Here is a 57671-nt window from a genome sequence, read left to right as displayed (position 1 = left end):
GAGAGTTTACTTTTAGGCTGTACCCGTCAGTATGTCTATAAACTCGTTGAACAAGGGAAGTTGCCGACCTCACGGTTATTGGAAGCAACGGGCCAGCAGGCCTATTACCGCCATGTGGGCGGGATAGTAATAGTAGAAGAACTTGCCGAGCCACTTCAGCCGTCCTCGCTGGCCGTTGTACATCGCCAGCAGCGGTACTGCCAGCCAGCAGGCCAGGTGGACCATGCCGTAGGTGGGACTGTGGAATATGAAGAAGGCGACGGCGTAGAGCGAGATGATGGCCATCATCCAGAGCATCTGCTTGTGGAAGCAGCCCCGGTTCCGGCCTATCATGAGTATGGCCAGCGGGGCGGCACAACTCCAGTCGGAGGTGCAGGTGAGCAGGCAGGCCACCAACGTAACACCGACCTTCTGCCATCGGGCAAGTCGCTCCATGTCCCATACTTTCAGCAGTATCAGCCCCCAGAGCAGCGGCCAGGCGATGCTCGTGGCATTGAAGAGCAGGTTGCCGAGCGGGTTGAAGCCTGACATGTTGAAATAGCAGAAGGCGAAGTGGCTCACCACGGCCAGCATGAGCAGACGGCGTAGGTAGCGGCGGAAGTCGTGCGTGTGGTGATAGCCCTCGGCCACGAAGAATATCATCATCGGGGCCGTCAGCCGTCCGATGCAGTGCAGGAATATCTGCGTCGGCGTCTCTGCCTGCTCGTAGGTCTCGATGCCCACCCATGCCAGGTGGTCGATCGTCATGGCGACGATGGCGATGACCTTCAGTGCGTTGCCGCTCAGTCCTTTTTCCGTCATTACTCTAATCATAATGTTTACGATTATTATCCAGTTCTTCATTTTTAAAAAGGAAACGGGGATGTACCCCGTCTCCTCGTCGTGATAGTTATTACTTCTTACGTTTGATAGTTATCTTTTGTCCGTGATGTATATACACGCCAGGCTGCGTGGGCTTGCGACCTATCTTAAAGCCTTGGAGGGTCCACCAGTCGGAGTCGTCATTGTCGTCTGTGACAATCGAACTGATGCCAGACAGCGCACTGCTCAGGTCGATGACGTAAGGTGCCCACGATGTGCCGATGTTGGCATCGCTGACGTACATCTGCGTGTTGTCGATGTCGATGATCTCGCCGTCGAGACAGGTGCGCAGGGTCATGGACTGTCCGGCTCCGTCGCCACTGACGACAAGGTAGTAGAGGCCGTTCTCGCTGGCGCGTGTGGCACCGCGGCACTCGTCGCTGATGAAGGCGGCCACCTCGGCAGTGTCAACTACAGCGTCTCCGTCGCGCAGCTGAATCGCCATTGTCATGTTGCTCGGATAGAGGCCCAGGGGTACCGGATTGAAGATGCGTAGGTCTTCTGGCGCACGCCGTGGTGCTGCCATGCGGGTCTTTGCCCTTGCAGCCGATGCTGCCGTTTCCGTCGGATAGAGAAACGACGTCGTGTCGTTGGCGTTGCTGTAGTACAGGTAACCGCGTCCACTCTCCAAGGCCTTCAGACTGCCTTCCCAGCCGTATTCGCTGTAGATGGCCACGCCCGTCTGCGACTTCACGATGTCGCCCTTCTGCGGATTGGCGGCAGCCAGCGCTTCATCCACGGTCATCGTCGTCAGCGGTGTGTAGGATATCCAGTTCCAGCCCTTCGCCAGCTTGACGGCCCTCTCCTTGTCCTCCTTCAGCTGTCGGCCCGACACGGCGAGCAGGCTGTTAGGCTCATCCTGCTTCGTGGTTGGCAGGCGGTCTATCTTCAGCTTGTACATCTCGTTGGCCTTCGCACTCTTGAGCGTGCCGCCGCCCCACTGGGCACCGTTGTAGTCGTTCCAATTATCACGGCTCTTGAGCAGCATGCTCCACTCCGCGTATGCGCCGAACACATGGTCGAGGTAGGTGCTCTGCGGCTCCACGCCGAAAGCTATCCAGTTCCAGTTCTGATGGATGGGGATGAGCTGCTCCACGTTCTCGCTCTTCGTCCAGATGGCGGGTGTGTCGAAGTTGCCCAGCATCTTGTCCTGTGCGAAGATAACCTCTGTCAGGGTGGAATCAACACCTGCAGCGGTCTTTATGGGTACTGCAATATTGGCATCGGTGTAGGCCACGCCGCGCGATGCATCCCAGATGCGGAAGGTCACTTCCTTGCCCATGTCGTAACGCTTGTCGTCGTTGCCATAGACGTTCATTGTCACGTAGGCGGCTCCGCGCACCTTCTCGGGCGATGCCACGCCTCGGCACTCGCCATTGATGAACGCAGCCACCATGCTCTCCGGGTTCTCCATCAGGATGCCGCCGATATACACCTGTCCGATAATCGACATGTTGTGGTCGTACTTCGTCGGGTCAACGGCCCACTGCGGTTTCTCGCCGCGTACCTTCATCACGATGCGCAGCGGTTCCAGAATGCCGTTGTTGCCCAACAGACCGATGGCCACGTCGTAGTTGCCCACGGGCACCAGCGGGTTCACCTCGAAGCGCAGCGTCTTCGTCTTCAGCGGACTCACGTCGTCCGTGCGTTCGCTGTTGACGAGCGAGAGCCACTGCGGCATATTATATAAGGTATATAGCTCGGTGCTGCCACTCTTGTTCTCGATGTCCACGTCGAAGGTATAGTCGTCGCCGTACTTCTTGATGATGTTCACCGAGTCCTTCATCCACGTCAGCGTGTTCTGCTGGACATAGGCCGTCCACTTGATGGGCTGCGACTCGTTGCCGTGCAGGTCGTGAATCTGGTCCACGGTGATGTTGAGCGTGGTGCCCTCGATGCGGCGCAGCCGGCTATTCTCTCCAGTGAGGTTGATGATGAGCTTGCGCTCCGAGGCGACGGGTGTGGTGTTAATGGGTGTTTCGTCGGGAGCGTTCTTTAGGGGCGGTGCGAAGGGCGAGAAGGTGGCGAGGGTGGTGTCTATCACGGCGGGTAAACCGCTGAGCGCACTGGGATGAGCCATGTTCTCCAAGGTCTGCACCTTCGTGGGGACACCATTGTCTTTGCCCGTCTTCTCGAAGGGATAGTAGGCCACAAGGCCGCGACTGTAGATGTCGGCGGTGTCGATGGTGTTGTACATGTTCTGCTGCAGACGGCTCTCGCTGAGCGAGGCGTGCCAGATGCGCAGTTCATCGACCCAGGAATCCTTGGCATCCTTGCCCACGACGAGCACGGAGCCTTCCAATGGCGGCACATCGGTCTCGGCGATGACGGCTGTGCGCTGGCCGTTGAGATAGAAGCTGGCTGCCTGGCCGCGCACCACGTTGAGTGCCAGATGACGCCAGTCCATGACTTCGGGGAAGTCCTCGGCACTGGCCACCATGATGGAATCCTTGTCGTAGTTGAGAATCAGGTTCTTCTTCCCGTCGTAGTGCAGCTTCAGTTTGTTGTGCTGCTGCTGGTCTTTGCCTTGGTTGGGCGTGGTCGTCTCGAATACCACATCCTTGCCGTCATAGTCGCTGATTCGATGCCACAACTCTATGGCATAGCTGTCGCCGGGCCTGGTGGTGATTTGTGTGATGTCGGTCTTCGCACCCTCGTTGTCGTCCATGCGCAGGCCGTAGTTCACGTTCTCCAAGAGCCAGCGGTTGGGAACGGAGAAGTCGTGGGTGTGGCGCTTGTCGGCGGCCGTGAAGCCGTGGCCCTCGTCAAATGGCCAGTAGTTGGCCAGTCCATAGACGTAGCTGTCCTTGGCTTGATCCTTGGTGGCGGTGGCCTTGTGAACGTCGCGATAGATATTGTAGAGGCTCAGCGAGTGGATGTCGGCGTCGATGCCGCCGAGGTAGAGGTGATAGTCATCGGTATAGCTGAAGGCCTCCAGGTCCTTCAGCTCCACGGGGCGGTCCTCGAACAGCATCACGTTACCGGCCTGGTCTGCCGACGCCTCCATGTCGAAGGTCATGGTACTGGCCTTGTAACTCAGTGCCACGAAGGTCCACTCGTCCTTGGGCATGGGGCGGTCGCTCACATGCTGTGTCCCGCCCACGGTAGCCACCACGTAGCCGTCGTCGCGGACGTTGAGTGCAAATCTCGAATTTGTCTTGCCTAAGGACAAGAGCGTGCCGCTGTCACGGCGGTAGAGCCAGAAGTCGATGGAGAAGTCGCCCTGCAGGAACACGGGGTTCACCGTGCGCGGTGCTTCGCCGAAAGGCATCAGCTGCAGTGCCACCTCATGGTCCACCTGCGTGTCGTTGAGCTTGGCGGTGACGATGACATTGTTGTCGCTCACGTAGCCCGGCACGATGTCCTCGTTGAACTCTATTGAAAGCTGGTCACCGTAGCCTAAGATGCCGTTAGCAGGTGTAGGTGTGAAGATGTTGATGGGTCGGGTGATGTCCTTGACGACGTTGATGACGTCGCTATAGACCTGCACCTGTTCGTTGCCGTAGGGTGTGGTGGTGAAGGCGCGGAACTCGTAGTTGCCCTCGGGGTAGCTCTGGTCGCTAATCATTTTAAGTTCCAGCGGCAGGTCGCCCGTGGCAGGCAGCAGGTTGTAGTTGGCATTGAGCGAGTCGGCCTTGTTGGTCACCCACGTATGCAGGGCCGTCCACTGCGTGTTGCCCTGGAAACGGTACTGCACGCCCACGTTCTTCAGGTTCTTGAACTGGCGGTTGAAGCCCTTCACCTTCATCTCCAGACGGGTACTGTCCGTCTTGCAATTCACCACCGGCTCGGTGATTGCCAGTTCCACGGGCGATGACGAGGGCTTGAAATGTACGCTCAACTTAGCGATATCGTGAATCTTGATGGCCTGATATGCTGACGAGAACCACAGTTCGATGTTCTCATAGTCGAGCACGCTCTGGTCAGTCTGTCGAACGGTGATTACCTTCTTCACCGTCTCGCCGGCGGGGATGAATATGCCGCGTCCATTGGCAGGCACACCGTCCATCAGTATCTCCAGTCCATGCTGGTTGGTGCCTTCCGCAACCGACAGATTATAGGTAAAGTCGAAGCCCTGTGTGGTGGTACTGATGTTCGACAGATGCAGGGTAAACTGCCCTGTCTGTCCGGCGGGTATGTCGGTCAGTACGGCACTCTTGACAGCGATGCCGCCGTCAGTGCTGATTTGTATGTCGGGATTCTCCATCTGTTCCGTTCCGTTGGAGAGAATGTGCTGTCCCGGCTCGTAGTACTGGGTCTTCTCTTCCTTCTGACAGGGATTGTAGCTTTGTCCGCCGAAGATACTGAAGATGTCGCTCCAGCCCGTAGGCGACTTGTAGATATCCACTGAGAAGTCGGTGCCCTTGTTGCCGTCATCAAAGGTGTAGTCGAACTCGGCATAGTCCTTCGTATTCTCGTCGTAGTCGCTCTCAGTGGTGGAGTAAGCCCAACCGTTCTCTGTGTCGACTGACATCTTCGTCTTGAACTGTATGGAAGCGGCCGTGTTTTTCGTTGAGAAGCCACCCTTTACGATACCTCCCAGATTGTGCGAATAGTTGTGTTTCACCACTTTGGTCGTATCATTGCGGGCTGTGTAGGAGTAGCCCGATCCACCATCGAACGAGATGTTGCGCTGCCAGTATTTGTCGCGATTCTCAATAGCCGTCACCTTGTCGTATTCGTTGTTGTAGAGGACCTTTTGCCAGCTTTCTATCTGATTGTTGCACCAGGCCACCTTGTCTTCGGCCACAAAATCTGTGAGGCTCTCCCATGCGGCGGGTGTCACCTGCACGTAGGTGCCCTCCTGACCATAGTTGGCATCGTCTTCGCTGAGCCAGGTGGCATAGAGCACGTCGCTGGTGTTGTTGACAAAGGCGCGCGCCTCGCCCTCAGTGGCGAAATACTGGGTGATATAACTATTGCGTGTCTCCCGCCACTTCGGAATCATCACCTCTTCAATCTCGTAGGTGGAGTACATGAACTTTGTTGTCACGCTGTCGCCCAGGCTGGTAGCCACATCGTCTTTCAGTTCGAAGGGCGCCGTCTCGTTGTCGCGGAAGAATCCCACCTTGCGGCATTTGCCCATGAGCAGGTTGGTGCTGTAGCCTATGAAGACATCGCCATTCGATCCGCAATAGTCCTTAGTGGCACCGGTGGATACCTGCTCGGTAGCGGTCAGCGTCCACGTCTTTTCGGTCGATGAGTTCTTGTTCCACGTATAGTGAATGCCACCGCCTATATCAGAGGTATTGTCAAGGTCTGTGGTCTCGTAGTAGAGTCCGAAGCCCGACATGAATCTCACCTTCGCACCTAAGTTTGCCTCATACATCATCTTCTCGTTGCCATAGCCTCCGCTGGTGGAACTTCTCACCTTCGTCTTGGTCGAGCCAGTCTTCCACACGGTCTTCGACTTAGCGCCTGGCGGGTCGCGCAGCACCATCAGCACCTGGTCGGGGCCATTGGTGACGAAGTTGTTGCCGATAGGAAGACTGCCCACGACGATGGCATTTATGCCATTGGGGGCGTAGGTACGTCCTTTGCGCTCCAGCGTGATGCCCAGATGACGGGTGTACGGACTGACGACGTTGGGTGCTCCGGCATTCCACTTGAAGGCGTAGCGTCCCAGTGAGTCAAGCACCAATTGGTTCTTCTTCAGGTCGTACACCTGGCCCAACTGGTATTCGGTTTCACCGGGCGGAAGCACGGCCACGATGGTCTGGTCGCTCGACATCTCGTTGGCCACAGTAATAACCTGGCCGGCGAGGGGGATGGTGTCGTTGGCAGCCTCTCCGTTGTCGTAGTTCGTATAGACCTCATAGCCGTAGAGTTCTGTGTGATATTCATCGCCCATCTTATAGATAGGATAACCGTACTTGTAGCTGACGGCACCTTCATCCGTGCGTGTCCACAGGTCGCTGACGGTAAACTTGCCCAGTTCGTCCTCACCCTTGTATTCCTGTATGCCGAAGACGTCCTTGCCACTCTTGGGCTGGCTGATGTCCACCTGAGGTGTGGCAAAGTAGGTTTGCACAAGTTTGGTGTGGTACTTATACTTGTTTAGCACGGAGTCGCCCCGTTCATCCACCTGCCACAACGAGTCGATCTGCTCCTTCAGCACGTTGCTCAAGTCTATCTCTGGCAGGATATTGAACTCTATGTCGGGGTTCTTAGGTATCTCGATGTTCTTCACGATGTACTTCAGCGGTGGCAACTTGGCCGAGAACTCGCCCGTCGCGGGGTCGGTATTGATGAATATGTAGCGTGCGTCGCCGCCTTCGAAGCCTGTCCATGCCGTGCTGTTGATGCTCACAGTGTCGCTCTCCCACGTGCGAATCTGGGTAGCCGATGTTTGGGGCTTGCCCTCCACGCGGTTGAACGATAACGATTCGTTGTTCAGTTTCAGCGTCACGGTGGCGATGCCAATGTTGTTCTTCGACGCTCCGAAGCCCACGGCCAGTGTGTCGTTACGTTCGCCGCCACCGATGCGCCCCACGAAATTGACCAGCGTGGAGTCGGCAAAGTCATGCGTCACGGCACGGTCGAAGTTATACTTCCCAGTATCAGGGAAGCGTCCGCCGCCCACCATCTTGTGATTGCCCAGCTTGGCTTCGACAAAATGCTCGCCTATAGGAACGGAGATTCTGTAGCGGCCTTGTGCATCGCTCTGCTGAACTTCGCCATCGGTGGTCAGCAGCTGACCATCCACATAGAACTGTATGCCCTCGGCAGGAATGTTCGTGCCGGCATAGTAAACGTATCCCTCCATGGGGAACGACGACACATCCTCGAAGTCGATGTTGTTAGCCGTCAGCGAGGTGGGGCTGACGAACATCGAGCGTGTGACGGGATTGAACTGATGCTCGCCGTACAGCGGGGCAATCTCGTAGTTGGTGCCGCCTTGCTGGAACGGAATACCGCGTATGATATAGTTGCCATTCTTGTCGGTCACACCGTAGAGACCCAACTGCTGCGGCACGGTGGCCGACGGCGTGGCATTAAGTCCAACCTCAGGATGGTTCAGCTGGTAGATGCCGTCCTGACGGGCCACGTCGAAGGCATAGTCCTTCACACCGAGTCCCTCGTCGAGCGGCCAGTAGAGCACCAAACCGCCCTCCGTACCGCCGAGGATACGGGTGTAGTTGGCTTCCACCTCTTCTTTGCTCAGGGCTCTGTTCCATAGGCGGATGTCGTCAATATAGCCGTTGAAGGACTGGCCCATACCTGCGTACATGCTTTCGATGCCGCCCACAGCGAGGGTGGGATCGCTGCCAATGTTCCAGTCCTTATACTGAGTGCAATCGAGTGTGTACGACAGCAGCGAGTCGGTGCCCACATAACAAGTCAACATGCCGTGGTCATAGACGGCGGTGACGTGGGTAAAGTCGGTGGTGCTGAACGGCAGGCTCTTATTGAAGTGATGCGAGTTCAGCCTATTGTCATAGTGGATGACTCTGTTCAGATAGAAATGTGTGCCGTCGTCGCTTATCACGCCCAGCTCCAGTCCGTTGCCTAATCGCAGAATGGTTTGATTGGCGGCTCCTCCGGCATCCACGCTCTTTGGCCGTGCCCAGAACTGTATGGTGAAGGTGCCGTCACCGCTGAGCACGTTGGCGTACTTCTCCTTGTTAGCAGTCGTCCACTGCAAGCCCTTGCCTGCACCCTCGATGTAGCGCGAGAGGAACTGCGGCTGGTCGGTCTGCTCGTCGGCACTGGCCTTGACGAGGTTCACCTTCACGCCATCGACGGCTGTTCCCGAGCCGTAGGAGATGTGACCAGTGATGGTGCCTCGGGCTTGCGAGAAACCAGGGGCGATGACCTCGTCGGTCTTCACGATCTGCTCGTCGCACTTCGCGCCGTAGGCCTGCACGGAGTATTCATAGTACGAGCCGGCCAGCGGACGGTCATCGGTATAGGTGTATTCCGTGGCCGTGCCATGAATCTCGTCGGTGAGCAGCGTCCAGTCTGTATCGCCAATGACGCGGCGCAGCACACGGAAGTAGATATCGTTTGTAACGTCGGCGCGAGCCACCTTCCACTTCACGATGACGGTCTTCTCCTCCGTGCCTGTCGATGCCTTCACCTCGCTGATGTAGCTGCCAGCAGGCAGGTTGCCAGTATAGACGTTAGAGTAGAAGTCGCGGTTCATATAGGTGGTTTTTACACGATAGTCCATCATGTCGCACACCGACCCTTCGGCATCGAAGCTGGCCTCCGATGCCTCCGTATCGACCATCATGCTGCTGTCGAGCACGCGCCAGGCACTGCCTGTCTCTGCCGGACGGTATTCAATCGTCCAGTTCTCGCCCGTGGGGGCAGCGCAGTATTCCCACTTCAGGCGCACGGCTCCGTCGTAACTGCGGTCCTGTGTCAGCTTGATGGGCATCTCAAGCTGTGTGCTCACCTGCTGCTCTATCCAGAAGTTCGTCAGTAGCCTTTCGGGGTTTGCCAGCACGCCACTGGTCAGATGGTCCTTGTCGTATTTGTCTGCCAGCACGACGGGCAGGAAGATGACGCGATAGTTGTAGCGTTTATCGTAGTCGATGTCGCTGTCCTCCACCTTGAGGTCGGTGGCATCGCCGTTCATCTCGGCAATGAGGGTGTAGGTGTCTGCTGCCTGACCATCCTCATAGCGGATGACGTACCACTTGCCGTCCGTGCGGCAAGGGCGTGTCACCATGCATTTCACGCCCCAGCCGCTTTGCTCCTCGTAGCGTGTCCAGCGAATGGTGTTCTTCCTGGTCCATTTGTCAAAGCCCACATTGAGGCTCTTTGCGCAGGTGAAAGGGTCAATGATAATCTCTTTCGTCGGCCGGGTGAGTGTGACAGGCGTGTTGCTCAGGTTGTTGGTATTCCCATACGGTGCATATTCGATGGTGGGGGTAAAGCGAATGCCCATCGGATGGAAGTATGCGCCACATATCAGGTTGTATCTTCTTGCAACAGCGTTTCTTTCAACATCTATCATCCCTCCGTGTTCGCCAGTCACAGTGAAGTCAGATACATTCATTGTTTCGTTGATGTATCTGCCGTCATTGACTTTGTCGCCACTAACTTCCCTGTATGTTGTGTAATACTGCTTGACGTAGTTGTCCTGGTTGCGCTTGTCATATACGTTCCTGGCCTTGAGACTGATGCAGTAGTCATCGGCCCAGTCCACCTCCAGGTCGGGTGTGGGTTCATTGTCGGCAAACGCCATATTGAGGTCCTTCTCATATCGGATGTCACCCTGATATACATTCTCATGGATATAGTTTATCCACTCCCATATGTCGTATTCCATCTTGATGCGCTTCACGCCATCGTCGAAACACCTTTGTATGGGCTTGAACCGGAGGGTCATGATGCCGCCGATACTGGCCAAGTCGTTGCCGCTTACCATGACGATGTTACCCCAAGACTCATCCTTGACACTGAAACTGACATTGCGGCTGTTGGCTTCTTTGTCCCATTCAGCCACTGTGTGCCACTTGTTGTCGTTCGTCTGCAGGTATATTTTTCCGTGATTCTCCAGATAGGCGTGCTGCATGGCCTTGAACTCGAATTCCCAGAAATACTTATCGTCAGCGAAGCTAAAGGCACTAACGGTCTTGAAATAGTCTTTTATATCATTTACCCCCTCAGCGTTGGTCCAGAAGGTGTAGGTTCCTCCACCGGGGTCATCGTTGGCCCACGTCGTCGGGCTTCCCCCCGATGAGCATCACGAGCACGAGCATCAGCACTTGCAGCCCGAACGCCCTGCGTCCCAACCGTCTGAATCCTTGTTGTTCTTTTGTCTTCATAGTCTTTATCTTTTTGGTTTATTTCATTGCAGTATTTCTGTTATTCTCGGCACAATCTGTTTACGTGATAGTTCTTCCTTGGAGTAGGTTACACCTTCACGGAGCGACGGTCCGAAGATGGCCTCGGCCACAGCCTGAGTCCCTTCACCGTAATAGATGAAATAGGTGCCGTCTTCCACGAAAGGCGTGTCAGGATCGCTCTCGTCGGGATTGGGTACAAGATTATCGATCTTGGCAAACAGCATGTCGCGCCTGTTGTCGCACATCACCTGGGGCATCACGCCCAACATACGGCTGATAAAGTCATCCATCTCGCTTGCCTTGCAATTAAGCGAACTGAAACCGATAGCCTTGCCACCTATCTCATACTCCTTATAGTCCGAGAGAAAGATCTCGCCATCGCTCATGCCATCGTAATTATTGGCGGCATCGGCCATCTGGCGGTTAATCTCTGCCACTTTGTCCTCCAACTGCAACTGGGCGACCAGCGCCGTCCATGCCACGGAGTCCTCATGCTGAGTGGTAGTCTTGGTGAGATTACGTGTGTCCGACAGCAATCCGGCAAGCAGAATGCGGGCAGTCTCATCGTCGATGTCGACACCTGTCTCCCTGTACATCTCGTAGATGATGGTGCAGGTGGAGCCAATCATCTCCCTGCGAACGTAGGGAATGCCGCTGTCCTGAATGTCGCCCTCTACGTGGTGGTCTATCTTCTGTAGGATGATAGCCTCCCTGGCACCGTCCACACACTGGGCATAGTCGGTGTGGTCGGTCAGTATGAGCCGTGTCTGCGGCACCACACTGCTCTTCAATTCGGGCAGTTCAAAGCCGAACACGCCAGAGATATAGGCTGTCTCGCGGTTGGTCGCACTCGACACCTTTGCCTTGCAGTTGTAGCCCAGCGCATTCATCAGCTTGGCATAACCCAACGACGAACAGACGGCATCCACGTCAGGCGTTTTGTGACCATACACGAATGTCGTGTCTGCTCCCCAGTCGAGCGTTTTCAGCATAGCGCGAAACGCCTTCCCCTGTTCGGGTATCACCAGAGGATCGTCTTCCGACGAGCATGAGGTGAATAGTCCCAAGCCACAGACGAGGATGGTGGCCATCAGCCAAAGTCTATTCTTATTCATAGTCTTTATCTTTTTTCTGTTATTGTTTTGTAAGTTTCAGCCCCGTGGCATCCACGTATTCTCCTTCAACGAGCGTGGCATTGGCCGTGCCGCTATAGGTATTGCCGTTGCCATCACTGACGGTGAAGTTGAAGGTGCTCTGCGCGGCGGTGGGCAGCAGGGCGACATAGACCTCCGTCTGACCAGAGGCAGTAATCGTGAGGGGCGCTGTGATATCTGCACCCGTTGCATGGACATCATTCTGCGCCGTATTGACACCGATGGCCACCGTAGCCGACTGCGGATATTTTCCGTTGTTTGAGTCACCAGTGCTATAACTAATGCTGAGTGACTTGATGGGGATGGCATCGCCCGTATTCTTATCCTTAAACGAGAACTTGCACACCGTCAGCAGGCTCTTCATCTTCCCTATCGTGGCGTTGGCCGTCGTTTCGGTCACCTCTGTCACGGTTGCCTTGCCAAAGACGTAGTGGTAGTTGGTGGCGAGCTTGCTGAGCGTGCCGTTCTGTCCCGTGAGCGAGAGGGTATATCTGTCGTTGTATTCAAACGTCGTGGCTGGATAGACCACCGCCAGATAATCGTTAGCAAGGCAATACACGTCGCCCGTGAACTGCGAGGTGGCGGCGGTGGAGGCTGCCGTTAGCGAGCCGCTGTAGATTTCATCACCATCAGCGTCTTTTGTCCTGCTCAGGTTGCAGTATGTCAGGGCGTCGCCCGCCGTCCACGAGGCGGTGAGGATGCCGTCATCCTCAACAAGCGAGGCGCGAGTCAGCATCTGCCGTGCCGCCGCCTCAGTCTGCGTAATGGTAATGCGGCGCACCTTCACGCCGTCGTCAGGCTTACCCGGTTCATCATCCGAACTTGAGCAGCCCATCACTCCGGCCAGCATCATGCCGCCGAGCATCCAAAGAAGGAATTTATTTCTATTGTTCATATTTCGTTTTCGTTATCGTTAAAACCTCGTTTTGACTTTCCTCACGCTCAGAAGTGCTCAAACTCGTTTGGCACTTCTCTCGCTTAATCGGAAAGTTTTGGTTATTCATCTTCATCCTGGCTAAAGCCGCTGCCCGACTTACTGTAGCCGGGAATCTCTCCGCTCACCGTGAGCAGCTGCTGCCGTGCGTGGAGGGCAACCACCCTCGCCGTCGGTTTCGTGTACGCTTTCTTCATTGTGCTATCTGTTTTTTGAATGTTATAAAAAATGCAAACCTCCAATTCCCCAATTATCAGAATACAAGAATCAAAAGTGGACGTCCAGTCTTTATGTCCTATTGTGTCTTGCTATGGTGGCATACGCATATATTTTGGTTTTAGGGTTCAACAATATATTCTGTCTATGACAAGTACTCTACAGGCTCATAACATGGAATCTGTGATTTCTCGAAGTCACTTATATTCAGGCACTTGCAATTTGAATTTAATTATTAACTGCGGATATTAGGTTTATTATTGTTATTATTATCATTATCAGCAGTGGTGATCACAAATATGTATGGGCAAAAAGCAATCAGACCTCCTTGCAAGTTTGCAAGAAAATCCCGTACTGGTGTTTCTGCGATTAGTAGTGCCATAATAAATACGTATTTAAGTTAAAGATTCGGTGTAAAGGTACAAAAAATATTGTAATTATGCTCCGATACGGAAGAAAATTTTCTTAAAAGGACGCATTTTGAGGTCTTTTGAGGTACTTATGCCTCATCAGTCTGTCATAATGTGCCCTATCTACACGTTTATGAAAGTTCTTGCCGTGCAAGCGACCTAAGGACGAGCGAAATACGTTAAATCTGCCCTCACAAGCCAAGGTAGAAAACACACAGAACCACTTTTCTTCCGTTTAACTGGCAAATTGCTGACAATCAGCACTTAAAGCATTCGCATTGTGATGTAGTAGATTTGTACAAGAACCTTTATATGTTGAGTGTTTTCGGTGCAATGCTATCAACCATTGAATTTAGATTTTACCCACAATACTCAATAAACCTCTTATAATCCGTTTGGGAAGAAAACCTTCATTTTCATATTATATTCGTTCTCTTGGAAAGGAAAGGCTTACTTGACCTTCTTCTTCGAGTTCATTCTTTTCCTCTTTCCTTTCCTGCAGGAGTTCTCATGCTGCTGTCTTACAGACCGCGTTGCTGAACATCCTAATCGCTTTTCCCCTGTCTTCTGTTGTAACCTTCCACTGCATTGCCTCGATAGCATGTCAATGGGCATCCTTCGTTTACCATACTTCCTGATGAATATGAATGATATGCTACATCTTCGCTTTGTCCTTCTCCGTCTGATAACCATTACGTGCCACCAATGAGCAGTTGACTGTTGAGCATCCTCCTTATCATATCTGTTATTGAATTGTTCTTATTCCGACTTCTTCATTTATGCCTTTTCCGGGCGAAGCGAGTCACACTTACTTTTTCCGTCGCAAAGATCTTCGACGAGCGAAGCGGCATAGCCGAGCGAGTGTAAGCCGTATACTGCAATTAGAAGAGGGATGCAAGTTCTCTAAAGATTGGCATTCCATTTTACGTTATCTTCTGGGATTTTGAAAGAAAACTCGTCAAAATGCAAAATTCCTACAGATTGATGAGTTTACTTTAGGATTTTCGCAAAATGACTCTTATTGGTTATGTTGATATTATTGCAATCTGCATCTAGTAAAATCCCTTCCCTTTTTGATGTTCATACATCCATTTACCACCCTTGTCCATGTTTTCTATCACAAATTGCACTATTGCTCCCGTAGGAATGTCCTTTGGTAGTCTCTTAACGAGCAATGCAACAAGCTGACCTTTATTGGTGAATCCTGTCTTTTCCTCTTCTGCAACAACTTTTCCTTTGTAAAATGCTGTCCCTCGAAGTAGATTGTTTTTGGATATTCGATCTGTTTCTAACTTCTTTTCTTCCCGACGCAACTCTTCCTTTCCTGGATTACTTACGAGGTTTCTGAACTACGGGTTTCATTGATACTGTTTTCATAATTATAATATTTATAAGAAATAACTCTTATATACTCTTATAATGTAAAACAGTTGCTCTTAAAAAAGTTATCCCGTTTGCTATTATTTGCGATTGGCACACGGAATAGCGGCTATTTTAATAGGGTTATTATAACAAAAAACAAGGAGTCAAAGTGTTATAGAATCACTTTAACTCCTTATAATTAACTAGTTGTATATCAGTCTATTAAAACTACTCTTCGACGGCTGCCTGTGCGGCAGCCAGACGTGCGATTGGCACACGGAATGGCGAGCAGCTGACGTAGTCGAGGCCTGCGCGGTGGCAGAACTTCACTGATGAAGGCTCACCGCCGTGCTCACCGCAGATACCGCACTTGAGGTCGGGACGTGTCTTGTGACCCTTCTCGACAGCGCTCTTGATGAGCTGGCCTACGCCCTCCTGGTCGAGAACCTGGAACGGATCGACGTCGAGGATCTTGTTGCTCAGATAGCTCGGCAGGAAGCTGTTGATATCGTCGCGGCTGTAACCGAAGGTCATCTGAGTGAGGTCGTTAGTACCGAAGCTGAAGTACTCAGCGTATTCAGCGATCTTGTCGGCGGTGAGGGCAGCGCGAGGAATCTCGATCATTGTACCCACCTTGAACGGCAGCTCCATGCCTTCCTCTGCGAACACTTCCTTGGCAGCCTTGTTGATGACTTCCTTCTGGAGCTTGAGCTCCTTATAGGTGCCTACGAGCGGAACCATGATCTCCGGCTTCGGGTCGAGACCCTGCTTCTTCAGCTCGATGGCTGCGCCGAGGATAGCCTTTGTCTGCATCTTCGTAATCTCAGGGAACTTGATGCCCAGACGGCAGCCGCGGAGACCGAGCATCGGGTTGTGCTCCTCGAGACTTGCCACGCGCTCTTTGATCTTCTGGATGCTGACACCCATCTCCTCAGCCATAATCTTCTGGCCCTTCTCATCGTGAGGAACGAACTCGTGGAGAGGTGGGTCGAGCAGACGGATGTTCACTGGCAGACCGTTCATGCACTTGAGGATACCTACGAAGTCTTTCTTCTGCAGAGGCAGCAGCTTGGCGAGAGCCTTCTCGCGGTCCTCAGTGGTGTCGGCGAGGATCATCTCACGCATAGCCTTAATCTTCTCAGCCTCGAAGAACATGTGCTCTGTGCGGCACAGACCGATACCTACGGCACCGAAGCTCTTTGCAACCTCAGCATCGTGGGGAGTGTCGGCGTTAGTGCGGACAACGAGCTTTGTATATTTGTCGCAGAGGTCCATCAGCTCAGCGAAGTAGCCCGAAACCTCAGCCGGACGAGTCTTCACCTCACCCTCATAAACCTGACCGGTAGAACCGTTGAGAGAGATGTAATCGCCCTCGTGGAACACCTGTCCGTGGATCTCTACTGTGCGCTTCTTGTAGTCGACGTGGATGTTTCCGGCACCCGATACGCAGCACTTACCCATACCGCGGGCAACGACGGCAGCGTGTGATGTCATACCACCACGTGCAGTGAGGATACCCTCAGCAGCCGACATTCCGGCGAGGTCCTCAGGCGATGTCTCGATACGTACCATGACAACCTTGTGACCGTCAGCGTGCCACTTGGCAGCGTCGTCGGCGAAGAATACAATCTGACCGGTAGCGGCACCCGGTGATGCGGGCAGTCCGTGAGTCAGAGTGTGAGTATGCTTGAGAGCCTCCTTGTCGAAGATCGGGTGCAGGAGCTCGTCGAGCTTGTTAGGCTCGCAGCGCTCGATGGCTGTCTTCTCGTCAATCTCGCCCTCCTTGAGCAGGTCCATGGCGATCTTAACCATTGCAGTACCTGTGCGCTTACCGTTACGTGTCTGGAGGAACCACAGCTTGCCTTCCTGGACAGTGAACTCCATGTCCTGCATGTCGTGGTAGTGCTTCTCAAGCTTGTCCTGAATCTCGTTGAGCTGCTTGTAAACCTCAGGCATCTCCTCCTCGAGTGAAGGATACTTGCTCTTACGCTCTTCCTCGCTGACACCCTGGAGCTCAGCCCAGCGGCGTGAACCCTCGAGAGTAATCTGCTGCGGAGTACGAACACCGGAGACAACGTCCTCACCCTGAGCGTTCTTCAGCCACTCACCGTTGAAGATGTTCTCACCTGTTGCAGCGTCACGGCTGAAGCATACACCGGTAGCTGATGTCTCGCCCATGTTACCATAGACCATTGCCATGACTGAAACGGCTGTGCCCCAATCGTCAGGAATGCCGTTGAGCTTACGGTAGAGGATGGCGCGCTTGTTCATCCAGCTGCCGAAGACGGCGCAGATGGCACCCCAGAGCTGCTCTACAGGGTCAGATGGGAAGTCAGAGCCTGTCTGCTTCTTGATGGCCTCCTTGAAGAGCTTGACAAGCTGCTGGAGCTCTTCGACGTTCAGCTCATAGTCGAGCTTGATGCCGCGCTGGCTCTTGACCTGCTCGATGATTGCCTCGAACGGGTCGACGTCGTCCTTGTTGACCGGCTTCATGCCCAATACGACATCACCGTACATCTGAACGAAACGGCGGTAGCTGTCCCATGCAAAGTGAGGATTGGGCGCAGGGGGATTTTTCCGTGGATGCCCCTGCACTCGCCTAACCAAATATCGTGAAACAGCGGAACATGAAGAAGGGAAGGTCACTGACCCCATGCACCTGAGCACGCAGTCCCTTAATCTTTGAGTTGAGCGACTCGGCTGGCGCATTCGTTGACCTGTTGTTGAAGAAGTTTAGCACATACTCCTCTTTGGCCTTGATGGTGTCACGTACTGATATGATTTCCCGAATGCGGGTTCTTCCGACATTCTTGTACCACTTATGGAGCGCTTTCTTTGCACTCTTCCTGTCCTTTTTCTTGCTGAAGATGTTGCGCAGGGCGCAGAGCAGACCGTATGCAGCCTTCATCTTTGGCTCAATCTCAAAGAGCAGGCGCATTTCCTCCTTCTGGAAGTCAGTCCAGTCATTGTGGTTTTTCGTCAGCGGGTATCTTACGTGCGTCAGCAAGTCGGCTTTGGTCTCTCCATTGCTGAGTTTCTTCGGCTCAAACTTTTCATTCTTCCGCTTGCGCGGCCTGCCGAGGCGTTTGCCGTTCTTGCTCTTCTTGACCTCATGGGTCTCGGCGTACCTGTCCCTTGCCTTGGCCCGCTTCTCTTGCTGCTTTCTGAACTCCCGCTCCTCTCTCTTGACCTCGGTCGTGTTGGTGCGCTTGAGCTTCATGCGCATCGCATCAAGTCCCCTGGTCGTATAAAGCTGGATGACATGGAAATGGTCTATAACTATCTCTGCCTGTGGGAAGGACTTCTTGACAATGCCCATCATGCTGTCGGAGAAGTCCATCGACACCTCCTTGACTTTATTTCGGCTCTCTTCTTGTATCTCGTCAAAATGCTTCGTCACGTCAGCAACGGTCGTGCCCTTGACTGCAGCTATGAGTGTTCCCTTCTTGCAGTGTCCGTCCCTGTTGGAGAGGAACGTGATCAGGTCATGGTGAAGCATCGTCTCGTCTATGCACAGTCGCTCGCCCATGTTCTTCTCTTGAAGCACCCACTCACCGGCATGCTCCTTCTGGTCCCAGTCCGTAAAGCCACTCAGATGCTCCTTGTAGGCACGCCCGAGGTACTTCCCGTCAGTCCGGAAGAAGCGCCCCACGCATTGGGCCGTCACTGGGAAGGCATCCAACCATTTTTTTTAAGAAATCCGCAAACTCTACAGAGTAGCAGGTTCCCTCTGCCACAAGAGGCAGGGTTTCAAGGACGACGTTGTGACCGTCTCCGTCCAACCAACGACGGCGACGGACATGCAGCAGAACTTTATGCTCGCGTTGTGGGAAGTCATTGAACAAGCGAGGCTCCGTGAAACCGTTGGGCTGAAGGTCATGCCAGACCTTGTCACGCAGGTCGCGCTCGTCAAGGTAGATGTGAAGAATACGGATGACGGTGCCTGTTTCGTCCTTCTCGTTAGTAACTTCTTCGTCGATCTTAGTGATCTCGAAGTAATCAAGGATGCCATCGGGCAGCATGTAACGGACTAATGTTGAGTAGTCGAATGTCGATAGTTTCTTTGCCATGCTGCAAAGGTAACATAGTTTCCCGACATCAGCAACGCTGTTTCACTATATTTTAGTTAGGCGAGTGCAGGGACATCCACGGAAAAATCCCCCTGCGCCGAGGATTGTCGGTCTTCTTGGCCAGACCCTCTACAACTTCGTCGTTAAGACCGAGGTTGAGGATGGTGTCCATCATTCCCGGCATTGAAGCGCGGGCACCAGAGCGAACGGAGACGAGCAGAGGATTGCTCGGGTCACCGAATTTCTTTCCGATGGTGTCCTCGATAAGTTTCATTGAACGCTCCACGTCGTCCTTAAGCAGGGCTACGACGGCGTCCTTTCCTTTTTCATAATACTCTGTACATACATCGGTAGTGATGGTGAAACCTGGAGGCACTGGTACGCCAACAAGGTTCATCTCAGCAAGGTTAGCACCCTTACCGCCGAGCAGATTACGCATGTCTGCTCTACCCTCGGCCTTTCCGTTACCGAAGGTGTAAACTCTCTTTTCACTCATAGTTGATATTTGAAAAATACAAAATTATAATGCTTTTAAAAACCACTGCAAATTTACTATATTTTGCTCAAACCCCCAAGGGTTGTGCATTATTATTTTTTCTCCTTAAACTTTTTTTTCAATGTTGGCGCAAACAAATGATTTGAATCAAGAATTTCGGGTCGTATTTTACATTTATTAATAGGTTCTTTGGCCGTCTGCGTTGGCATTGGCAGTGTTGGTCGTACTGCGGCCTTGGGCGCGATGATGGTTTTTCGGCCGCTTTCCGTTCATCGGCTGACTTTTTTTATGTACCTTTGCACCCGGAACCGTATGCGCGGTCGTTATTAATTATGTATTACTTTGTTGCAACAACAGTGAATTTATATGAGTAGAAAGAGAAAAGCCCTGCCGCTTTATGAGAATGTCGGGATTGAGGCTGTCGCAGCCGAGGGAAAATGTGTGGCCCACGTCGACGATAAGGTAGTCTTCGTGCCATTCGTCGTCCCCGGCGATGTCGTCGACGTGCAGGTGACCAAGAAACGCCATAAATATTGTGAGGCGCGGGTGGTCAAATTCGTGAAGAAGAGCCCAATGCGCATAGAGCCACGATGCTCACACTTCGGTATTTGCGGCGGATGCAAGTGGCAGAATCTGCCCTACTCCGAGCAACTCAAGGCCAAGCAGCAGCAGGTCCACGACCAGCTTACGCGCATCGGAAAGGTTGAGCTGCCCGAGTTTCATCCCATCCTCGGATCGGTGAAGCAGTGGGAGTACCGCAACAAACTGGAGTTCGGCTGTGCCGACAAGCGGTGGTACACCGCCGAGGAGCTCCACAGCCTCCCCGAGGGTGCAGGACTCAATGAGCCCGCAATAGGATTCCATATCACCGGAGCCTTCGACAAAATCTACCCCATAGAGAAGTGCTGGCTCATGGACGACCTCCAGAACCGGGTGCGCAACGACATATTTAATTATGCCGTGGACTCGGGAATGACTTTCTACGATACTCGCAGCCAGCACGGACTGCTGCGCAACCTCATGCTGCGCAACTCCAACTCGGGCGAGTGGATGCTGCTCATACAGTTTCACTACGATGAACCCGGCGATGACGAGCGGGCCAAGGCACTTCTCGATCATGTGGCTGCGACTTTCCCAGAGATTACAAGTCTCATCTACGTCGACAATCAGAAGGGCAACGACACCGTCGGCGACCTCGACCTCATAACATATAAGGGCACCGATTTCATATATGAGATTATGGAGGACCTGAAGTTTAAGGTCGGACCTAAGAGTTTCTATCAGACCAACACCGAGCAGGCATACCATCTCTACTGTGTGGCCCGCAGTTTCGCTTTAGACGGATATGATAAGTCGTCTGCTGATGAGACAAATAGAAACGACAGTCCGACGGATGAAACAAATAGAAACGATACTGCCGATAAAGCCTCTGCCGACCTCCCGCTTATCTATGACCTCTATACCGGTACGGGCACCATTGCCAACTTTGTGGCCCGTCATGCGCGGAAGGTAGTAGGCATCGAGTATGTGCCCGAGGCTATCGAGGACGCCAAGGTCAACTCGCGCATCAACGGCATCGACAACACCGTTTTCTATGCCGGTGACATGAAGGATATCCTCTCCGACGAGTTTATCCGCAGCAACGGCCGTCCCGACATCATCATCACCGATCCACCGCGTGCAGGCATGCACCCCGATGTCGTTCGCGTCATCCTCAATGCCGCACCGCGCCGAATCGTCTATGTCAGCTGCAATCCCGCCACGCAGGCCCGCGACCTGGCTCTCCTCGATGCCGACTACTATGTCGCTCAGGTCCAGCCCGTCGATATGTTCCCCCATACCCCACATGTCGAGAATGTCGTTCAGCTCATCCGCAGGAAGTAAGTCATTGAACATTGGGCGGATTGTTCGCTTAGTTCTATGATGTCCTATCAAACCATGTGACAGCGTCTCGAGCCCTGTAGCTGTCTATATCGCTGTTGGATGTATGCTGCAAATGTTTTATAATCAGTGGTTTACAGAGAAAAATAGCTTGATTAAGAGAGCATTGCAGCACTCATCCGCCGTAGTGGCGGGTTTTATCCCCGTCCTATCAACAGCGGACAAGATACAAAGCAAATGCCCCGCAGCAGCGAGGGTGGGGATAAACCCCACCCCTAAAGTGGTGGAGTGCTGCAAGAGGCTTATAATCAATAGTTTGAATAGGATGTCAGTCTGACTTTATCCCCACCCTAATGCCACGTGTGTGATTTTTTCTGCCAATGCAAAGCCCGTCGGGGCTGTCAGTGGCAGAGAAAATAATACAAGCCCCGACGAATCTAACCCACATTGCAGCTATATTTCAGCTACCCCCCTGATTTCCAGGACTCGTTTTTTTTTTGATATCCGCATTTTGGGTCCACACAAATTTTCTTGCCTTTATCGGAATATGGTCTACCTTGAGCGTGTCGTATATCTGTAGTAAATCATCTTCCGGCTCGCTGCATTTTCTTACTGCAATCTTTTCCGTTGCTTAGACTGGCTGTGCTGGTGGCTACTATCTGCTTGTTCATACGGCTCTTTCATTTAAATTTTTACTGACATGGCATAATAGTTGCATTGGTTGCTTCTGACAGATGCTCATTGCATGCCATGGTGTAGATGCTATAGTTCTTTTCATTTAGTAGGGTCATGGAGAGAGTACACCGATAACGAGTTGTTAAGATAATTCATATTATTCCGTCTGTTGCGCGACCTCTGTACAACATTGATTTTCAATGGGTTGCTAATACATGCCATTTTGTGTTATAAAACGGTCCGTTTTAGGACGCGAAACGGTCTGTTTCGCAAGCTGAAACGGACCGTTTGGAAAGCCGAAATGATATGTATTAGAATGATGTAAAGATATTTCGGTATTGCTTTTATTATATATTCACCACGGAGAACCAGTGCATTGAGGCATCTCATGTACATGTCACGCTGCTCAAACGTCGGAAGTTCAGGCAGATAGCCCAGAGCAAGCAACATGTGCTGCCGAGTCTTGCCGTTGCTGTCGCGGTATGACTCGGTCAGGCGGTAGTACTTCTGTGTGAGGACCTTATCGCCGACATGCTTTTCTCGTCTGACGTGTTGTGATAAAACCTGTGTGGGTTAACTCATTGCCGTTTTGCTGACGAGCGAAAACAATTGCGAGGAAAAAGAAAATAGCTTTTTCGCGGCATATATTTGGTGGTTTAAAATATTTTTCATAAGTTTGCATCGGTTATCCGAGTAAGCACCTTATAACGACGAAACCGTGAATCTGTATTCTGAAACCAAAACTAAAGTTAATATGAGAAAGTATTTAGCCTTACTCCTCCTATCCGCCATGACGCTGACAGCCGGGGCACAGACACCCAAGTGGGTAAACAACGTAAAATTGTCGGGCTACGGTATGACCCAGTATCAGTATGTCGACAAGAAGAATGCCAAGTCGAACAGTTTCAACCTGCGTCTGGCACGTATCAGTCTCGATGGCCGTGTGCTGAGCGACTGGTACTGGAAGGCTCAGATACAGTTCAACGGCAACACCTCTAACCTCGGCAGCAGTCCTAAGGTTGTCGACTTGTTCGTAGAGTGGCAACACTTTGACTGGCTGCGCATTAAGATGGGTCAGTTTAAGAATCCGTTCAGCTATGAGAACCCTATGAATCCTCTCGATCAGGGCTTTATGAGCTATTCGCAGATTATCACACAGCTGACGAATTTCACCGGCCGCGACGGCTCCCACTCAAGCAATGGCCGCGACATAGGATTGCAGTTTCAGGGCGACTTCCTCAAGAACTCCAACGGCCGTAATCTCCTCCACTATCAGGTTGGCGTGTTCAACGGTCAGGGCATCAATGTCAAGGATGTCGACCAGCAGAAGAACGTTATCGGTGGTGTGTGGGTGATGCCTGTCAAGGGCATGCGCCTCGGCTGGTTCGGATGGACCGGCAGCTATGCCCGCAAGGGGGCGTGGACCGACCCCGACGGCTCTACCCACAGCGGCGTGAGGAGTCTGCAGCAACGCCGTTATGCTTTCTCGGCCGAATATCTCAAGGACGACTGGACGTTCCGCACCGAGTATGCCCATCAGACCGGCTACGGATTCAAGAACCGCTATCAGGATGCTGACGAGGCCTCGTCGAACAATGCCGACATCAACTACACCAACGGCGACAAGGCCCAGGGTGTCTATGCTCTCGTCATTGCCCCGGTGATAAAGAACAAGTTCCACGCCAAGGCCCGCTACGATATGTATCAGCCGTCGGGCGACGCATCGTTGCAGAAGACCAATTATGAGGTGGGACTCGACTATATGTTCACGAAGAATATCCTCCTCAGCGGCGAGTACTGCTACACCCACGACCGCGGTTCCGCCGACCACGACTACAACACCATTGACATCCAGGTGTCTTACCGGTTCTGATTGTTGCCGCAGGGGATTGCCGGTGTGGCATGCAAGCCGTTGATACTATGACGACCGCAGTACTCGGTTGCCATTCTTGAAATGTTATGCAAATAATTGATAATTAGACGCTTGCAGTACTCATCCAACGTAGGGCGGGGCTTATCCCCGTCCTATTGGTTGCGGGGCATCTATTTTATTCTCGTCTGCTGCAGTTAGGGCAGGGATAACCCCCACCTCTATATAGGTAATCATAGGGAGCTATAGGCAGCCAGAGGAAACGATGGATGGCTGCAACGTTTTAATTATCAATGCGTTATCCTATTAATAGTCATTGCTGCATGTCAGACGCTTGCTAACAGCTCTCCCCCTGCCTACCCTTACCCAGCAAACGTCCATTGTAATAAAATATCTGATGTTTGCGGATGGTCTCCTTGCACTTGTCCGGCTTTCGTCTCGTCACCACCATACAATTCTTTCGCTTTCCGAATGAAAAAATCGATGAAGAATCTGTGTCGTTTGTAGATAAATTATTAATTTTGCAGTCGGAAAAAACTGAATTGACAGATGCAACTCGAAGAAATTATACAGATGCGTGCTTATGCGCGCTACGACAGCATATATCTCGGTATACTCCTGACAGCGAGTTTTGCCTGTGCTGTTATCGGTGCTGGCGGCTCGTTCTTAGGCGCTATAGGCAATCTCATTGTCTTGGCGGTGCCGTTCTTTGTGGCTTATAGGGTCAGGAAATTCCGCGTTGAAGCCCGTGGTGACCACATGACGTTCGCCATGGCTATTGCCTATTGCCTGCGTGTGTTCCTTGGCGGAGGATTCTTCTTTGCCGTTTGCCAATGGCTCTACATGCAGTTTCTCGACGGCGGACGGCTGCTTGGTGCCTATCGTGCCATGATGTCGATGCCGGAGATGCAGCCGGTGCTGAAGGTCTACGGACTGTCGCAGCAGCAGGTTGACGATGCTTTGGCGCAGATGTTCTCGCCGCTGACGCTGGCCTCCTACTCCTTCATCATGGCTTGCATAGCCGGAGGAATCGGGAGCATTATCATCGCCGCCATTATGAAGAAATAACTTTATATAGTAAATGGATATATCAGTAGTCATCCCCCTCTATAATGAGGAAGAAAGTCTCCGCGAGCTACACGACTGGATACAGCGTGTCATGACGGAGCATAATTTCACTTACGAGATAATATTTGTCAACGACGGTTCTACCGACGGCTCATGGAATGTCATTGAGGAACTGTCGAAGAAGAATCCTTGCGTCAAGGGAATAAAGTTCCGTCGCAACTACGGCAAGAGCCCTGCCCTCTATTGTGGTTTCAAGGCCGCCCAGGGCAATGTCGTTATCACCATGGATGCCGACCTCCAGGACTCTCCTGACGAGATCCCCGAGCTCTACCGTATGATTACCGAGGAGGGCTATGACCTTGTTTCGGGATGGAAGAAGAAACGCTACGACCCGTTGTCGAAGACCATTCCTACGAAACTCTTCAATGCCACGGCGCGGAAGATATCTGGTGTGCACAACCTCCACGACTTCAACTGCGGACTGAAAGCCTATCGCAGTGAGGTGGTTAAGAATATTGAGGTCTACGGCGAGATGCACCGCTATATCCCCTATCTGGCCAAGAATGCCGGTTTCGACAAGATTGGCGAGAAAGTCGTCCACCATCAGGCCCGCAAGTATGGCCACTCCAAATTCGGCATCAACCGCTTCTTCAACGGCTATCTCGACCTGCTGACGCTATGGTTCCTCTCCCACTACGGCAAGAAACCGATGCACGTCTTCGGATTTCTCGGCTCTATAATGTTCTTCATCAGCTTCTTGGCTCTCCTGATTATGGGCATCGAGAAAGTCGTTGACCTGTCGAATGGCGTATACGGGCCATTGGCCGATTCGGCTTGGTTCTTCATCTTCCTCACCGGAATGCTCATGGGTCTGCAGCTCTTCCTTGCCGGATTCCTCGGTGATCTCATCAGTCGGACGAGTCCGCAGCGCAACGACTATCAGATAGAGAAATTGTTGAGGATAGAGAAATGAAACTGCTGACCATAGTCCTGTCGGCAATCGCCGGAATAATGCTGATGGCCGCCTGCACGAGCCTCGACTGCTCTATCGATAATGTCGTGGCAATGAATGTGGCTGTTCCCGACACGGTGAAGAGCGACACGCTGTCGGTCTACACCATCGTCAACGGTGCCGACACAGCCCTCTACACCAACGGTGTGGCCGTCACGGCACTGTCGTTGCCGATGAGCTACGGCAGCGATGCCGACTCCTACATCTTCGCTTTCACACCGGAGGATGGGTCGACCGTTGCCGACACGGTGACTGTGGCTAAGACGAACACACCGCATTTCGAGAGTGTCGACTGCTCACCGCAGTTCTGGCACGAGATACAGTCGGTGACGACAACTCACAACGTCATCGACTCGATAATCATCAATAGTACCCACGTCAACAATGACCAAACGATTCAACATCTTATTCTTCGTCTGCATAGCCATTAGCATGCTCCTTCCTACGGAGACGCTGGCGCAGCGCTATGGTTTCCATAAGCGGCAGCGCACGGCAGAGGAGAAGGCCCTGGAGGACTCGATACCCCTCTTCAGGGGTGTGGCTGTGGGCACCGACCTCGTAGGTCCGGTGATGAGGGCCGTCGGCGACTACGGACAGTATGAGCTTATCGTTCGCGGCAACCTCAAGGACCGCTACTTCCCTACTGTCGAGGTGGGATATGGCTCGGCCGACAAAACCGACGATGCCACGGGCATTCGCTATAAGACCGGAGCCCCCTTCGGCCGTGTGGGTATCGACTTCAACGTCATGAAGAATAAGCACGACCTCTATAGGGTTCTCGTGGGAGCGCGCTACGGCTACACATCTTTTAATTATGACATTGGCCCGTTGGTCATCGACGACCCCGTGTGGAGGACTAAGGACACCTACGAGGCTACCGACCAGAAATGCTCCTACGGATGGTTCGAGGCTGTGGCCGGTATCGATGCCACACTGTGGAAGTTTATCCATCTCGGATGGTCGGTGCGCTACAGGGCACGGCTGCATCAGAAGATTCCCGATGCCGGCGAACCGTATTATGTTCCCGGTTACGGCAAGAAAGGCTCGTCGAGGATAGGCGCAATGTTCAATGTGATGTTTGAATTTTAGCGACGCGGGAACACTGAATACATTTGGCCGCAACGCTTGAATTTTAGCGACGCGGGAACACTGAATACATTTGGCCGCAACGCTTGAATTTTAGCGACGCGGGATAGAAATAAATTCTGTAGCAATACGTAAAAACAACGGACGACAATGACAAAGAAGAAAATAGTTTGGCAGACAGCTTTCCTCGCTTTCCTCATCATAGCGACGGTTCTGATTATTATGCAGCACCGTTCGATGCCCTATCAGCATGACGAGGGAATGGTGTTCGGAACGGTCTACAACATTACATATCAGTATGATAGCGACATTAAGCAGGACATCGAGGCTGAACTGCAGAAGGTCGACAACTCGCTATCGCCGTTCAATAAGACTTCTATCATTTCGAAAGTCAACCGCAATGAGAATCCTAAGGTCGACGAGATGTTCACTGAGGTTTTCAATCTTGCTGCTAAAGTGTCGTCAGAGACCGGTGGCGCTTTCGATATCACCGTTGCTCCGTTAGTTAATATGTGGGGCTTTGGCACTAAGCAGTTTCATCGTCCCGACAAGGAGAGCGTCGACAGCCTCATGCGGTTTGTGGGATTCCATAAGGTTAGCTTGCGCGACGGCCATGTCGTGAAGTCTGATCCCCGCATCCAACTCGACTGCTCAGCCATCGCCAAGGGTTATGGTTGTGATGTCGTGGCACGCTATCTGAGGTCGAAGGGCATTAAGAATTTCATGATCGAGATTGGCGGTGAAGTTGTTACGAGCGGACAAAACGAGAAGCAACTTCCGTGGAAGATTGGGGTGACGAAACCCACCGACGACAGCCTCCAGGACAACCAGGAACTGCAAACCATCCTCAACGTTACCGACAAGGCCATGGCCACGAGCGGCAACTATCGCAACTTCTATATCGACGGTGGCCGGAAGTTGGCCCACACCATTGATCCTCATACCGGCTACCCTGTTCAGCACAGCCTTCTGTCGTCGACGGTCATCGCCTCCGACTGCGCCACAGCCGATGCCTATGCCACCTCGTTCATGGTGCTCGGTGTGGAGAAAGCCAAGGAAGTGCTCAGCCGTCATCCCGAACTTATGGCCTACTTCATCTACTCGGATAAGAACGGAAAGATGAACGTGTGGTTCTCGCCGGCACTCAAGGATAAGATTGCCGATGGCCAGTGATAGCTGTCGGCGGGTGCCGGGGTTCGGCATTTGTCGGTGCGAGAACGATAGCTGCTGCCATAGCGGTGCCACGTGGCGCTGACGATAATGCGATTTAGACTTCTGAATATCAATTTAGAAAGCTAAAATGACACTATACGATAAATTACTTAACCTCCCTTTACTCCAAGGACTTAGCTACGATGATTTAAGTGATGTTGTGGCCCATTCGAAGTTCAATTTCATCAAACGCGGCCGCGATGAAACTATTGTCGCTGAGGGTGCGCCGGCATCTCATCTAATCTTTGTCCTCCGAGGTTCAGTGATGGTCAGCCACCGTGCGGCCGACGGCAGCTACAGCGTCATGGAGGAACTCAATGGTCCTCTGATGTTGGGCCTCGACCGTCTGTTCGGTTTCGAGCAGACCCACAGCGGTGAGATTCGGTCGCTGACCAATTGCAGTCTGCTGATGCTCTCGAAGCCGGATGTCCTCCAATTGGCCGACAAGTACTTTATCGTCCGCATCAACATCATGAACCGTCTGGCCACCAACGCTCAGAAACTTGAGGCCACCGTGTGGCAGCGGTACCCCGATACTATCCTCCATCGCATGCAGTGCTTCTTCCGCATCCACTGTCTCTATCCTGCCGGACGTAAGGTTGTCCGCATCAAGATGCAGGTTTTAGCCGATGAGGTCCATGAGAGCCGCATCAAAGTTTCGCGACAGCTCAACTCCTGGCAACGCTCCGGATTGATTGTCTTGGGCCGTGAGAGGATTGAAATTCCGCGGCTCGATGCCCTTTTACAGTTAAAAGATGACGATTAAACGTTAAAAGTAAGCAATTGGTGACCCCAGTTGCTTTTTTTATATTAACTTTGTACAAAATATGAGTATCATGGATAAAAATATAGAGAAAGCAAAGAATCATATAAATCCGTTCCTCCATCCCTACGGCACTCCCCACGATGCTGTCCCCTTCGACAGGATTGAGCTTGCCGATTATGAGGAGGCGATGATGGAAGGCATCCGCCGCGACAACGAGAGTATCGACCGCATTGTTAATAATCCCGATGAGCCCACATTCGAGAATACGATTATCCCCGAGGACGAGGTAAAGGGCCGTAAGCACTACTACGATCTCCTCGACCGCGTGACGACGGTATTCTTCAATCTGCTCAGTGCTGAGAGCAACGACGACCTCGAGGCTCTGGCTCAGAAGATGAGTCCAATTCTCACGCGCCATGCCAACGACGTCAGTCTGAACCCCAAGCTCTTCGCCCGCATTAAGTATGTCCACGACCATCACCGCGAGCTCACCCCCGAGGAGAGTATGCTCTTGGAGAAGAGCTACGACGGTTTCGTGCGCAGCGGTGCCCTCCTTGATGAGAAGGGCAAGCAACGGCTGCGGGAGCTCACGGAGGAGGCCGGCAGGCTGAGTCTCACCTTCTCGCAGAATCTTTTGAAGGAGAACAAGGCTTTCGAACTCAATATCACCGACGAGGCCCAACTCGACGGACTACCCGATTCCGTCCGTGAAACGGCTGCTGAGACGGCGCGTGAACGGGGTGAGAAAGGATGGGTGTTCACCCTCGACGCTCCGAGCTACGTGCCATTCATGATGTATTCATCGCAGCGCGACCTCCGCAAGAAGATGTACATGGCGCGGGCCACTCAGGGCACCCACGACAATGGCAACAGCAATATCGAGGTCTGCAAGCGGCTCATCAACCTCCGCAGGGAGATGGCTCAGCTCTTGGGCTACAAGACTTATGCCGACTACGTGATGAAATACCGTATGGCGTCGAACGTGAAGAATGTTTACAAACTCCTCGACGACCTCATCGAAAACTATAAGCCCACAGCCTTGAAGGAGCAGGCCGACATCCAGGCGCTGGCCAGAAAACTCGAGGGCGACGACTTTGAGGTGATGCCGTGGGACAGCTCGTATTATTCGCACAAGCTGAAACTCGAAAGGTTCGACCTCGACCCTGAGATGCTCCGCCCCTATCTTGAGGTGAGTAATGTTATAAAAGGTGTATTCGGCTTAGCCACACGACTTTACGGCATTACGTTCAAGGAAAGGAACGATATTCCGGTGTATAATCCCGATGTCCGCACTTATGAGGTGTCGGATACCGACGGCTCCTATCTCGCCCTCCTCTACGTCGATTTCCATCCGCGTAAGGGTAAGCAGGACGGTGCTTGGATGACCGAGTATCAGGGCCAGTGGATAGAGCGCGACGGTACTAATGTGCGGCCACATGTCAGCCTTGTGATGAATCTCTCGCGGCCGACAGCCGACAAGCCGGCACTGCTCAACCTCAGTGAGGTCGAGACCTTCCTCCACGAGTTCGGACATTCGCTCCACGGCATGTTCGCCAACACCCGCTTTGAGAGTCTTTCGGGAACAAACGTTTGGTGGGATTTCGTTGAGATGCCGTCGCAGTTTATGGAGAACTACGCCGTCGAAAAGGACTTCCTCCATACTTTTGCTTTCCATTATAAAACCGGTGAGCCGATGCCCGACGAGCTTATCGACAAGGTTGTGGCCAGCCGCAACTTTAATGCTGCGTCGGCATGTCTGAGGCAGGTGAGCTTCGGTCTGCTCGATATGGCCTACTATACGCTCACAGAGCCGTTCACTGCCAATCTCATGGAATTTGAGAAGAAAGCATGGGCTAAGGCCATCATTACCAAGCAGTTGCCCGATACCTGCATGACGACCCAGTTCTCCCACATCATGGCGGGAGGCTACGCAGCAGGCTACTACAGCTATAAGTGGGCTGAGGTGCTCGATGCCGATGTCTTCAGCGTGTTCAAGAAGAACGGAATCTTCGACCGTAAGACGGCACAGTCGTTCCGCGACAATATCCTCTCGCGTGGCGGTACCGAGCATCCGATGGTTCTCTACAAGCGTTTCCGCGGTCAGGAACCAACCATCGACGCCCTCCTCGAACGCGACGGCATTAAGAAAGGTGACGATAAATAATCCGGATGGAGACGATTCCGGGCTGTATTGGAACAGATAATAAATTTTTAAGCTGATGAATACTCAAGGTTCAAATGACGAGAAGAAGCACAGGGAGCACAAGCAGCTCCTCCTCGACTACCGCTATCTGCGCATGGCCCGTATATGGGCTGAGAACAGCTACTGCGTTAGGCGGAAGGTGGGTGCCCTCGTCGTCAAGGACAAGATGATTATCTCCGACGGCTACAATGGTACTCCGAGCGGTTTTGAGAATGTCTGCGAGGATGAGAATAACGTCACCAAGCCCTATGTCCTCCATGCCGAGGCCAATGCCATAACGAAACTCGCCAGGAGCGGCAACAACTCCGACGGCTCCACGCTCTACGTCACTGCATCGCCGTGTATAGAGTGCGCCAAGCTCATTATCCAGGCCGGTATCAAGCGTGTCGTCTACGGCGAGAAGTATCGGCTCTCCGATGGTATCGACCTCCTCAAGAGAGCGAAGATCGAAACTGTTTACCTCAATCCCGACGAAAACATCAATGACAATGATGACAATGAACAACAGAAATAACAAGCGGTTTATGCCCCTCATTATGGCGGTGTGCGTCATAGTCGGTATCTTTATCGGCTCGTTCTACGCCAACCATTTCTCGGGCAACCGTCTGAACATCATCAACAACGGCAGCAGCCGGTTGAGCAATCTACTGCATATCATCGACGACCAGTATGTTGATTCCGTCAATATCAACGACCTCGTCGAGAAAGCCATTCCGCAGATTCTTGCCGAACTCGATCCTCACTCGGTGTATATCAGCGCCAAGGATGTCGAGACTGCCAACAACGACCTCAAGAGTTCGTTCTCGGGTATCGGCATCGAATTCGTTATCCGGCAGGACACTATACAGGTGCAGAACGTAATCAAGAATGGTCCCGCCGAGAAAGCCGGACTCTTGGCCGGCGACAAGATTGTGGCCATCGACGGCAAGCCTTTCGTCGGCACTCAGGTTACCAACGAGGAGGCTGCCCACCGCCTTATGGGTCCGAAGGGAACGAAAGTCAGCGTCGGCGTAATGCGGTACGGTGAAGGGGGAATGAAGAATTTCACTATCACCCGCGACAACATCGTAACTAAGAGTATCACAGCCACTTACATGCTCAACGATACCATCGGGTACATGCGCATCAAGAGTTTCGGTGAGGCTACTTACACCGAGATGCTCTCGTCGCTCGCCCAACTCAATGCTCAGGGCATGAAAGGTCTCGTCATCGACCTCCGCGACAACGGCGGCGGCTATCTGCAGGCTGCGGTCAATATGGCCAACGAGTTTCTGCCCAAGGACCGTCTTATCGTCTATACGCAGGGCCGTAAGAGTCCGCGCACCGACTATAAGAGTGACGGTCGCGGCAACTTCCAGAATCTGCCGCTCGTCGTGCTCATCAACGAGGGGTCGGCATCATCGTCAGAGATATTCTCCGGAGCCATGCAGGACAACGACCGTGCCACTATTGTCGGGCGCCGATCCTTCGGTAAGGGCCTTGTACAGCAGCAGATTGGATTCCCCGACGGTAGTATGATCCGGCTCACCGTAGCCCGCTACTATACTCCTTCGGGCCGCTGCATTCAGAAACCTTATCAGCCCGGTGATGACGCCGATTATGAGGCCGACTTGCTGAACAGATACCAGCATGGAGAGTTCTTCTCGCAGGACAGCATCAAGCAGTCGGGACCGGCTTATCACACCGTCCTCGGCCGCACTGTCTATGGCGGTGGCGGCATCATGCCCGACGTGTTCGTCCCTGAGGATACAACGAATTTCACATCTTATTATAAGCAGGCTCTCATGAGCGGACTCATGCTCCAGTATGCCTTCACCTACACCGACCAGAACCGGCAGAATCTGAAGGAGTTTACCGAGATGCAGCCTCTCGCCGATTATCTGAAGAAACAGAATCTCGTGGAGAAGTTCGCCGATTTTGCCGCCAACAACGGCATGCGCCGCCGCAATCTGATGATAATGAAATCGCATAGTCTGCTCGAGCAGTTCCTCGACGGAAGGATAATCTATAATCTCCTCGATGAGCAGGCTTGGAACGAATATATCAACGCCAATGACCCGACTGTGCTCGCCGCTATCAGAGTGTTCAAGACAGGGGCTTTCCCTAAGCGGCCTGCACCGGCGCAGCAAAAGAGATAGACTTATGGAGGCTGCGGTTGCTTGCGCATCTGCGGCCTCTGTAGCTTTGTTGTAGATTCTATAGCTTCTATAGCATCTATAGTTTCATAGTTTTCTATAGTTTCTATAGCCACGACAAAAAAACGACAATAATAGGAAATGATGGACAAGAAATCATTGCGAAAGCAGGTAAGAGCCTTGAAGAAAACCTTCTCAGCCAAGGAACTCCGCGACATGTCGGACGATGTCATAGCCCGACTCTTGGCACTGCCTGAGGTGAAGAGCGCAAGGACAATACTTCTGTATTATTCCCTCGACGATGAAGTATTCACTCACGATGCCGTCGATGAACTTGTGGCCGAGGGAAAGGAAGTGCTCCTGCCCGTCGTCGTCAGCGATTCGGAGATGGAAATCCGTCGGTACAACGGTCCCGAAGACTTGCGCCGTGGGTCGCTGAACATCATGGAGCCGGTAGGGACTCCCTTCACCGATTATCAGTCTATTGATGTCGTAGTGGTTCCCGGTATGGCTTTTGATGCCGACGGCAACCGCCTCGGACGTGGCAAAGGCTACTACGACCGGTTTCTCGCTCTTGTCCCCGATGCATATAAAATAGGTGTGTGCTTCCCGTTCCAGAAGTTTCCGACTGTCCCCGTCGACGACAACGACGTGAAAATGGACATTATTATATAGAACATTATTCTCCTGCAAACCCACCGATTTCTCAACCACGATAATGGACAACTCAGTATTCTTCGATTTCCTTCGATTCTGTCTTGACGACGATGCCCCACTGCCGTCGTCGGCCTCAGCCATCAACTGGCAGCGGCTCTACGATTTGGGGCATAAACAGGGCATTGTAGGGGTGCTGTTTCATGGCATCAAAAGGTTGAAGAGGAACGATCCCCACCCCACTCCTCAGGTGCTTGCACAGATTGGAACGGAGAATGCCATGATAGTGGAAAGCAATAAGGAGGCCTATGCCGATGCTTTCAGGGTCACCGAATTTGTCTATCGTCGCTACGGCCACCGCAGTTGTATCCTCAAAGGTCAGGGCAACGCTCTTATGTATCCTGACCCCTACATGCGCGCCTCCGGCGACATCGATCAGTGGATTGTACCCAACGATGGCGAGACCGTTGAGGATATTATGAGACTCTGCCGGCGCATCGATCCCAATTGTAAACTCCAATATCATCATGCTGAGCTCACCGACGACGGCTCGACACCCGTGGAGATGCATTTCCGCCCGTCGTTCACGGAGAATTTCATCTACAATGCCCGACTTCAGAAGTTCTTCGAGCAGGAGGCTGCCAATCAAGTGGTTAACATTGTCAGTCTCCCCGATAATCTCGGACGGATTTGTGTCCCTACCGACTCCTTCAACCGCATCTTCCAGTTGTCGCATGTCTTTAAGCATTTTCTCTCCGAGGGTATCGGCCTCCGCCATGTCATCGACTACTACTATCTCTTGAAACGGGGAATAACCGAAGATGAGAAACGAGAGTATGCAGCTGTAGTCCGACGGCTCGGAATGGAGAAGTTTGCCCGCGGACTGATGTTCATTCTCTCCGATGTCCTCGGACTTTCACCCTCGTTACTGCCGATGGCATCTGATAAGAGAGTCGGAAAGATGATTCTCCGTGAGGTGATGAAGGGCGGTAACTTCGGCAAATTCGACGAGAGGTTCGCCGGAATGGAATCAGATAATCCCATTCTTAATGCATTTTATAGTATTGTGAAGAATATGCGCTTTGCTTTCGAGTTCCCACAATACACTGTCTTTGCCCACATCTCATGGATTCTTTGGTGGCATTTCTTCTACCGTTATCATATTAATAGAATTGTTGCAGATTAGGTTTTCTATTCAGAAAAATATTTACACCCGTTCCCATATATGCCATTTTGTCGTCTAAAACGGTCCATTTCGCAAGCTGAAATGAACCGTTTTGCGCTTCAAAACAGGCCGTTTTGGAACGCAAAATGGCATGTATTGTAATTGGTTGTTATTCAGATGATTACGAGGACGCGACAAGATTGTGTAATGTTTGAATTATTTTTACATTAGTTTCCCCCTGTTGCAGTTTATTGTCCTCGTCTTTCACCGTTATAATCCCTAATGGAGGAACTTATTGCAGTTTCCTCTCAGCATACTTCTGAATGCAGTCCGGTATTATGCGCTGATAAGTCTCATCGCCAAGGAGGGTCGATGTCAGCAGCATATCGGCCGTCGTGCGGTCGGTGGCGTAAGCGATATTGTAGAGCGATGCCAGCCGGCTCAGTGCTGAAACATCATTCTGATGGCCTTGTACGGCGAGGTTGTCGCAGAAGAATATTAGCATGTCAATCTTTCCCTCGGCAATCATTGCACCTATCTGCTGGTCACCGCCGAGAGGTCCCGACAGCAGTCGTGTCACCTTGCCTTTGAAAGGTGTGGCGAGAGTCTCCTTGCCGTCCTCACCCTCAGTGGCTATGGAAAGTTCACTAATCAGCTTGCCGGTGGTTCCCGTGGCATAGAGGTTATGTTTCGAGAGCAAACTCGAATTGTATCTCACCCAGTCAATCAGCTCCTTCTTGCGGGAGTCGTGCGCTACGAGCGCAATGTTTAAAATCTCTTTCATAATCTATCCTTTTTAGTGAAAATATGTCACATTTTGTCTACATTGTCTTAACAGCAATTACCATGCCAATCCTTTTTCTTTCTTATTGTTATTTCGTTACATTTAATTTGGCAGTTACAAAAGAAATATGTAACTTTGTAGAAAATTGTGACTGTATGAATATTCGTTCATTAATAATAATTCTCCTCGGTAGCGCAGCCCTCTTCATGAGCTCATGTGGTAAGGGCGGCGGCGAAAATAAGGCCGCGCGGCGGGCTGCTCAGGCCAAGGCACGTGCCGAGGAACAGGCTGCATTCAAGGTGGCTGTGACCCCCACCCTCGACTGTCTGCCGTTCTTCCTCATGAAGGACAGCATGCTCTACGACAGTACTAAAGTCGACTTGCGGCTCAAACCGTTCAATGCTCATATCGACATTGATACGGCATTCGTAGGTGGCAGTGTGCAGGCCGGAGCTACTGAGCTCGTGCGCGCCGTCGAACTCCGTCGGACTCATAGGGTGCAGATGCGCGCCATAGCCGTCACTCCGCTCCAGTGGACTCTCGTCGGCGATAAGCACAACAAGATAACATCACTGAAAAGCCTTGCAAATCACATGGTTGCGATGTCGCGATTCTCGGCTACTGACTGGCTGACAACGATAGCGCGGAAGCGTGCCAAGACTGATGACATCATCTTTTCTGTTCAGATTAATGATGTCAACCTGCGCAAGCAGATGATTCTCAACGATGAGATGGATGCCGCTTGGCTCCCCGAGCCACAGGCCACGGCAGCCTTAGGCGCTGGCAATGTGGCACTGGCCAAGAGCGATGATGAGGGCCGCAACTTCGGAGTCATAGTCTTTCTACCGACCATCAACGATGATGCGAGCCAGCGCGAACGGCAACTCGAGGCCGTGAAGACCGCCTACGACAAGGCTGTGAAGCTCATCAATACACATGGACTTAAATACTATAAGGCTCTGATAAAGAAGTATATGGGTGTCGACGACAAGACCATCAGCCGACTGCCAAAGGTGACATTCCCCTCTACAGGCGGCGCGGCACGTGCCGATATCCTCGCAGCCGAGAAGATAACATTCCAGAAACATACACCAAGAGTGAAGATACAATGATACAGGATACCATTCATGACATTATCTCCGATGTCCTGCATAGCAGACTGTCGGAGGCTTTAGACAAGTTGAAGCCAATCTTCGCCGAGCACCCAAGTCTTGTCGACAGGTCTGAGGTTGAGGAGATTGACAATGCCTTCAGGATGATGCTCCACTATATGGACAACGATGCCGACGACTCTCAGCGCATGGACCTCTACGAGAATCTCCTGTGCCGGACCTACCGTGTGGCAGCCGATCTCGACATATCATGGCGTTGCAAGAATGTGGGATTCTATATCTCTCAGTTCAGCAAGGCCGCACATATTAATATGTCGCCGTCGTTCGTGCGTACGGTTCTTGAGACTTACGTGTCAGATATGGCCATGCTCTCCCTCGGTGGCGACGACGACAACGGTCAGAAAAAAGAGGATATCGTCGCCCGTCATCAGTCGTTCATCGAGCGTCTCTTCGCTTCCATAATTGTATCGTGCCAGTGGAGCGACGGCGACCGCAACTTCTGGACGTCGCTGTTGCTGTCGCCGACAATCGATATTGCTGACAGGGAACTGATAATGTCGGCAATCATGATCAGTGCCATGAATCAGTTCGATGTCAATAAGTTCAAGACGACGATGGCCGTTTACAAGGACGCTGCCGATGAAACCCTGCGGCAGCGGGCCCTCGTGGCTTTCGTGTTCTCGTGGAGGAATGATGATGTGCTTAATATTTATCCCGATTTGAGGGAAGATGTAGCTGAGATAACGCTATTGCCGGGTGCGTCGCGTGAGCTCCTCGAACTGCAAAAGCAGCTTATTTTCTGTGTCAACACCGAGAAGGACAACCTGAAGATTGTCGACGAGATAATGCCGACGCTGAAGGATAATATGCGCTTCCGTATCAATGGCTTGGGAATCATTGAAGAGAAACCCGACGACAAGATGCGCGATATCCTCAATCCTGAAGCCGATGATGAGGATGCCGAGAAAGTGGAGGATACCGTTCGTAAGGTTGCCGATATGCAGAAGAACGGTACAGATATCTATTTTGGTGGATTCTCACACATGAAAAGGTTCTCGTTTTTCAATGCTGCCGCCAACTGGTTCCTGCCCTTCAGCTTCGAGCAACCCGACGTTATGAGAGCTATGCAGCAGAAAGAGATGAGTGATATGCTCGAGAGCATTTTTGCGCACACACCCTTCTGCAACTCCGATAAGTACTCTATGGTCTTCGCTTTTAGTCACGTCTTCAACTCGATTCCGGCGAATATGCGCGAGGCTCTTAGTGCCGGAGGAGTCGTCGGTACAGGATTGGAGAAGTCGGACGAAGACTCTCCGGCTTTTATCCGCCGCTTGTATTTGCAGGATCTATACCGATTCTTCCGGCTGTATCCACAACGACACGACCTCGTTAGAATCTTCGACGACGAAAATTTCTTATTTTTCACGTCGGCAATATTCTATGGCACACCTGTACAGAAACATTTTCCGGCACTCGCCGTATTCCTCCACGACCATAAAAGGTTCAACGAGCTGCGCTCTCTGCTGCCATGCTTCAACTCCACGCAGTCAGCGACATTCACTTTTATGTTGCTCTCGGCGAGTGTGGAGATGCATTTCAAAAACCCGTCGAAGGCCATAAGACTCTATCAGTCAGCACTCCAGAAGTCGCCCGACAGTGAGATCGCCCTCAAGGGACTGGCTCGTGCGGCAACGGCAAGCTCTGAGCTCGATGTCGCTGAGCAAGTCTACGGCAAACTGCTGGAGCTTGAACCCGGCAATAAGTCGTATCTCGTCCATAGAGCATTGGCTCTTATGGAATTAGATAGAACAAGCGATGCCGCAAAAGTTATCTATGAGGCCGACTATCGTTATCCTAATGACCGTGACGTGCTGAGGGCAAAAGCGTGGCTCATGATGCAACAGCATGAGGCCGCCGAGGCCGAAACTATATACCGTCGACTGACATCTGACGACGACAGCGGGATTGATGGCGGAACCATCGTAGCCGAGGATTATCTTAATTTCGGCTATTCGCTGTGGGCGGAGGAACATTTCGGTGAAGCACGGAAAGCCTTCCGAAAGTTTCTCGAAATGGCTCCCGACAAGGATATCAGGGATGTTTTCGATATTGATGCCTTCATGCTCGAAATCTATAACATTGGCGTTGAGGATAGGAATCTTATGGCTGAGCTCGTCGTTTTCAACGGCAACTGACAGATGGCAGAGCCTTCAGCAGGGCTCTATAGTACAATAAGGCGATACTTTAAATAAAAAATATAATACATTGGAAGATAGATTATTAGGCGGTAAGACCGCTCGCTATTATACACTCGGATGCAAACTCAACTTCTCGGAGACGAGTTCCTTCAGAAGTGGCTTCATGAACCTCGGCGTCACCGATGCCGCTGAGGGTGAAAAAGCCGACATCTGTCTCATTAATACCTGCTCGGTCACGGGTGAGGCCAATCACAAGTGCCGTCAGATAATCCACAGAATGGTGCGTGAGAACCCCGGTGCCTTTGTAGTTGTCACCGGATGCTACGCTCAGCTCGAAGCCAAGGATATTGCTGCGATGCCGGGTGTGAGCCTCGTCCTCGGCTCCAACGAGAAGGTTAATCTTGTCGAAAGAGTCGTCGAGGCGATGAAGGAGGAATTGGTAAATCCTGAGGTTTTCAGTCACGGGGCTGAGATAGAGAATGTTTTTGCAGGTCAAACGGACGATGCCAAGAAGCCCGTTGGAATGATTCGGACGTTCCAGCCGTCGTGCGCACGGGGCAACCGCACGCGCTATTTTCTGAAGGTTCAGGACGGATGCAGCTACTTCTGTACTTACTGTACCATCCCCTACGCCCGCGGATTGTCGCGTAACCCGCCCATCAGCACCCTCGTCGATCAAGCCCGTAAGGCCGCTGCTGAAGGCGGAAAGGAGATTGTCATCACAGGAGTGAATATTGGTGATTTCGGTGAGACGACCCATGAGACGTTCATCGACCTCGTAAAAGCCCTCGACGGCGTTGAAGGAATAGAACGATATCGAATCTCGAGTATCGAGCCTGACCTGCTCTCTGATGAGCTTATCGATTATTGTGCGCACAGTCGGGCTTTCATGCCCCATTTTCACATACCGCTTCAGAGCGGTTCTGACACCGTTCTGAAACTTATGCACAGGCGCTACGACGCCGCACTCTTCGCCCATAAGGTGAACTATATAAAAGAGGTGATGCCCGATGCCTTTATTGGTGTCGATGTAATGGTGGGCTGCCGGGGTGAGCATCCGGAGCATTTCCAGCAGACATACGATTTCCTTGCTGCTCTGCCGGTGACCAAACTCCACGTCTTCCCATATAGTGAGCGACCGGGAACGGCGGCTCTGCGCATTCCTTATGTTGTCGATATGGCGGAACGGAAACGCAGAGCCCGTAAGCTCATAGAGCTGTCGGACGAGAAAACACACGATTTCTACGCCCAACATATAGGCCGTAAGGCCGAGGTTCTCTTCGAGAGAGCACAAGAAGGACATGCCGTTCACGGGTTTACACGCAACTACATACGTGTAGAACTCCCCGCCGACAAGGTGCACGACGATTACGACAATACCATCGCAGAGGTTGAACTCGGCGGTTTCAATGCTGATGGAACGGCTCTGATGGTCAAGAATATAGAACCTTCAATGCCGCTATAATGGCTTGGTCTTCAATGATCTTGGGCCCTTTCAATGCCGATTTAACGGTTCTGATGGTTAAGGGACAAAATCATTAAATGCCGGTGAAACGGCTTGATGGTCAGATAATTAAAGAAAAATATATTTCTCTTCACAATGAAAACAGCAATAGTGATTCTCAATTGGAACGGAAGGAAGATGCTTGAGAAGTACCTGCCCAACGTGATAGAGTACAGTCGCGACGAGGCGCAGATCTTCGTTGCTGACAATGCTTCCACCGATGACTCCGTAGAATGGCTGAAGAAGAATTATCCTATGGTCAGGATCCTGGTTCTCGACCATAACTTTGGATTTGCTGAGGGCTACAACAAGGCACTCCGGCAAGTGGACGCCGACTACTACGTCCTGCTGAACTCCGACGTGAAGGTCACCCACCACTGGCTCACGTCACTCGTTGAGGAGATGGATGTTCATCCCGAGATTGCGGCTTGTCAGCCGAAATTGCTGTCTATGACCGACAACGATGCCTTTGAATATGCCGGTGCATCGGGTGGTTATATCGACCGCTATGGCTATCCTTTCTGCCGCGGACGCATCTTCGATACTGTCGAGGACGATAACGGACAGTACAATAATGCTCAGGAAGTGCTATGGGCCACAGGGGCTTGTCTGCTCATACGGTCGTCCGACTACTGGAAAGCGGGAGGCCTCGACGGACGTTTCTTCGCTCACAACGAGGAGATTGACCTCTGCTGGCGACTCCATCAGATGGGCAAACGCATATATTGTTTCCCCGAAAGTGAGGTGTATCATCTCGGCGGCGGAACCCTGCCAAAGACGAATTCGAAGAAGACATTCCTCAATTTCCGCAACAATCTGACAATGCTCTATAAGAATCTGCCCGACAACGAGTTGAAGAAGGTGATGAGGGTGAGATGGTTCCTCGATTATCTCGCAGCTTTCGAGACTCTCCTCATCAACCATAACTTGGCTGATTTCCGTGCTATATTTCAAGCACGAAAGGCGTTTAAGAAGTGGCGGAAGAATTTCGATGCAGACAGGGCAAAATTAAAGAAGGATATCGAGAAGTCGCATACTGAGGCTTCGGAGCTCGGTATGACCTTTCTTCCCGACGGCCGTCGCAGTTTCAGTATCCTCAAAGAATATTATCTCCGCGGCCATCACCGCTATTCGCAGTTGCCGGAGTAGACTGCTGTGGGCATCCATTGAATATTAAGTAAATACGATATAATCAAAGTCACATGAAGATACATTATTTATATATAGTCCTTTTGGTTGCGTCAGTCCTTTCCGCTTGCGGACAGAAAAAGGAGCAGCCGGTACCGGCTCCGGCACCTCCCGTCAGCAAGGTGGAGATGAACGTTCCCTCGGGGACTAAGGCTCCGGCCACCGAGCCCGTCGATACAATCCCAGGACAGACGCACTTCACAGTCACATGCACGTGCCTGGGCTCCACCGACCCCGACCTTCTCGACGTGCTGCCGCGTAATCTCAATACTGCACGGCGCGACACGTCGTTACTCCGTCAGATAAATGAAGGACGCGTGTATGTAGTAAAACCCGGTGAACGGGGCTACATCCTCGCAAAAGAAGGCGACCGCGTTCAACTGCGGTTTCCCGATAAGATTGTCTGGCTTATGGTGAGCGATACTAAGTAAGTGCCCTATGCGACTCCGCATACTTATGTTGACTTACTTTAACTGCTGACTCGTTACATCGTGGCAGCCAATAATTTATGGTGTGACCGCTACTCTACCTTACCGAAAATTAACAAAAAAAATATCCATTTTCTGTATCAACGTAATGGATTTTTATATATCTTTGCAGCGAGAAAGTAGAACGAAATGGAAAACTTTTCCGATTAAAAAATAAATAAAGTTGTCCAAAACGTACAACTCGTAATATCTTTTATCGGAATTAGTCGCAAAAAAAAATAACTTAAAACTAACATGGAAATCAAGAACTTCACCATTACCAAGCGCGATGGATCGAGAGAGCAATTCTCTCTCGACAAGATTATGAACGCTATCCTCAAGGCGTTCGACAGTGTGAAACAGCCTGCCGACCTCGGAGCCATCTCCAAAATCCTGTCTCATCTTAATATCCATAACGACATCACCGTTGAGGATATCCAGAATGAGGTTGAGGAGGCACTGATGCGTGAGGGATACTATAAGGTGGCCAAAAGTTTCATCATTTACCGTCAGGAACATACCGAAGACCGCGAGGCTGTGCAACAGATGAAGTTCCTCACCGATTATATGGATGCCGACAATGCGGCCACAGGATCGAAGTTCGATGCCAATGCCAATGTGGAGCATAAGAACATTGCGACGCTCATCGGCGAACTGCCAAAGCGCGGTTTTATCCGTCTGAACCGCCGTCTGCTCACCGAGCGCATAAAGAAGATGTACGGCAAGGCCCTCGCCGACGAGTATCTCGACAAGCTCAACCACCATTTTATATATAAGAACGACGAGACAAACCTTGCCAACTACTGTGCTTCCATCACCATGTATCCGTGGCTTATCGGCGGCACTACGTCGATCGGCGGCAATTCTACGGCCCCAACGAACCTCAAGTCGTTCTGCGGCGGATTTATCAATATGGTCTTTATAGTCAGCTCTATGCTCGCCGGTGCTTGCGCAACACCGGAGTTTCTCATGTACATGAACTACTTCATAGAGAAGGAATACGGCAAAGACTACTGGAAACACCCCGATGAAGTTGTCGATCTCAGCCTGCGTCACCGCACACTCGACAAGGTTATCACCGACTATTTTGAGCAAATCGTCTACTCGCTCAACCAGCCGACGGGTGCCCGTAACTTCCAGGCAGTGTTCTGGAACATATCATACTACGACAAATACTACTTCGAAAGCCTCTTCGGCAATTTCTTCTTCCCCGACGGAACGCGTCCTGACTGGGACGGACTGAACTGGCTTCAGAAGCGTTTCATGAAGTGGTTTAATAAGGAACGCACCCGCACCGTGCTCACCTTCCCGGTGGAGACGATGGCCTTGCTCACCGAGAACGGCGACTGCAAGGACAAGGAATGGGGCGACTTTGCCGCCGAGATGTACTCCGAGGGCCATTCATTCTTCACCTATATGAGCGATAATGCCGATTCGCTGTCGTCATGCTGCCGCTTGCGCAACGAGATTCAGGACAATGGATTCAGCTATACCCTCGGTGCCGGTGGCGTGTCGACAGGCTCGAAATCGGTGCTCACCATAAACTTGAACAGATGCATACAATATGCTGTAAACCATAAACTTGACTATAAGGAGTATCTCTCCGGAGTCATCGACCTCTGTCATAAAGTGCAACTTGCGTACAACGAGAATCTGAAGCAGTTGCAGAAGAACCACATGCTCCCCCTTTTCGATGCCGGATACATAAACATGAGCCGTCAGTATCTCACCATCGGGATTAACGGACTCGTTGAGGCTGCCGAGTTCATGGGGCTGAAGATTACTCCTAACGACGACTATCTCCACTTCGTCCAAGGCGTGCTCGGTCTTGTTGAGAAATACAATAAGGCTTACCGTACTAAGGATGTGATGTTCAACTGTGAGATGATTCCCGCCGAAAATGTGGGTGTCAAGCATGCCAAATGGGACCGTGAGGATGGATATTTTGTACCTCGTGACTGCTATAACTCATACTTCTATGTTGTTGAGGATGACTCACTTACAATCCTTGATAAGTTCAAGTTGCATGGCGCACCGTATATCGAACATCTCACCGGCGGCTCGGCCCTGCACATGAATCTTGAGGAACACCTCTCGAAGGCGCAGTACCGGCAGCTCCTTAGGGTGGCTGCTCAGGAAGGATGCAACTACTTCACCTTCAACATCCCCAACACCGTATGCAACGATTGTGGCCATATCGACAAGCGCTATCTCCATGAGTGCCCTGTATGCCACTCTAAGAATGTCGACTACCTTACCCGTGTCATCGGCTATCTCAAGCGTGTCAGCAATTTCTCCATGGCCCGTCAGGAGGAAGCTCACCGCCGTTATTACGCTACAAAGGAGAAGTACACCGTCGGCACAACGCAGGACGACCTCGACAAGGCAGAGGCTAAGGCGGCCGAAATGGCTAAGCCGAAGACGGTAACGGTGAAGTGATATGCTAAAATACGTAAATACTGACATCGTTTTTCAGGAGGTTCCCGACGAGACAACGTTGGCCATCAACTTGTCGCTCTGTCCGTGTCATTGTCCGGGCTGCCACAGTCAGTATCTCTGGACCGACACCGGACAACCTCTTACGGTCGAGGCTCTCGATATGCTCATTGCCTCCGATGGGGCCAACGCCATCACCTGCGTCAGTTTTATGGGTGGCGACAACGACCCGTCAGCCGTCGACCGTCTGGCGCTGTATGTCCATACCCACTATCCCAACCTTAAAACGGCGTGGTATACGGGGCGGACGGTGGTGTCGCCGGATGTCGACCGACAGAATTTCGACTATATAAAGGTGGGACCGTACATCCGCCATCTCGGACCGCTGAAGTCGCCATCGACAAACCAACGGATGTTTCGGCGAAGGCCCGACGGCTCGTTCGAGGATATCACTGCGAGATTCTGGAAACGGTAAACGCCGATTATACTACGCTTTAAACGCCAAAAATACGCCATCAAAGCTATAGATTGCTATCTACAAGCTTATAATAAAGATACTCTAAACGATAGGTTTCAAGGTGGAGATCAGTCGTTTAGAGTATCTTTTTTTACATTCTCGATATGGAAAATATATCGTTGAAAGCAATTAAAGATATAATCGAATAATTACTCCCAATATATTGTGATTCAATTGATTGGCCTTTGGATGTCTTAAACTAACTCCGTAAGAAGTTATAGTGGTGCCGGGACTCAAGATAATGCAGGTCGCTCTCGTGTTCGTAGGCCTCCCTCTCGAATCTGACATGGTAGTAGGCTGTTGTCCACCGGCGGAATTTCGCGAGGTGGAAAAGCCATTCCACGAGATACCAGACGAAGAACGGCAGATAGAGCAGTTCGCGCTGCTGGGCGGCATGGATGCGCTCATGATTAATTTCCTTTGCTGTGAGCTCCCGACGGGCAAAGACCACTCCGAAGAGCGTTATTGCATAATATCCACCACGGAAGAGATGTCGGTTTACGATTATAATCTTTGTCATTGTTAATGCCCTATGTGATAATGAGTTATAAGTTTCCTTTCCAGCCATGATGCAGGAAAATGCAATTTGTGATGTACTATTTCAGTTTTTCTTTATACCTTTGATGTCGGAAAGAACATATCGTTATGAATAAAGAATACAGCAATATTATTTTCGACTTAGGTGATGTCCTTGTGCGTCTCGATAGCGACGGATGCATGAAAGCCTTCGCTGCCCTTGGTCTCGGCGAGTTTCTCGATGCAGCGAAACATCCTGAAGGTCATGAACTTATGCACAATCTTGGGCTTGGTCTCATCAGTACTTCACAGTTTTGCAATGCGATTCGATCCCTGTCGGGACTGCCCATCACCGACCGTCAGATAGTCGATGCCGCCAACGCGATGCTCGTCGAAATTCCCGACAGGAAGAAGGAGATACTCCTCCGTCTGCGGAAAGAGGGCAAGAAGGTATTCCTTCTCAGCAACACCATTGATATCCATTGGGACTATTGTGTCGCTAATCTATTCCCCTACGATGGTCATGGCGTCGACGATTATTTCGACAGGCTGTTCCTTTCGCAGCGGATGCACCTCGAGAAGCCCGACCCTGAGATTTACAAGGAAGTCGTCAGACAGACAGGTATCAATCCCGCCGACACATTATATATAGACGATCTCCCCGACAACTGTGCCTCGGCACGGCAGACGGTGGGCTGGACTGTATTCCGAAACGAACACTTCGACGACTGGCTCCAGCTCTTCTGACCCGTCGTTTCATCGTCTGTGCTGCGGCTTTCGCTCTCCCGTCGCCGGGCCAGGGAACGGAACGCAGTTCCTCTATTGTGGATTTCGATATATGACATGCAAGTCGCTTCATTAGCTTAGTATTTTGTCGGATACAAAGATACTGCAACTTTTCCGTAATAAAGAAATCCTGTCATTCTTATTTACAGCAGGGTTGAATTCTCCGTTTTTCTTACAGTGCTGTTTTCAGTAGTCAGTATGGAAATGCAAAACGGTCCGTTTCGGCTTCTGAAACGGACCGTTTTAGACGATGAAACGGCCTGTTTTAGAATGCAAAACGGGCCGTTTTGTAAGTCGCTGATTATCAATGGGTAACAGAGAAGGGATTATATAGTGCTTTTGTTTGAATTATTTTTACAACTTTGCCCTCTGTTTCCGCCCTCCTCTATCACTGAATCTTAGTCATGTGATAGCCCATAGCCTTCAGTTGCATGGCGCTCCCCATGAGGTACATGATGTGCAGTGCGGCAATGAAAGCATAGAACGCGTCGGCAGAACCGGGCTCCGCTCCGAGGTGCAACAGGGTGTTGTAGGTTCGTGAGGCGCACTCGCCGATGACCTTTCTGAGGTCGCCGACACCCTTCTCGTCGAGCAGCAGCACCTTCTCGCTGATGTAAGTGTCCATGTCGTCATACCCTATTCGGTCGCGCAGGTATCTGTAGAGGTCGTCGACTTTTCCGTAGAGGTCCCAGTCGAGGTCCCAGTATTTGGCCACAGCCATACCGACATACATCATCCATCCGAGGGCTGCTGTGGGATAGCCGTTGAACTCCCGTATGCCGTCGGGCATATAGCTCTCGCCGATTTTCGCCCACCGCTCCTCGATATCGGGAGCCTCAGGGAAGTGCTTGTCGACGAGTCCGATGCTCGTCAGGTAGTTGTGGAGGTCGGCATGGAACAGGCGCTCATACTCTTTGGTCTTGTTCGTTGGAGCTGTCTGACTGTTCTTCTCCATTTTCGTTTTCCTTTCTTCTTGTTTCGTGAAATCTATTGTTTGATTACCAATGTCAGTCATCAGCAAGATATGTGCCAAACACAGCTGTCAATGCGGTAGCTGTCATACCTGATGGTAGAACTCGTCGAACGGCAGACGGTAGCGCTCACCTCTGACACCGCCCTCCGTGCGCACCCCGCAGGTGATGACCATGTTGATGCCGCAATCTTGGGGCAGACCGAGGGCGCGCTTCACGCGCAAACTGTCGAAACCCTCTAAGGGACAGGTGTCATAGCCCTGTTCGCTCATGGAAAGCATGAACGTCTGAACGGCGAGCGCGCAGCTCTTGTGAACCACCGTCCGCATGTCGGCCTCAGTAACCTGGCGGGGTATGGCACGGAAGAGTCCGACAGTCTGTGCCACGATTTTCCTTACCAGTCCCAACAACCCGAAACACCGCTTATATGACAGTGGCATGAGCTTGGCATAGTACTTCTTCTGCAAGTCTATGCGGTGGGCCTTACGGTCTTCAGGACTGTTCCTTTGAATCTCCGCGATATTGGCTTCGAGAACTGCCTTGGCATGAGCCTTCCACTTGTCCTGCCGCGTGACGAATACGACCATCTGCTTGCAGCTGCGGGCGCTGCCCTGACCGAGACAGGCCTCAGCCATCAGCCGTAGCTTGTCGGGGTCGGTGACGTGATAGGCCTCCCAGAGTTGCATATTCGAGCTCGTGGGGGCGAGAGTGGCCAGTCGGATGCACTCCTTTACCTTCTCTGTGTCTAACTCCTTGTCCTTATCATACTTGCGCACCGCACGGCGATGCTCCAAAATCTGTTCTAAAGTCATAGCTATATATTATTCTTTAATGTCTTGTTTATCTCAGTAAGTCGGTGTAGAGCGCAAAATACTTCCACAGCGCCGGCGACAGCGGTGCCTGACTGATGTCGCCGCGGACGAGCATTCCTAACACCTCCTCTTTGTCGATGAGGTGAACGCTGATGTCCTCGGTGCTGTCAAGATGGCGGTCGCCGACGGGAATGGCGTTGCGAGCGAGGAAACTGTACATCTTATTGTCCTGCACACCGCCCTGAGCATATTCCACCGACAGCGGCTGCCAGTCGTCGGAGCCATAGCCGGTCTCCTCGCTGAGCTCCCTCTTGGCGGCAGTCAGCGGGTCCTCGCCGTCCTCAACGATTCCTGCAGGAATCTCGGTGAGCACCTCCCTGACAGCGTGGCGGTACTGCCGTTCCATGATCAGCTTGCCGTCGGGAGTCTCGGCAACGATGCAAACAACGGGTGCGAAATGCAGATGATAGAACTCGTCGTATATCTTTCCGTTCGGCAGTTTCACCCGCTCACAGTAAGCGTCGAGATGTGGTCGGTGGATGATATTCTGCGTCGAGAGCACCTCCCATTCCATGTCGGCATCGGCGAAGTCAGCCTCGCAGAGCTTTTTGGTCATCCAGATGCTTGTGGCTGTATGGCCGGAGTTGCCAATCTGATGGTCTAAAGCCTCAAAACCATAACGCTCATACATCCTCACCGCACCGCCGAACTGGGGGAAAGTCTCGAGGTAGGCTGTGGTATAACCGAGATAACGGGCACTTGAAAGAGCCTTCGCAAATAGCTGATTGCCAATGCTTTTACCGCGTGCGTTAGAGTCAACATAGAACTTAACAATCTCGCACCATCCCTTTGGCAGTCCGGCTGTGGGATACACTCCGCACGTTCCTATCACCTTGCCGTCGGCCTCGGCCACCCATAGCACCGACAATGGCTCGTCGCGGAACAGCTCATACTGGCGGTCGGTGTCGGGATCGTCGTAGACGGTGTGTGTTTTCGGCATGTCGAACTCGTCGAACACGCAGCGGATAATCTCGGCTATGCGCCTGTTGTCGGTCTCACGGATCCTTCTTATTATTGTCATTTGTCGCCTTCCCGTTTTTCTGAAAATAATAATTGACGTGCAAAAGTACGATTTTGTTTTCATTTGCCAAAACTATTTTGCCATTAACTCCACCATCGCTGATGTTGCCGGAACCGGTGGAGAACGGGCAATCGGTGAGGGGCTGCTGACATTTAGTTGTAAAGCGTAGATTTTCCTGCCTTTGTAACTACTTGATACAGAGTAAAAAAATAAGAAAAATGAAGAAAAATTTGGATTTCGTCGAAAAATTTTGTATCTTTGTATTTAGAAAATCGAATTACTTAAATCCTAAAATTTAGCACTATGTCGAAAGCTGTCATTACTTACTATGGTCACAGTTGCTTCAAAGTTGAGGCCTGTGGCTCATCAATAGTCTTTGATCCTTATGAGAACGGGAGCGTACCCGGACTCCAGTTGCCCAGTGACTTGACTGCCGATGCCGTGAGCTGTTCGCATAGCCACGGCGACCATAATGCAGCCCACAGAGTGAAAACCTCTGGCAGAAAGCTGAATTTCGACATCAGAAAGATTACCGTACCCCACGACCATCATAATGGTACCCACCGCGGACTGTCGGATATTACATTCATCACAATGCCGGGTTTGACAATAGCCCATCTTGGCGACATTGGTCGCCTGCCAGATGAGGACGAATATGCGCAGCTCTCGCGTGCCGATGTCGTGCTTATGCCATGTGCGGGCTATTTCACCATCAACTCGAAGGAGGCCGCTGAGATTATCAAGCATCTCAAACATCCATGTCTGACGGTTCTCATGCACTTCCGTGAGGGTTCCACCGGCTACGATGTTCAGGAATCTATCGCTGACGTTATGAGAGATATTAAAAATGTGAAGCGGCTCAAGACATCAAATATCATTATCGACTCCGATGATGTTCCCGACGAGGTCATTACCCTTCAGCCTGAGCAGTGATGTTTGCTAACGAAACCCGACATGAAGAAAGTATCTCTTATACTTATCTGTCTGCTGACAGCTGTTCTCTGCAGAGCCGCCACCTACAACGTGCGCGACTACGGAGCTAAGGGCGACGGCAAGTGCTTGGATTCCAAATATATAAACATTGCAATCGCCAAGGCTGAGGAGCAAGGTGGTGGCACGGTGATATTGCCCGCCGGAACGTATCTTTGTGGGAGCATTCATCTCGACAATAATATCGAATTGCGGCTCGAGGCTGGTGCGCGCATCGTGGCTACGGCCGACAGGGCGGCGTATGACAAAAGTGAGGTTTTCGACGGACCGCAATATCAGGACGGTGGTCACACGTTCTTTCATAACTCGTTGATATGGGCCGACGGAAAGGTGAATGTGGCCGTAACCGGTCGGGGAATCATCGACGGCAGTGCTCTGACGAAGAGAGATACCGAGAAAGCCGGGATTGTTCAGGGCGGAAGCATAGGTCAGGCCGACAAGGCTATAGCCCTGAAGAACTGTAAGAATATTGCCATCGAGGGCATTACCATAACTAAAGGCGGCCATTTCGCGATAATCATCACGGGGTGTGAGAGGGGATATATAAATAATGTGACCATCGACACCAACCGCGATGGAATCGACATCGACTGCTGCCGGTTTGTCAATGTTAGCGGATGCCTCATCAATACCCCCAACGACGATGCCTTAGTCATTAAGTCGAGCTACGCTCTGCAAAGACCTGTGGCTTCCGAAAATATCAATATCTATGGCTGTACCGTGACCGGTTATAAGCTCGGCACACTGCTGTCGGGTGAGAAAATTCCCGAGGCGGTCAATTGGGTGTGCGGACGAATAAAGCTTGGAACGGAGAGCAATGGTGGCTATCGCAACATCACTATTACGGGATGCACAATGGAGTATTCCTCAGGATTGGCTTTCGAAGAGGTCGACCAGGGGCGGATGGAGAATATCACGGTCAGCAATATAACCATGAATCACGTCCACCACTACCCCATTTACATCACCACGGGATGCCGCAACCGTGGACCGAAGGAGCGGACTGATGTCAGCTATGGCGGCAATATATCAATAAATAATGTGTGTGCGCTCGACTGTGACAGTCTGTGTGGAATAATCTGTACCGGAATGCCACAGCATCCGCTGCGCAATATCTCCTTGAGCGACATAAGAATAGAATATAGAGGTGGTGGCAAACCTTGGACTTTGGGTAAAGTTTATAGGGAGCAGGGAACGAATTATCCTGAACCGCGGTGGGCGGGACCTACGCCGGCCTATGGCCTATATGCCCGCCACGTTGATGGTCTGGTGTTGCGCAATGTCGTTTTCTCGCTCCTTCGCCCTGATGGGCGGGAGGCTATCGTCACTGATGATGTGACCAATATGAGCGTTGACGGCAAGAGCTTGTGATTTTTATAAGACGAAAAGAGAATGACGAATGAAAAGAATGGAATAAAGGCATGGCGGACGCTGTCGAGCGAATATATAGTGCGGCGGCCGTGGCTTACTGCCCGTCGCGACTCTGTCGAACTGCCAAACGGCAACGTTTATGACGAATATTATGTGCTTGAATACCCTGACTGGGTTAATATGGTATCCATTACCGACGACGGACAGATGATTATTGAGCGGCAGTGGCGACAAGCCATTGGTGAGATTTCATCGGAGATTCCGGCCGGAGTCATCGAGAAAGGCGAACAACCGTTGGCAGCCGCACAGCGCGAGTTGGCTGAGGAGACGGGCTTTACCGGCGGTGTGTGGACGGAGCTGATGACAATAGCACCAAACTCCAGTACTATGAACAACCGCTGCCACTGCTTTTTGGCTGAGGGGGTGACCAAGACCGAAGGGCAGCATCTTGATGCCACGGAGGACTTGGAGGTTCTGCTCAAATCGAAGAAGGAAGTCTTCGACATGCTGATGCAAGGTGAATTTCATCAGGCAATGATGGTTGCTCCACTGTATAAGTACTTCTTAATGAATGTAATAGAGAGGTAGATGAAGAAATTACTTAAACCATTATTGGCCATCATTGTGCTGTTCGTCATCATTGTGGTGGGAGGTAGTTTCTATATGCTCAGCTATTCGCTACTGCCATCGCACAACAAGGGACGCAATGAGGCATATATGTGGAAACTGATGAAGCACCGTTGTCCTGGTGACAGCCTGTGGCTCGACAGTCTTCGAGCGTCCCACGCACTGAGAGACACCTTCGTCATTGCCGCCGACGGTGACCGCCACCATGCCGTCTACCTATGGCCAAACAACAGGAAAAAGTTCAATCATAAGGTTGCCGTGCTCGTTCATGGATATACCGACGATTACATCTCGATGCTGCCGATAGCGCATATATACTATAAGATGGGCTACGGAATCATGCTCCCCGACCTCCACGGCAACGGGCGTAGCGATGGTCAGGAGCAGCAGATGGGCTGGAAGGACTGCAAGGACGTGAGGCAATGGATAGCTGTAGCTACGGATATCTTTGGCTGTGAAAAGGCTGAGGGTAAGCGGATGGTCCCAAATATCGTCGTCCATGGGGTGTCGATGGGTGCCGCCACGGTTATGTGCCTGTCGGGTGATCCATTACCTTATAATGTGCGCTGTTTTGTAGAGGACTGTGGATATACCAGTGCATGGGATGAATTTAGCCTTCAGTTGAAGGAGCGGTTCGCCCTACCCGATTTCCCACTGATGTATTCCACGTCAGCGCTCTGTCGGTTGCGTTACGGATGGTCATTCGGTCAGGCATCTCCAATACGGCAGGTGGCAAAATGCCAAAGACCGATGCTGCTTATTCATGGCGACCACGACACGTTCGTTCCGACGGCGATGGTCTACGAACTCTACAAAGCTAAGCCTGCACCAAAATGCCTTTGGGTGGCTACCGACGCACGTCATGCCCGCAGCTACGACAAGCATCCCGGAGAATATGCCCGTTGCGTAAGCTCTTTCGTCAACAAATATATGCATTGAGATAGCAGAATGTAAGTTGAACAAGAACGGATGAAATTGTAAATTATTTAGTAATTGGAGTTATATTGTATCAGAATTGTTCCTTTTTATAAAAATTATTTGTACTTTTGCATCAAAAATAGAAGAAAGTATAGCCCTAACGTCGATTTGGTAATCGGCAGACAACTGCATTGTGAATCTCAATGGATGTAGCAATAGCAATTCCGGCAATGACAAGCGAGGGAGCAACATGGTCAAAGGTATATGTCTGTAACTTCTCGGTGGTTGTGCTATTGATGCGTTCACTGATTACTTGTGGCTGTTGAATTTCGGCGGATTAGCTATCAGCACTGCCTTTGGAAGCTGCTTTGATAACAGAAATAATGCGGGGACTATAGGGTCTGACAAAAAAAGATTATGGAAGGAATATTTTCAGCCGACGGATTTCTCAATCAGTCATTGACAAGTGTCAACAACATTCTGTGGACCTACATCGTATTGGCACTGCTCATTGGCTGTGCACTGTTGTTCTCGTTTAAGACGCGATTCGTACAGATCCGTATGTTGCCGGAGATGATTCGGCTTCTCGGCGACGGTACTAAAAAGGACGGCAGCAAGCATATCTCATCTTTTGAGGCTTTCGCAGTGAGCATAGCCTCGAGGGTTGGCACGGGCAATCTTGCTGGTGTAGCTACAGCTATTGCCGTCGGCGGCCCAGGTGCTGTGTTCTGGATGTGGACAATAGCATTGCTCGGAGCGGCCACGGCGTTCGCCGAGTCGACTCTTGCGCAACTCTACAAACGGCATGGCAAAGGCACATATATTGGCGGTCCAGCCTATTATATTAAATATGGTCTCCATTCTACGCGGTTTGCACGACTCTTCGCCGTTCTCATCACCATGACCTTCTGTCTGGCTTACATCAGTATTCAGAGTAATACCATCTGTGGTGCGATGAATAATGCTTTCGGCATTCCGGCTTGGGCTATGGGCATCATTCTCGTTGTCCTCTCCACGGCATGTGTCTTTGGGGGCATTCAGCGCATAGCCAAGGTCAGCAGCATTCTCGTTCCTGTCATGGCTGTGCTTTATTTCATTCTCGCGGTAGTAGTCATTGGTATGAATATCAGTCTTATACCTAAAGTTATTAAACTGATTGTTGAGAATGCTTTCGGTCTGCAACAGTTCGCTGGAGGATTTATAGGTATCACGATGATGAACGGCATCAAACGGGGTCTCTTTTCCAATGAGGCCGGTGAAGGCTCGGCCCCAAACATTGCCGCCTCGGCTGATGTCACGCATCCGGTAAAACAGGGTCTCGTTCAGGCTCTTGGCGTATTCACCGACACGCTGCTGGTCTGCTCTTGCACAGCCTTCATCATTCTCATCAGTGGTGTCTTCACTAATACGAGTCTTAACGGAATCCAGCTCACCCAGTCAGCCCTCCAGCACGAGGTGGGGTCGGTGGGCACCATCTTCGTGGCACTGGCAATACTGATGTTTGCCTTCAGCAGTATCATCGGAAACTACACCTATGGTGAGATGAACGTGAAGTTCCTTACCTCCGACCGCCGTTGGCTCTTTCTGCTGCGGATAATGAACGGTGCCGTGATGGTCTTTTTCGGTGCTATCGCCTCCCTCGATCTGGTGTGGAGCATCGGTGACCTGTTCATGGGTTGTGTGACAATTGTCAATATTGTGGCTATCGTTCGCCTCCGCCATCAGGTCTTTTCCCTCCTCACCGATTATCAGCATCAGAAGCGGAATGGCGTAAAGAGTCCCGAGTTTCATCGCTCTCAGATGTCTGAAATTCAGGAAAATATTGAGTGTTGGGAGTGAAGACCCACCGGCAGAGTATGGCGTCATAGTCAGAGTTACATGCATGTGCGCGAAATATAAACACATATGTTTCGTATACTGTTGAGAAATCAAGATCCTTGTTCGTTTGATATAGATGTTATGTTGAGGTTCACATGGATTCATCTGTTCTCTCGATGGCATAAGATGTTTTTTATATAATGAGTAGGCTGGTAAGCCGGACTCTTTCACCCGCCAAAGAATAAAATTTCCGTCAAAAAATGAAAAAGTCTTGATTTTATTTGGGAAAGACGGAAAAATGTTGTACCTTTGCACTCGCTTAACAAGAAAAGGATTCCCTTTCAGAAGCTAAGTCTGGTTTAGACTCGCTAGCTCAGTTGGTAGAGCACAACACTTTTAATGTTGGGGTCATGGGTTCGAACCCCATGCGAGTCACGAATAATGTTTACAAACTCTCCGATATTGGAGAGTTTTTTTTGTTTCTAACCGATTAACAATTAGTTGAAGTACTTGAAAAACAAGATGTTACCATAGGGTTTAATGAGCTAATGTTGAATCGCTTCGATTGGAAAGAATTGTAAAGAATAGGACGGGATTGGAATCTCATGTTATCGGTCGGTATTACCAGTAACATGGATCTATGTTACTGATAACGTTAAAATGGTCATGATTTTTCCCGTCGAAGCTTAAAGTTTGTTAAACCATGAGCGCTGAAAATGTTAGCGTAATCTACAATCGCAAGCATACTGCGTGAAAGATTAAATGCCACATGTCTTGTAGTTTCAGATAAAAAATAGTATTTTTGCACTTCGAACCGAGAAAGTTTCTGATAAATATAACTTGTAGATTCCGATAAAAAATAGTATTTTTGCACCACTAAAAGACAAATCAAAAACAAACTTGTATGAAAAAATCTAATCTCTTTCTATCTGTCTTGCTGACGGCATTGTGCACTGTGGCTTCAGCTCAATCGCTGTCTGTAGACTCGCAAGTTGACCGAAATGCTGTAAAAGCTGATACTTCCAGTGCTGAAGTCAAATCGAAAACTTACAACGTCGGCAATGGTGGAGCCTATATGTATGCTTTTTTCCCGAGTTCCACAAGCGGTCCAGTACCGGCTGTAGTAGCACTGCCGGGTGGTGGCTATTCTCATCTCGCCGTTGCCCATGAGGGTACCGACTGGGCTTCATACTTCACGTCGCATGGTATGGCCTACTTTACACTTATCTACCGTCTGCCCGATGGCGACCGCAGTAGGCCAATCTCAGATGCTGAGGCAGCGATAAAGATGGTACGGGACAGCGCAAGGGTGTGGAATATCAACCCCAAAGGAGTAGGTATTATGGGATCATCGGCCGGTGGACATCTGGCATCGACGGTGGCTACCCACGCCGCCGCTGGGGTGCGTCCTGACTTTCAGATTCTTTTTTATCCAGTTATAACGTTTGTTGGTAAGACGCATAAGGGCTCCTTGAAATGTTTCCTTGGTAAGGATTCGACCAACAGGGCTGCGCTTAAGGAGTTCTCCAATGAGCGTCATGTGGAGGAAGGTGTCACTCCACCGGCTATCATCTTCTATGCCAAGAACGACAAAGCGGTTCCGCCGGCATCGAATGCTGTGGCGTATTATAAGGCACTGAAGCGTAAAAAAGTCCCTGTGAGGATAATTGAATATAATGACGGAGGCCATGGATTTGGCTTTAAGTTAAAGTTTAAATATCATGACCAACTACTTCATGATTTAGGTGTTTGGCTTGACGATATGAAGTTTAAGTTGAAGTAGGAAATCCAATTTGAATTAAAAAGGCTGGCTCTACGATAGAGTCAGCCTTTTTAACTATTCGGTTGTTCGTTTATCTCGCGAGAGCATACTTGTGCAGTGTAGCCCTTACAGCGCCCTTTCCGGCGAAGAGTTCACGGACCATTTCCTCAATACGACCACCGAGTCCGGCCTCATAGAGATCGACTCCGAAGATGTCCTTGCGACTGTAAAGATTCCTCAGACAGCTGAAGTCGTTATCGCTGCTGCCCACCTTCAGTGGAGCTACGATGGTCTGCAACTCTTCAAGCATGGGATCGGGAGATGGCGCGAAGGCGTTGCCCTCATCATCGATGCCCTTCAAATAGCGTGAATAAGCGGCGAGAACGAGAGGAATGAGCACAAGATTTGACATGTCGAGATGTCGTGTGATATACTTCTTTATAGTCTCGCCAAAGCGGATGGACAGTTTCTGACTTGTGTCGCTTGCAATACGCTGTGGAGTGTCGGGCATAAACGGATTTGGCAGCCGTTTGTTGATGAATGCACCGATAAACTCGTATGGATTGAGGATTCCGGGGTCGGTGACTACTGGCATAGCCTCGATATATCCTATTTTCTGTACGAGAGCCCTAATGTCTTCATCACGAATCTCGGCAGAAATGAGGTCGTATCCTAACAGACAACCGAAGATAGCCATAGCCGTATGGAGCGGATTAAGGCAGGTAGTGACTTTCATTGTCTCCACCTTGTCTACGGTGTCGCGCGTAGTGTAGATAACCCCGC

At 51.3% G+C, this 57671-nt stretch carries 42 protein-coding genes, 1 tRNA gene and 3 pseudogenes (1 of these 46 only partly in view); 28 read left to right on the top strand and 18 right to left on the bottom strand.

The features are described 5' to 3' along the window. Positions 1-75 precede the first annotated feature (75 nt). The 11 genes and pseudogenes from LDN30_RS14345 to LDN30_RS14305 form a co-directional block, all read right to left on the bottom strand. Positions 76-813, bottom strand: a complete 738-nt coding sequence (locus LDN30_RS14345; protein ID WP_223928247.1) for a TraX family protein — start codon at positions 811-813, stop codon at positions 76-78. 79 nt (positions 814-892) lie between these two features. After that, on the bottom strand, positions 893-10387 hold the full coding sequence (locus LDN30_RS14340) for a LamG domain-containing protein (protein WP_223930032.1): 9495 nt from the start codon (positions 10385-10387) through the stop codon (positions 893-895). Between the two features lie 130 nt (positions 10388-10517). After that, complete coding sequence (locus LDN30_RS16435; RefSeq protein ID WP_262901951.1) at positions 10518-10640, bottom strand: hypothetical protein; 123 nt, start codon at positions 10638-10640, stop codon at positions 10518-10520. Between the two features lie 23 nt (positions 10641-10663). Continuing rightward, positions 10664-11776 carry a DHH family phosphoesterase gene (locus LDN30_RS14335; protein ID WP_223928244.1) on the bottom strand — a complete coding sequence of 371 codons (1113 nt, stop codon included), beginning with the start codon at positions 11774-11776 and terminating at the stop codon, positions 10664-10666. A gap of 19 nt (positions 11777-11795) precedes the next feature. Next, entirely contained in the window at positions 11796-12710 is a 915-nt protein-coding gene (locus LDN30_RS14330) for a hypothetical protein (RefSeq protein ID WP_223928243.1), read from the bottom strand. Between the two features lie 101 nt (positions 12711-12811). Beyond that, complete coding sequence (locus tag LDN30_RS16430; protein ID WP_262901601.1) at positions 12812-12946, bottom strand: hypothetical protein; 135 nt, start codon at positions 12944-12946, stop codon at positions 12812-12814. Between the two features lie 1481 nt (positions 12947-14427). Further along, complete coding sequence (locus tag LDN30_RS14325; RefSeq protein WP_223928242.1) at positions 14428-14688, bottom strand: hypothetical protein; 261 nt, start codon at positions 14686-14688, stop codon at positions 14428-14430. 277 nt (positions 14689-14965) lie between these two features. Then, a pseudogene (gene ppdK / locus LDN30_RS14320) lies at positions 14966-17296 on the bottom strand (pyruvate, phosphate dikinase); the annotation flags it as partial. 40 nt (positions 17297-17336) lie between these two features. Beyond that, a complete protein-coding gene (locus LDN30_RS14315; RefSeq protein WP_223925205.1) occupies positions 17337-18389 on the bottom strand; it encodes a transposase in 1053 nt (350 codons plus the stop codon). Further along, positions 18367-18807 (bottom strand): ISAon1 family transposase N-terminal region protein, encoded by a 441-nt coding sequence (locus LDN30_RS14310; RefSeq protein ID WP_223925203.1) that lies wholly within the window; start codon positions 18805-18807, stop codon positions 18367-18369. The genes LDN30_RS14315 and LDN30_RS14310 overlap by 23 nt, the downstream gene beginning before the upstream one ends. A gap of 97 nt (positions 18808-18904) precedes the next feature. Continuing rightward, positions 18905-19303, bottom strand: a pseudogene (locus LDN30_RS14305) (PEP/pyruvate-binding domain-containing protein); the annotation flags it as partial. Between the two features lie 366 nt (positions 19304-19669). Between LDN30_RS14305 and LDN30_RS14300 the strand changes: the two are divergent. Then, positions 19670-21187, top strand: coding sequence for a class I SAM-dependent RNA methyltransferase (locus LDN30_RS14300; protein ID WP_223930031.1), 1518 nt, complete (start codon positions 19670-19672; stop codon positions 21185-21187). Between the two features lie 900 nt (positions 21188-22087). Here the strand turns inward: LDN30_RS14300 and LDN30_RS16610 are convergent. Beyond that, positions 22088-22360, bottom strand: a pseudogene (locus LDN30_RS16610) (IS1634 family transposase N-terminal domain-related protein); the annotation flags it as partial. A gap of 253 nt (positions 22361-22613) precedes the next feature. Between LDN30_RS16610 and LDN30_RS14295 the strand changes: the two are divergent. The 12 genes from LDN30_RS14295 to LDN30_RS14240 all read left to right on the top strand — a co-directional run bounded on the left by LDN30_RS14295 (position 22614) and on the right by LDN30_RS14240 (position 35051). Further along, positions 22614-23732 (top strand): porin, encoded by a 1119-nt coding sequence (locus LDN30_RS14295; protein ID WP_223930029.1) that lies wholly within the window; start codon positions 22614-22616, stop codon positions 23730-23732. A 546-nt stretch (positions 23733-24278) separates the two neighbouring features. Next, positions 24279-24797: a DUF4199 domain-containing protein gene (locus LDN30_RS14290; RefSeq protein ID WP_223928237.1), complete on the top strand. Its 519-nt coding sequence runs from the start codon at positions 24279-24281 to the stop codon at positions 24795-24797. A 13-nt stretch (positions 24798-24810) separates the two neighbouring features. Then, entirely contained in the window at positions 24811-25770 is a 960-nt protein-coding gene (locus LDN30_RS14285) for a glycosyltransferase family 2 protein (RefSeq protein ID WP_223928236.1), read from the top strand. After that, positions 25767-26240: a DUF6452 family protein gene (locus tag LDN30_RS14280; RefSeq protein WP_223930027.1), complete on the top strand. Its 474-nt coding sequence runs from the start codon at positions 25767-25769 to the stop codon at positions 26238-26240. Before LDN30_RS14285 ends, LDN30_RS14280 begins: the two co-directional genes overlap by 4 nt. Next, complete coding sequence (locus LDN30_RS14275; RefSeq protein ID WP_223928234.1) at positions 26194-26898, top strand: DUF6048 family protein; 705 nt, start codon at positions 26194-26196, stop codon at positions 26896-26898. The genes LDN30_RS14280 and LDN30_RS14275 overlap by 47 nt, the downstream gene beginning before the upstream one ends. A 147-nt stretch (positions 26899-27045) precedes the next feature. Continuing rightward, the gene (locus tag LDN30_RS14270; RefSeq protein WP_223928233.1) at positions 27046-28068 is read left to right on the top strand and encodes an FAD:protein FMN transferase; all 1023 of its coding nucleotides are present in this window, start codon (positions 27046-27048) and stop codon (positions 28066-28068) included. A gap of 127 nt (positions 28069-28195) precedes the next feature. Further along, a complete protein-coding gene (locus LDN30_RS14265) occupies positions 28196-28873 on the top strand; it encodes a Crp/Fnr family transcriptional regulator (RefSeq protein ID WP_223930025.1) in 678 nt (225 codons plus the stop codon). Between the two features lie 70 nt (positions 28874-28943). Then, positions 28944-31037: a M3 family metallopeptidase gene (locus LDN30_RS14260; protein ID WP_223930023.1), complete on the top strand. Its 2094-nt coding sequence runs from the start codon at positions 28944-28946 to the stop codon at positions 31035-31037. A gap of 55 nt (positions 31038-31092) precedes the next feature. Further along, positions 31093-31590 carry a dCMP deaminase family protein gene (locus tag LDN30_RS14255; protein WP_223928230.1) on the top strand — a complete coding sequence of 166 codons (498 nt, stop codon included), beginning with the start codon at positions 31093-31095 and terminating at the stop codon, positions 31588-31590. Then, positions 31574-33214: a S41 family peptidase gene (locus LDN30_RS14250; protein ID WP_223930021.1), complete on the top strand. Its 1641-nt coding sequence runs from the start codon at positions 31574-31576 to the stop codon at positions 33212-33214. Before LDN30_RS14255 ends, LDN30_RS14250 begins: the two co-directional genes overlap by 17 nt. A gap of 138 nt (positions 33215-33352) precedes the next feature. Beyond that, positions 33353-33886, top strand: coding sequence for a 5-formyltetrahydrofolate cyclo-ligase (locus LDN30_RS14245; RefSeq protein WP_306421528.1), 534 nt, complete (start codon positions 33353-33355; stop codon positions 33884-33886). A 43-nt stretch (positions 33887-33929) separates the two neighbouring features. Beyond that, entirely contained in the window at positions 33930-35051 is a 1122-nt protein-coding gene (locus tag LDN30_RS14240) for a nucleotidyltransferase family protein (protein WP_223930019.1), read from the top strand. Between the two features lie 271 nt (positions 35052-35322). Here LDN30_RS14240 and LDN30_RS14235 read toward each other — a convergent pair whose 3' ends face one another. Then, positions 35323-35814: a methylglyoxal synthase gene (locus tag LDN30_RS14235; protein ID WP_223928227.1), complete on the bottom strand. Its 492-nt coding sequence runs from the start codon at positions 35812-35814 to the stop codon at positions 35323-35325. A 155-nt stretch (positions 35815-35969) separates the two neighbouring features. Between LDN30_RS14235 and LDN30_RS14230 the strand changes: the two genes are divergently transcribed. The 7 genes from LDN30_RS14230 to nrdG all read left to right on the top strand — a co-directional run bounded on the left by LDN30_RS14230 (position 35970) and on the right by nrdG (position 45194). Beyond that, positions 35970-36926, top strand: a complete 957-nt coding sequence (locus tag LDN30_RS14230; RefSeq protein ID WP_223930017.1) for an ABC transporter substrate-binding protein — start codon at positions 35970-35972, stop codon at positions 36924-36926. Then, on the top strand, positions 36923-39121 hold the full coding sequence (locus LDN30_RS14225) for a tetratricopeptide repeat protein (protein WP_223930015.1): 2199 nt from the start codon (positions 36923-36925) through the stop codon (positions 39119-39121). Before LDN30_RS14230 ends, LDN30_RS14225 begins: the two co-directional genes overlap by 4 nt. 70 nt (positions 39122-39191) lie before the next feature. Further along, entirely contained in the window at positions 39192-40589 is a 1398-nt protein-coding gene (gene mtaB, locus LDN30_RS14220; RefSeq protein ID WP_223930013.1) for a tRNA (N(6)-L-threonylcarbamoyladenosine(37)-C(2))-methylthiotransferase MtaB, read from the top strand. A gap of 135 nt (positions 40590-40724) precedes the next feature. Next, positions 40725-41777: a glycosyltransferase family 2 protein gene (locus LDN30_RS14215; protein ID WP_223930012.1), complete on the top strand. Its 1053-nt coding sequence runs from the start codon at positions 40725-40727 to the stop codon at positions 41775-41777. Positions 41778-41830: 53 nt separating this feature from the next. Then, positions 41831-42247, top strand: coding sequence for a hypothetical protein (locus tag LDN30_RS14210; protein ID WP_223930010.1), 417 nt, complete (start codon positions 41831-41833; stop codon positions 42245-42247). Positions 42248-42538: 291 nt separating this feature from the next. Continuing rightward, a complete protein-coding gene (gene nrdD, locus LDN30_RS14205; protein ID WP_223930008.1) occupies positions 42539-44722 on the top strand; it encodes an anaerobic ribonucleoside-triphosphate reductase in 2184 nt (727 codons plus the stop codon). 1 nt (position 44723) lies between these two features. Continuing rightward, positions 44724-45194, top strand: coding sequence for an anaerobic ribonucleoside-triphosphate reductase activating protein (gene nrdG / locus LDN30_RS14200; protein ID WP_223930006.1), 471 nt, complete (start codon positions 44724-44726; stop codon positions 45192-45194). A 241-nt stretch (positions 45195-45435) separates the two neighbouring features. On the opposite strand, the gene LDN30_RS14195 is transcribed toward nrdG, so the two are convergent. Further along, positions 45436-45756, bottom strand: coding sequence for a hypothetical protein (locus tag LDN30_RS14195; protein WP_223930004.1), 321 nt, complete (start codon positions 45754-45756; stop codon positions 45436-45438). A gap of 125 nt (positions 45757-45881) precedes the next feature. Between LDN30_RS14195 and LDN30_RS14190 the strand changes: the two genes are divergently transcribed. Next, positions 45882-46499: an HAD family hydrolase gene (locus LDN30_RS14190; protein WP_223928218.1), complete on the top strand. Its 618-nt coding sequence runs from the start codon at positions 45882-45884 to the stop codon at positions 46497-46499. A 427-nt stretch (positions 46500-46926) separates the two neighbouring features. Here LDN30_RS14190 and LDN30_RS14185 read toward each other — a convergent pair whose 3' ends face one another. The 3 genes from LDN30_RS14185 to LDN30_RS14175 form a co-directional block, all read right to left on the bottom strand. Then, positions 46927-47493: a hypothetical protein gene (locus tag LDN30_RS14185; protein ID WP_223930003.1), complete on the bottom strand. Its 567-nt coding sequence runs from the start codon at positions 47491-47493 to the stop codon at positions 46927-46929. Between the two features lie 102 nt (positions 47494-47595). Then, entirely contained in the window at positions 47596-48321 is a 726-nt protein-coding gene (locus LDN30_RS14180) for a nitroreductase family protein (protein WP_223930001.1), read from the bottom strand. Between the two features lie 28 nt (positions 48322-48349). Next, positions 48350-49402: a GNAT family N-acetyltransferase gene (locus LDN30_RS14175; RefSeq protein WP_223928215.1), complete on the bottom strand. Its 1053-nt coding sequence runs from the start codon at positions 49400-49402 to the stop codon at positions 48350-48352. Positions 49403-49705: 303 nt separating this feature from the next. Between LDN30_RS14175 and LDN30_RS14170 the strand changes: the two genes are divergently transcribed. The 7 genes from LDN30_RS14170 (at position 49706) to LDN30_RS14140 (ending at position 56909) form a co-directional block, all read left to right on the top strand. Continuing rightward, positions 49706-50335 carry an MBL fold metallo-hydrolase gene (locus LDN30_RS14170; protein ID WP_223928214.1) on the top strand — a complete coding sequence of 210 codons (630 nt, stop codon included), beginning with the start codon at positions 49706-49708 and terminating at the stop codon, positions 50333-50335. 21 nt (positions 50336-50356) lie between these two features. Next, complete coding sequence (locus tag LDN30_RS14165; RefSeq protein WP_223929999.1) at positions 50357-51763, top strand: rhamnogalacturonidase; 1407 nt, start codon at positions 50357-50359, stop codon at positions 51761-51763. A gap of 21 nt (positions 51764-51784) precedes the next feature. Beyond that, positions 51785-52351 carry an NUDIX hydrolase gene (locus LDN30_RS14160; protein WP_223929997.1) on the top strand — a complete coding sequence of 189 codons (567 nt, stop codon included), beginning with the start codon at positions 51785-51787 and terminating at the stop codon, positions 52349-52351. After that, a complete protein-coding gene (locus LDN30_RS14155) occupies positions 52352-53329 on the top strand; it encodes an alpha/beta hydrolase (protein ID WP_223928211.1) in 978 nt (325 codons plus the stop codon). A gap of 396 nt (positions 53330-53725) precedes the next feature. Beyond that, positions 53726-55147 (top strand): alanine/glycine:cation symporter family protein, encoded by a 1422-nt coding sequence (locus tag LDN30_RS14150; protein WP_223929995.1) that lies wholly within the window; start codon positions 53726-53728, stop codon positions 55145-55147. 341 nt (positions 55148-55488) lie between these two features. Next, positions 55489-55561, top strand: a tRNA-Lys gene (locus tag LDN30_RS14145). 469 nt (positions 55562-56030) lie between these two features. Then, the gene (locus tag LDN30_RS14140; RefSeq protein ID WP_223929994.1) at positions 56031-56909 is read left to right on the top strand and encodes an alpha/beta hydrolase; all 879 of its coding nucleotides are present in this window, start codon (positions 56031-56033) and stop codon (positions 56907-56909) included. Between the two features lie 70 nt (positions 56910-56979). On the opposite strand, the gene LDN30_RS14135 is transcribed toward LDN30_RS14140, so the two are convergent. After that, positions 56980-57671: the final stretch of a mannitol dehydrogenase family protein gene (locus tag LDN30_RS14135; RefSeq protein ID WP_223929992.1), read on the bottom strand. It continues 895 nt past the right edge of the window; 692 of the gene's 1587 nt are visible here — the last part of the coding sequence; its start codon lies beyond the right edge, outside the window; the stop codon is at positions 56980-56982.

This window comes from Prevotella lacticifex, from assembly GCF_019973375.1.
GTDB lineage: Bacteria > Bacteroidota > Bacteroidia > Bacteroidales > Bacteroidaceae > Prevotella > Prevotella lacticifex.
This window is presented reverse-complemented; position numbering and strand designations above follow the sequence as displayed.

Coding starts and splice junctions, on each gene's coding strand:
- LDN30_RS14250 (WP_223930021.1), top strand. CDS start 31,574: ATGAACAACAGAAATAACAAGCGGTTTATGCCCCTCATTATGGCGGTG.
- LDN30_RS14195 (WP_223930004.1), bottom strand. CDS start 45,756: ATGACAAAGATTATAATCGTAAACCGACATCTCTTCCGTGGTGGATAT.
- LDN30_RS14175 (WP_223928215.1), bottom strand. CDS start 49,402: ATGACAATAATAAGAAGGATCCGTGAGACCGACAACAGGCGCATAGCC.
- LDN30_RS14235 (WP_223928227.1), bottom strand. CDS start 35,814: ATGAAAGAGATTTTAAACATTGCGCTCGTAGCGCACGACTCCCGCAAG.
- LDN30_RS14280 (WP_223930027.1), top strand. CDS start 25,767: ATGAAACTGCTGACCATAGTCCTGTCGGCAATCGCCGGAATAATGCTG.
- LDN30_RS14310 (WP_223925203.1), bottom strand. CDS start 18,807: ATGGCAAAGAAACTATCGACATTCGACTACTCAACATTAGTCCGTTAC.
- LDN30_RS14160 (WP_223929997.1), top strand. CDS start 51,785: ATGACGAATGAAAAGAATGGAATAAAGGCATGGCGGACGCTGTCGAGC.
- LDN30_RS14340 (WP_223930032.1), bottom strand. CDS start 10,387: ATGCAGCACGCCTATCTGGAGAATCACGGAAAAATATACCTGCAGACG.
- LDN30_RS14240 (WP_223930019.1), top strand. CDS start 33,930: ATGGACAACTCAGTATTCTTCGATTTCCTTCGATTCTGTCTTGACGAC.
- LDN30_RS14215 (WP_223930012.1), top strand. CDS start 40,725: ATGAAAACAGCAATAGTGATTCTCAATTGGAACGGAAGGAAGATGCTT.
- LDN30_RS14335 (WP_223928244.1), bottom strand. CDS start 11,776: ATGAATAAGAATAGACTTTGGCTGATGGCCACCATCCTCGTCTGTGGC.
- LDN30_RS14190 (WP_223928218.1), top strand. CDS start 45,882: ATGAATAAAGAATACAGCAATATTATTTTCGACTTAGGTGATGTCCTT.
- LDN30_RS14245 (WP_306421528.1), top strand. CDS start 33,353: ATGATGGACAAGAAATCATTGCGAAAGCAGGTAAGAGCCTTGAAGAAA.
- LDN30_RS14210 (WP_223930010.1), top strand. CDS start 41,831: ATGAAGATACATTATTTATATATAGTCCTTTTGGTTGCGTCAGTCCTT.
- LDN30_RS14170 (WP_223928214.1), top strand. CDS start 49,706: ATGTCGAAAGCTGTCATTACTTACTATGGTCACAGTTGCTTCAAAGTT.
- LDN30_RS14180 (WP_223930001.1), bottom strand. CDS start 48,321: ATGACTTTAGAACAGATTTTGGAGCATCGCCGTGCGGTGCGCAAGTAT.
- LDN30_RS14295 (WP_223930029.1), top strand. CDS start 22,614: ATGAGAAAGTATTTAGCCTTACTCCTCCTATCCGCCATGACGCTGACA.
- LDN30_RS14225 (WP_223930015.1), top strand. CDS start 36,923: ATGATACAGGATACCATTCATGACATTATCTCCGATGTCCTGCATAGC.
- LDN30_RS14185 (WP_223930003.1), bottom strand. CDS start 47,493: ATGGAGAAGAACAGTCAGACAGCTCCAACGAACAAGACCAAAGAGTAT.
- LDN30_RS14265 (WP_223930025.1), top strand. CDS start 28,196: ATGACACTATACGATAAATTACTTAACCTCCCTTTACTCCAAGGACTT.
- LDN30_RS14330 (WP_223928243.1), bottom strand. CDS start 12,710: ATGAACAATAGAAATAAATTCCTTCTTTGGATGCTCGGCGGCATGATG.
- LDN30_RS14270 (WP_223928233.1), top strand. CDS start 27,046: ATGACAAAGAAGAAAATAGTTTGGCAGACAGCTTTCCTCGCTTTCCTC.
- nrdD (WP_223930008.1), top strand. CDS start 42,539: ATGGAAATCAAGAACTTCACCATTACCAAGCGCGATGGATCGAGAGAG.
- LDN30_RS16435 (WP_262901951.1), bottom strand. CDS start 10,640: ATGAAGACAAAAGAACAACAAGGATTCAGACGGTTGGGACGCAGGGCG.
- LDN30_RS14345 (WP_223928247.1), bottom strand. CDS start 813: ATGATTAGAGTAATGACGGAAAAAGGACTGAGCGGCAACGCACTGAAG.
- nrdG (WP_223930006.1), top strand. CDS start 44,724: ATGCTAAAATACGTAAATACTGACATCGTTTTTCAGGAGGTTCCCGAC.
- LDN30_RS14155 (WP_223928211.1), top strand. CDS start 52,352: ATGAAGAAATTACTTAAACCATTATTGGCCATCATTGTGCTGTTCGTC.
- LDN30_RS14150 (WP_223929995.1), top strand. CDS start 53,726: ATGGAAGGAATATTTTCAGCCGACGGATTTCTCAATCAGTCATTGACA.
- LDN30_RS14285 (WP_223928236.1), top strand. CDS start 24,811: ATGGATATATCAGTAGTCATCCCCCTCTATAATGAGGAAGAAAGTCTC.
- LDN30_RS14290 (WP_223928237.1), top strand. CDS start 24,279: ATGCAACTCGAAGAAATTATACAGATGCGTGCTTATGCGCGCTACGAC.
- LDN30_RS14275 (WP_223928234.1), top strand. CDS start 26,194: ATGACCAAACGATTCAACATCTTATTCTTCGTCTGCATAGCCATTAGC.
- LDN30_RS14260 (WP_223930023.1), top strand. CDS start 28,944: ATGGATAAAAATATAGAGAAAGCAAAGAATCATATAAATCCGTTCCTC.
- LDN30_RS14255 (WP_223928230.1), top strand. CDS start 31,093: ATGAATACTCAAGGTTCAAATGACGAGAAGAAGCACAGGGAGCACAAG.
- LDN30_RS14165 (WP_223929999.1), top strand. CDS start 50,357: ATGAAGAAAGTATCTCTTATACTTATCTGTCTGCTGACAGCTGTTCTC.
- LDN30_RS16430 (WP_262901601.1), bottom strand. CDS start 12,946: ATGAAGAAAGCGTACACGAAACCGACGGCGAGGGTGGTTGCCCTCCAC.
- LDN30_RS14300 (WP_223930031.1), top strand. CDS start 19,670: ATGAGTAGAAAGAGAAAAGCCCTGCCGCTTTATGAGAATGTCGGGATT.
- LDN30_RS14230 (WP_223930017.1), top strand. CDS start 35,970: ATGAATATTCGTTCATTAATAATAATTCTCCTCGGTAGCGCAGCCCTC.
- LDN30_RS14140 (WP_223929994.1), top strand. CDS start 56,031: ATGAAAAAATCTAATCTCTTTCTATCTGTCTTGCTGACGGCATTGTGC.